Consider the following 56,893-nt stretch of genomic DNA (forward strand, 5'->3'; position numbering starts at 1 on the left):
AGGCCCTGGACGGACTGGTCGACTACTTCCGGTGCATCTCCGGCGAACACCCGGACTGGGCCGAATACCGGGAGGCCATGGTCCGGCAGAACAAATCGCTCATCCGCGTGCACATCGAACGCTGGGGTCCGATCGCCACCGGCGGTTTCCCGCCCGAGCGGTAGGCGGACGGGCCTCGACCACCGCGAAACGCGCGCGCCGCGACGGGGTTCGGCCGGAGCGGCGTCGGCCGGGGGTACGACTTCCTCGCGCCGGGGGAGCGCGAAAAACATTCCGCCCAGCCCGTTTTCGCGGGTCCGCCCGTTACCTCACCGTGTCGTACCATCTACCGGGGTCCTGCGTAGACCCGGCAACGCGCTCTGTCGCGGCGTCAACGCGCGCGGAGTGTCGGCGATTCACCAAACCTGTAGTGCACACGAACACATTGGGGAGGTTTCTCACTTGAGTACGCAGCAGTCCCGGGAGATGTCGTGCCCGGTCGTCCACCACTCGCCGATTCCGGCCGACCAACACCGGATCCCGCTGCACACACCGGAATTCGCCGCCGATCCGCACCGATACTATCGCCAGATGCGCGGTCGCTACGGCAGTTTGGCCCCGGTGGAACTCGCGCCCGGCGTACCGGCCACCCTGGTGATCGCCTACCGGACCGCGGTGCGGATCCTCAACGACCCGGAACGTTTTCCCGCGGACCCCAGAACCTGGCAGCAGAGCGTGCCGTCGGATTGCCCCGTCCTCCCGCTGCTCGAATGGCGGCCGATGGCCAGCAGATGCTCGGGTGCGGAATTCACCCGCTATCGGCAGGCGATCACGGCCGGTATCGACTCCGTCGACCTGTTCTCGTTGCGCGGCGTCGTGGAGAAACTCGCCGTCGAGCTGATCAATTCCTTCTGCGCGGACGGGCGTGCCGATCTGATCCGGCAGTACGCGTTCCCCCTGGTGTTCGATGTCATCGGTCATATGCTCGGATGCCCGCCCGAAATCCGCGACCAGGTCGCGGCGGGGACGAGCGCGCTCATCGACGGTGGGGACGCCGAGACGGGAAACCGGTTGCTCGGCGAGGCGCTGATGAATCTGGTGACGCTCAAACGGGCCGAACCCGGTCGCGACATCCCGTCGACGTTGCTGCGACATCCCTCCGGTCTCGACGACATCGAGGCGTCGCACCACGTGTCGCAGATCTACGGGGGCGGCATCGAATTCCAACTCAATCTGATCGTCAACACCCTGTTGTTGATCGTCTCCGACGTCCGCTTCGGCGACAACGTCCTCGGCGGGAATCTGTCCTCGCGCGACGCGCTCGACGAGGTGCTGTTCAACGATCCGCCGGTGGCGAATCTGATGGTGACCTACCCGCGCCAGCCGATCGTCATCGACGACGTCTGGCTGCCCGCCCACCAGCCGGTGGTGATCAGCATGGCCGCGTGCAACAACGATCCCGAAGTCCGCAGCACCGAACTCACCGGCAATCGCGCCCATCTCGCGTGGGGTGTCGGCCCGCACGCCTGCCCGGCGCAGTCGCTGGCGTATCTGATCGCCGAATGCGCGATCGATCAACTGCTCGACGTCCTGCCCGAGATCAGGATCGACCTGACCGACGGGGTTCCCGCGTGGCGGCCCGGCCCGTTCCATCGTGCTCTGACCGAGTTGCCCGTCACCTTCCCACCCGCCCCGCCGCTCGCCGTGTGATCGTTCGGGTCCCTCATCGATGTGATTCGGCCGACGAAACGGACCGAGAGTCGCTTCGCCGCGCGGAATGTCGCGAGGATGGACGCGTGCACAGTAGTCAGATCGTGACGGTATTCCTGGATCTCGTCGTCATCATGGCGGTGGCGCGGGTTCTGGGGTGGCTCGCGGAGAAGGTAGGCCAGCCCGCCGTCATCGGGGAGATCACGGCGGGAATCCTGGTCGGCCCCACCGTACTCGGCGCCGATCTCTCCTCCGCGTTGTTCCCGGGCGAGAGCCGTCCGTATCTGAGCCTGCTCGCCAATGTCGGTGTCGCCGTGTTCATGTTCGTGGCCGGCCTCGAGCTCGATCGCGGCATGTTCGCGGGCGCGCGGCGCTCGATCTCGGTGGTGTCGGCTGCCGCCTATCTGTTCCCCTTCGTTCTCGGCTGCGGTGTCGCCGCGATCGCGCTGTCACGTCACGCCACGGGCGACCGGCTGAATTTCGCTCTCTTCGTCGGCTGCGCCCTCGCGGTCACCGCCTTCCCCGTACTCGTGCGAATCCTGCACGATCGTGGGCTGATTCGCACGCGGCTCGGCCAGCTCAGCCTGGCGTGCGCCGCCCTGGTCGACATCCTGGCCTGGTCCGCGCTCGCCGTGGTGCTCGCCCTCGCGCACCCGGAGGCGGGGACACAGTGGCGCCTGTTCCTGTTGATACCCCTGGTCGCCGTGACGTGGTGGGTGGTGCGACCGGCCCTCGCGCGACTGGCCGCGGTGGGGACCGAACAGACGATGATCGTGGTCGGTGTCGGCGGGGCGCTGCTCCTCGGCGCGGTCACCGAATGGATCGGGCTGCATCTGATATTCGGAGCCTTCGCCTTCGGTGTCGTGTTCCCTCGCGCGCGCAGGACGACCGTGGAATCCGGCGCGCGGGTCCTGAGTTCGGTGCTGCTGCCGGGCTTCTTCGTGGTGTCGGGTCTCGCCGTCGATCTCGGATCGCTGGATCGGACCGCGGTCGGCGAACTCGCCGTCATCGTGGTGGTGGCTATCGCCGGGAAACTGCTCGGCGTCTACGCGGCGGGCCGGGCGACCGGGCTGCGTCCGCGCCCGGCCGCCGCGCTCGCCGCGCTGTTGAACACCCGGGGACTGACCGAACTGGTGATCCTGAATGTCGGCCTCGGAATCGGCATCATCGGGCCGCAACTGTATTCGCTGCTGGTGGTGATGGCGCTGGTGACGACGGCGATGACCGCGCCCGCCTTGCGCGTGATCGGTGTGCCCGAGCGGCTCGTCGACGACTTCGGGGACACCGAATACGGCGGCGAGGAATCTCCCGCGGAGCAGGGTTCCGCTGCCGGGGAAAAGGAAACCGCCGTACGCGACGAATCGCGTGCGGCGGAGTCCGGCGGCAGGCATTAGACCCGGACGGCCACCTTCGGCTGCGGCGCCACGCCGGGCAGCACCCGCTTGACCGGGATGGTCGTCGCGAGCACGGCGCCCAGGATCGCCACGCCGCCGCCGATCAGCAGACCGACACGGAAACCGTTCTCCGTCGGGAGCATATGTCCGCCGACCGAGAAGGTCATCTGCGCCAGGATCGCGCCGACGACGGCGGCCGAGATCGAGGTGCCGATGGCGCGCATCAGGGTGTTGAAGCTGTTGGCCGCGGCGGTCTCGGACACCGGCACCGCGCCCATGATCAGCGCGGGCATCGCGCCGTAGGCGAAGCCGACCCCGGTGTTGATGATGACGGTCGCCGCGAGGATGCCCCAGGTGGAACCCATCAGGATCAGCGAGGCGGCATAGCCCGCGGCGATGACGGCGCATCCGGCGGCGAGGGTGAACTTGGGGCCGCGCAGGGCCGAGAGCCGCGCGCCGACCGGGGAGATCACCATCATCGTCAGACCGGCGGGCGCCATCCACAGGCCCATCGCGAACATGGACTGCCCGAGACCGAATCCGGTGGACTTCGGCAGTTGCAGCAGCTGCGGGATCAGCAGCGCCTGGGCGTACATCGCCATCGAGACGACCACCGAGGTCGCGTTGGTGAGCAGGACCTGGGGGCGGGCGGTGACGCGCAGGTCGACCAGCGGCTGGCTGGTGCGCAGTTCGTAGCGGCCCCAGATCAGGATCGCGACGATCGCGGCGGCGAATAGGCCGAGGATGGTGGCGCTGGTCCAGCCCCAGGTCGCGCCCTTGGAGACCGCGAGCAGCAGGCAGACGAGTCCGATTCCGAGCCCGATCGCGCCCAGGTAGTCGAAACGTCCGGCGGGGCCTTCGGTGGGGATTTCGGGGATGACGAGGTAGATCAGGACACCGACGATCGCGGCGAGTACGGCGCAGCCCCAGAACAGCATCCGCCAGTCGCTGTTCTCGACGACGGCGGCGGCGATGGGAAGTCCGAGCGCGCCGCCGATTCCGAGGCTGGCGCTGATCAGGGCGATGGCCGAACCGAGGCGTTCCGGCGGCAGCAGGTCGCGCATCGCGCTGATGCCGATCGGGATGATGCCGACGCCCATGCCCTGAAGACCGCGGCCGATGATCATCGGCAGCACCGAGGTGGCGGTGGCGCACACGATCGATCCGACGATGAGCGGGACGATGGAGGCCAGCAGCACCGGACGTTTGCCGTACATGTCGCCGAGTCGTCCGGCGACCGGCGTGACGACGGCGCCGACGAGCAGCGTCGCGGTGACCACCCAGGTGGTGTTTGACGCGGTGCTGTGCAGGATCTGTGGAAGTTGACCGAGTAGCGGGACGACGAGGGTCTGCATCAGCGCGGCGACGATGCCCGCGGACGCCACGACGGCCAGGACGGCATTGGGCCGAACGGTGGAGCTGGGTGTGCTCACGGACATCTCCCTTTGCTGACGTTAACTAACGATATGCATCGTACATCCAATATGCATTATGCATATCCTATGTGTGATGCATAAGTCATGCATGACGCACGACCTATGTGTCCTGCATAACGCGTGGTATACCTGGTGTCGGGGAGTTGTCCGCGGCGTCTCGCGGAGCTGTCGAAAGGACCGCAATGGACAAGGCCATCGACTCGATCGAGTTCGAGACCATGTTGTTCGGCCGATACAGCCTGGCCTCCCGCAAAGGTAACGAGCGCAATCTCGACCGCAGCGTCTACACGCTGCTCGCCCGACTCCACATGGAAGGGCCGATGACCATCGGCCAACTCGGCGAGGCGCTCGGTCTGGACGATTCGACCGTGAACCGGCAGACCGCCGCCATGATGAAGGCCGGTCTGTTGGAGCGGATCGCCGATCCCGACGGCGGGTTGGCGCGCAAGTTCCGCGCCACCGCCGACGGTGAACGCCGGTTGGAAGCGCAACGTGCCGAGAGCATTCGGCACCTGGACACCATCCTGAGCGATTGGGCTCCCGAGGATGTCGCGATCTTCGGCGCCTACCTGGAGCGGTTCAACACCGATATCGAGCGGTATCACGGGCGGCCGTGGCCGCGCCCGGCCGGCTCGCTGTCGGCCACCCGTTTCGGCCGGGGCGCGACGGGCTGAACGGCTACGCGATCCGAACATGTGATCGCACGGAGACGCTCACGCCACTTCTCTCACACGGGTAATGGCGTACCTGCCAACGCATCTCGCAGCAGCGCGAGGTGCGGGACCGGTACCTCCAGCAGTGGAAGACGTACCGTCGCATGGGCGATGATGCCGCGCTCGGCCAGGGCCGCCTTCGCCGTCACCGCCCCGGGGGACACGCGCACGAGGGCATCGGCCAGTGGGATCAGCCCGGCCTGGATGGCCCGCGCCGCGTCGAGATCGCCGTCGCGGACCGCGCGGATGAGCGCCCCGTTGCGGTCGGCGACGATATTGCCCGCGACGCTGACCAGGCCCGCCGCGCCGCACGCGAGGTAGGGCAGCGCGAGTTCGTCGATACCGCAGTAGTAGGCCAGCGGAGTCGACGCCATGACCGACATCGCCTCGAACAGGTCGCCCTTGGCGTCCTTGACCGCCAGGATCCGGGGGTGGGCGGACAGTTCGATCAGTGTGCTCGCGTCCATGGCCAGACCGGTACGTGCCGGGACGTCGTAGAGCATCACCGGCAGATCGGTGGCATCGGCGACGGCCACGCAGTGCGCGATCACCCCCGCCTGGGTCGGCCTCGAGTAGTAGGGGCAGACCAGTAGCAGCGCGTCCGCGCCCGCGGCCTGCGCGTCCCGTGCGCGGCGCACGCTCGCGACGGTGTCGTAGGTGCCGATTCCGGCGATCACCCGCGCTCGATTCTTCGATCGCGCGACCACCGCGCGGACGAGACCGGCGGATTCGGCGTCGGTGAGTGTCGGTGCCTCCCCGGTGGTTCCGGCGACGACGATGCCGTCGCATCCGGTGGCGAGCAGGTGGTCGACGAGTCCGGTGACGCCGGATCGGTCGAGTCCGCCGTCGGGACGCATCGGGGTCACCATGGCGACGAGGTTGGTGCCGAAGAGTCGGGCGGCGGTGGTGTTCGGATCGGTCATGTCTCGATCCTGCGCCCCTCGATAGATACGGTCCAGCGATGCTTTCTTGCCGATATTACGTAGCCTTGCTTCATGATCGATGTCGGTGCGCTGCGAGCGTTGCGGGCCGTGGCCGCGTCGGGGACGCTGGCGCGTGCGGCCGAGGAACTCGGGTTCACGGCCTCGGCGGTCTCGCAGCAGATCAAGCGGCTGGAACGGCAGATCGGTGTGCCCGTGCTGGCACAGGCCGGGCGCGGGGTCGTGCTCACCCCGGCCGGGCAGGCCGTGGTCGACTCCGCGCCCGAGGTGTTCCAGGCTCTGGAACGCTGCGCCGAAGCGGCCCAATCGGTTTCGGAAGGCGCGCCGCGCGGGACACTGCGCGTCACCGCGTTCTCGACCGCGATCAGGGGGCTGCTCGCGCCCGCCGTGGCGGGCCTGTCGACGCGGTGCCCGGATCTGCGTGTGCTCATCACCGAACAGGATCCGGACCGGGCCGTGCACAGCGTCGACACGGGTACCGCGGACCTGGCGCTCGTCCACGACGCCGATGGACTGCCCGCGCCGTTGCCGCCGTCATTGACCCAGCGTCACATGCACACCGATATCGGCGACGTCGTCATGGAACGCGCGCATCCGCTGGCCGCGATCGACCGGCCACTGACCGCGGACGACCTCGCGGGCCACGCCTGGGTGACGAGTCCGCCGGGCACGGTGTGCCACCAGTGGTTCCGCCGATTGTTCGCCGATGCCCGCGCCGAACCCGATGTGCGCCACCTGGTCGACGATTTCGCCACCCAACTCGCGCTGGTCGCCTCCGGCGCGGTCATCGCCCTGATCCCGCGCCTGGCACGCCCGCCCCTCGGGGACGAACTCGTCGCCCGCCCGCTGCGACGGCAACCGACCCGCGAGGTGCACGCGGCGTGGCGGCGCAGTGCCGATGCCAGTCCGGCGATCCGGGCGGTGCTCGCGGAACTGGCGCTCGAGCAGGTGCGAAGGGCCGATCAGCCCTACACCCGGTGAAGGCTTCGGCGTGCCGGTAACCGTCGGGTTGCTCGCGTCGCGACGGCGAACGTCGGATCGAAGTTCGCCGCAACGACGGCGCGGGGGATCCGGGCCGGTATCAGGGAGCGGCCGCGGTCCGCTGTTCGAGTAGCAGTCCGAGCAGCCCGCTCTCGCGGCTCTGGGCGTCGAGCATATCCCTGGCCGCCTGTTTGACGATTCCGCTCGACAGTTGTCGCTCGGCGGCCTTCGCCATCTGGATGCCGCCGTAGTGGTGGCGTTGCATCAGGCGTAGGAACAGGATCTCGGCGTCGGTGCCGCGCGCGGCGGACAGGGCGTCGAGTTCCTCCTGTGTCGCCATTCCCGGCATGGTCGTCGGCGCCGGGGTCTCGGCCGCCGTGCTCGTGGCCGCGCCGCCGTGCTCGTGTCCCGGGTGTGCGGACCGGTCGGGCCCGGTGTCGTCGTGCATCCACGCCATCGGGTGTGGGTTGGTGGTGACGACACGGGCCATGCGCAGCCAGCCGAGCATCATGCCCAGTTCGAGGCGCTGGGTGTCGGCCAATTGCTGGGCCAGCGCCCTGACCGTCGGGTCCGCCGCGCGGTCCAGGCGCTGGGTCATCGACAGCGCCTGATTGTGGTGGGCCACCATGTCCTGGGTGAAGCCGATCTCGGTATCGCTCATCACCGGTGGTGCGGTGATGTCGTCGGACAGCACGAGCGGTCCCAGTGCCGCGCCCACGACCAGCAGCAACACCGCGAAACCGGTGAGCGCGGCGCCTTTGACCCAGTCGGCTCGGGTCATGAGCCGACGGTGGATTTCTGGTCGGCGGGCGGTGTGTAGACCGAGGGCGACAGTTGCAGGGTGAGGAATCCGTTGTCGGCGCACGTCGTCCACAACTGGTTGCCACGCCATTCGGGGGGCGAGAAGCACCAGTCGGTGGACAGATCCCCGAACGCGACCATGCCGGACCGGCTGCCGATCGCCTGCGACAGGTCGAACTGCCCTTGCAGGATCGTCTGGATCACCGTCGGCGCGGCCAGGACCGGCGGTCCGATGATCGAGGCGAGCGCATGCGGCGAATTGGTGAGTTCGGTGTTGTCGCCGGTGCGTGCGGGCGGGTTGTAGTAGGCGATCTCGCGCACCGAGCGCGGATCGCGGACGTCGAACACGCGAATTCCGGACGACAGCCATCCGCAGGCGAGCGCGGTGGGATTCGCGGGCCGGTCGGCGGCGCAGTAGTGCGCGTCGTAGGCGAACAGCGAACCGCCCGCCGCCGAGGCCATGGCCACGTCCTGGTTGTCCGGCAGATCGATTTCCAGTTTGATGGAATTCACCAGCCGCGGACGGCTGCCGTCGCGCACGTCGAAGATCTTCACGCCGCCGGATCCGGCTTCCTGGACGGAGAACACGTAGGGCGTGCCGTCGTAGGTGACGGGAACATGGTGCTGGGTCGCCCAGCCGTCGGTCCACGTGGTGTGCGAGAGTTCGCGCACCACGGGGTCGCGGTCGCGTCGCTGCACGGCCGAGACATCGAGGACCATCATGCCGCCGAAGTTGTTGGCCAGGTACAGGGTGTTGCCGTCGGCGCTGAATCCGAGCCCGTGCATCGACAGTCCGGGCAGGCTCTGCCAGATGACCCGGGGCGCGGCGGGATCGCTGAGATCGACGGCGCTGACGAGTCCGGGGGCGACGCCCGAGGCCCAATAGGTCTTGCCGTCGGGGGAGAAGCCGCCTTCGTGCGCCGTAATGGGCAGTGGCATACCGAGATCGGTGCCCGGTCCGGGATTGAGCAGACGCGGGTGCGCGCAGTCGGAGATGTCGTAGACCGAGAGCAGCCCCGCTCCGGTGAGCACGGGAGCCCCGGTGCCGACCAGAAGTTCGCGTTCCTGGTTGACCTTCAGACTTTCCCAGGTGCCCGCGAGCATGGCGGGTTCGGTCAACACGGCGGTGAGGACGGGCGCGGACGGATTCGAGACGTCGAGTACCTGCACTCCCTGCTCGCGGCCGAGCAGGTTGCCGGGGAAGAAGGTGCCGACATAGGCGCAATGGTCGAAGGTGGTCGAGGTGATACCGCCGCCGACGCCCGGGTAGCCGCCGAGTCTGGTGATATTGCAGCTGTAGCCCTGGGTGCTGCGCTTGCTGTCCCGGTCGGCGGCGGGAACATCGCCCTGCAGGCCGGTCTCGGGACCGGAGGCGGGGTCCGAACCCGCCCCGCACGCGGCGCGGCCGACGGCGACGGTGCTGAGACCGCCGATCTCGGTGACTCGCCCCGGTGAACCGGATTCCGGTTGCGCGGAGAGGATTCCGGTCGGAAGCAGCAATGCGGCGGCGGCCGCGATCACCGAAATCCGTCGAGCACGGAGCCAATGCTGTGATCTCATAGTGTCCCTCGGCGGTGAGGGCGCCTTTCGTCCGGATGGCACGCGGTGCGGCCGCGATGTCCCCGGTTCCCTGATATGGGCCGGAGATGCCGCGGTGCGGAGTCTGTCGAGGGTGCGACAGCGATCCACTAACCGGACTTAAGTATCCGGTAGGAGTGTCGGTAAGTGTGCTACCGGTTACGTTCGGAGTCAATGATGTTACGGATCACATCACGAATCCCGACCTCGGCGCGGCCGGCACCGTGGTTCGAGCGAATCGATCCGGTGCGGTAGGTTGGCGCGATGACATCGGCAGGCCGTGCCAACAGGGGGCCGAAGGCCGCGGCGAGCAATCGCGCGGCACTCATTCGGGCGGCACGAGAGATATTCGCGGAGAACGGCTTCGAGGCCGCGCTCAGCTCGATCGCGCGGGCGGCGGGCGTCGGCCAGGGCGTGCTGTATCGGCACTTTCCGACGCGGGAGAGTCTGGCGCTCGCGGTTTTCGAGGAGAACATCCTCGAAGTGGAGGAACTCGCCGGCGATCCCGGCAGCACCGTCGACGACGTGCTGGCGGTCATCGTCGATCAGCTCACCCTGTCGGCCGCGTTCATCTCGATGTTCGATCCGACGGGAACCGACGATCCGCGACTGCTCGAAGTCTCGGGCAGGCTGATCGAACTGGTCGCGCACAAATTGGCCGATCCGGCGCAGCGGGGAACGATCCGCGCGGACGTCACCGCCTCGGAGGTACTTCTCGCGGTGGCGATGCTGGCGGGGATACTGACGAAGGCCGACGTGCAGGCCAAACGGGAAGTGGCCCGGCAGGCGTGGGGTCTGCTGGAACGCGGACTGACCAGATGAGTCGAATGTCCGGTCCGGCCTACCCCGCCCACGAATTCAGGAAATAGCGGGGAGCGGTCGCGTCGCGGCGAGTCCGGGGCGACGCAGCGGGTGGCGGCGGATACCCGGTTCGGATTTGCCCGGACGAGCCGGTGCCTGGCGCTTGGCAGCCGGATCGGTCGCCGCGGCGGCGGGCCTGATCTCGGCACGGACGCCGGATCGGGATGTCACCTGGACGGTGCCGTGCCATCCGCAGGGCAGACCGCAGGTGGGGTGAACCGTGGTCTCGAGGCGACCGTTGTCGAAACGACGGGTGGTCGCCGTCGCCTGCGCGTGGTATCCGCAACTCGGGCATTTCTCGAAGTAGTCGAGCACATCGCTGACGCTGATGATGACCGAATCGGCCTCGGTTTCGGGTTTCTGTGGCGCGGCGGCCTGCTGCCACGGGTTGCGCTGGGTCTGCGAGGTCCGCTCCGGCGCCTCCGATCGCGCCGGGAGTGCGGGGAATCTGCTGGTATCTGCTTGGTCGGGCACGATTGCTCGCCTCGTTAGGTGGATGTCGACTGTGAGAGTCCTTACCCCGTTGATGGTAATCAGCTTCTCGAGTGACGTAAACAACATTCTCAAAATTGAATACCCTGCTAGCGGGAACTAGACACGAAAATCCGGCCGAGGGGGCGTCGAATGGACACGAACGCGATCCGGATATCGGTTTCCGGTTAGCTGCCCGTTCACGGTCGGGTCACCGACGAGATGCCGGGCCGCGACCGTGCGGCGCTGCCCGACCCGGTCTCGGCGGACCGGGTCAGTTGAGTATCGGGGTGAACTGCGGCAGATCGACGCTGGTCCGAATTCCGGGCGGCGCCGCGCACAGGTACGGCACCGCGTTCACCGCGCGGTTGGCGGTGTAGCCGGGGGACACGGCGCTGATCATGTCCAGGGAAACCGGAAAACGCAGGTCGACGTCGAGCGGCGCGTCACCGTCGACGTCGATGTGCCAGCCGGTGGGTCGCACGGACCATTCGGGGTCGAGATCGGTGGTGCAGTACCACATGGCGCAGAACTCGATCAGCGGTGTGCCGTCCCGGTGGCCGGTGATCGTGACGCGTTGGGCCGCAACACTTCCCGGCGCCAGGGTGCCCGCCGCGATTCGTGTGCGATGCCTGGCGGTCGCCACCTCGCCCGCTACCTCGACGGTGTCGAGCGGCAGATGCAACGCGTCGGCGAGCAGTCGCAGCGACGGCTCGAAATTCGCCCGCAGATGGTCGAGTCGATGCTGGTCGAACGCCGTGGGCGGTGCGCCGAAACCCATGACGTCGAACAGGATTCCCGGTGAATCGCGACGGGACAGATCGGCGAATTCCCGAATGGTCAGGCGTTCGAGGCGGCGCTGGATCGAGGTGAGCGCGATCGGGACGGCCTCGGTGATGAATCCGGGACTGCTTCCGGTGCTGTGGATCGACGAGTTGCCGAGCCAGCACGCGGATTCGACCTGTGCGCACAACTCCCGGTCCATGCTGGGCGGATGATGGAACTCGCCCCGGGTGGTGACGACGTTGAAGCCGGAGGTGAGCAATCTGCACACCTGCTCGGCGTCGAACGCGCGGGGCATGTACAGCACGCAATCGGCTTCCAGGGCGAGGATCTCGTCGATGTCGCCGGTCGCGAGGACGCCGGTCTCACGTTCCAGGCCGCACAGGGTACCCGCGTCGACGCCGACCTTCTTCGCGCCGTGCACGTAGACGCCGACCAGGTCCAGGTGCGGATGCTCGAGCACCGCGCGTAGCGAGCGCGCGCCGATATTGCCGGTGGCCCACTGGATTACGCGGTACGGAGCGGCCGTCGTTCGGGTCATGCCCCGAGTGTAGGTCCATTCTCACGGTGTGAGAATTAAATTCTCCTCAGAGCTTGCCCGCGAAGCCGAGCGCGCAGAAGTTCCACACCTCGTCCGCGGTGATCGGGTTGAGCGTTTCCTCGTCCTCCGCGCCGGTGGACTGGGCGGTGAACATGACGGTTTGCATCACCATCGCGGCCATCCGGCGGGCGTTGACGTTCGAACGCAGTTTGCCGTCGGAATCCGCTTCGGAGAGCAGTTCTGCCAGCAGTGCGAGCAACGGCGCGTGCGCGATCTTGACCTGCGCGGGATGGGTGACCAGCAGCTGCGGCGCGAAATCGGTGAACAGCGGGCGCTGCGCGGTGGGATCGGGGCGGCACAGCTCGAACAGCAGACGGACGGCGATCTCGAGCCGGTCGTAGGGGTCGTTCTGGCCCGAGGCGGCGGCGCGGATCTGCTCGGCGGCGCGGCTCAGCGCGTCTTCGAACAGCGCGAGCAGAAGTTCGTGTTTACCGTCGAATTGCAGGTAGAAGCTGCGCAGCGACTGCTTGGAGCGGTCGACGACCTCTTGAACGGTGAAATCCGTCGTGCCCTTCTCGGTGATGATCGCCTGCGCCGCGTCGAGGAAGCGCTGGACGCGCTGTTCGGCACGGAGTTTCGCGGTCCGGATGGACCGCTCGACGGCGCGCTGCTTCCAGGCCGGCTCTTCACTGGCGCTGGTCACCGGGCTACCGACCCGCTGTCATGCTGAGAGAACATGATTGCACTGTACCGGAGAACGTGCCAAGATTGTTGCGCACATTGCAGGCGTTTCGAGGTTTTTGAGATTTAGCCTTACAAAATCGAGAATTATGTTCTCTTCTTGTTCGTCACGAGGGTCGGAAACGTAGCAAGCCCTCTTGCGCGAACGACGCTACCAAGGTGCCGTCCTCGGTCAGGATATCGCCCCGCCCGAAGCAGCGACCGTGCGCGACCAGCGGGCTGTGGTGCCGCAGGAGCAGCCAGTCGTCGACGCGCACCTCGCGGTGGAACCAGACCGAATGCGTGATGGTCGCCGAGGTGAAGTCGGTGCCGTTACCCGCCTGACCGATTCCGTCGAGCGGGCGCAGTGCCGTGCCGATCGGGCTGAGGTCGGTCGCGTAGGCCAGGATCGCCGGATTCAGATCGTCCTCGACGCCCGGTGTGCGCATCCAGAGTTCGTAGTCGGGCGGGCCGACCTCGGGGGAATCGAGGTCGCTCGTCGCCCGTGTCTCCCACGGCATCAGCGGGATGTCGCGGCGGTGTTCGGGGCCGGGCAGGGCGGGGATACCGTCGACGGTCTGGTGTTCCCGGCCCTCCTCGCCGACATGCATCGACACCATGGCGGTGGCGATGACGTCGCGTTTCTGTCGTGCGGTGATCGTCAGCGAGGCGTATGTCCGGCCCTCCTGCTGGCGCTGCACGATGTAGTACACGGGGGAGTCGCTCTTGCCCTCGTTGGCGAACAGCACGTGCAGGGATTTCACGACCTTCGACGGACACGCGCGGGTCGCGGCCCGGACGAACTGTCCGAGCAGCTGCCCGCCGAACAGCCGGTGATGCTCGATCTGCTGACAGGGCGCCTCGAAGACGGTCAGCGTGCTGCGCCGGGCCGGGGGCGGTTCCGGCCGACCGCCGTCCTGCGCCGACGGGGTCGTCGGTCGGAGACGGAGGTCGAAGCAGGTCAGCAGGTCGCTCCACATATCGGGCATAACTCAGTGTAGGACAGCCTTGCCTATCCGAGAACTGAGTTCTTTCGGTGCGCAGGGTCGCCTACCGCGCGTGTCCGGGGAGAACACGTGGTCCAGGAGCGAGAACGCGGTTGCCGCTACACCGGATCGAAGGACGAGATGCGCCAGTCGTCGTCGACCTTGGTCAGCGAAACCCGCACACTGCTCGCGGCCATGGCCGGATCGGGTTTGTCCGCACTCGTGGTCGTCTGATTGATGAAGACCAGCACCACCGCCGAATCCGGCTTCAGGTCCGAGACCGCGGCGCGGACCACGGCGGCGGTGGTCTCGACCGATTTCTGTTTCGCCGCGGGCGCGACGATCTGCTGGGTGAACTGCGAATAGTAGGTCAGGAAGTCGCCGGTGAGATGGCCCTTCGCCGACGCGAAATCGCGGTCGAGGGTGTTCGGCCCGTACGACAGCAGGGCGACGGTGCCTTCGGAGGCGGCGGCGACGGCCGCTCGCGCGGCGTCCTCGCCGGTCTCGCGGTCCGGCTGGTACTGCCGAATCGCCAGGGTGGTCGCGGTGGCCACCGAAACGAGGACCGCGAGCGTGAGCAGAACCATCCAGGGCTCGGCGCGGAGCCGGCCGACTATACGTGCGATCACGGTACGAACTCGACTTTCGACATCTTGATCTGACCGTCCACTCGCGTCACTGTGACGCTGAGTCGCCATGCGCGGGGTTCCTGCTCGGCGCCGGCGGAATTGGTCACCCGCGAGGTCGCCGCGACCAGTACCACCGCGGTGTCGTCGGTCATGGACTCGACCGCGACACCGTTGACCGTCCCCTCGGTCGCCACCTGTGACTGCCGGATGACATTGGTGAAATCGTCTGCGCGGCTGCTGAAGTCCTCACGGAAGGAACCGGTGGAATTGTCGAGCACGCGCTGCACGTCCTCGGCCGCGCGATTGAAATCCAGGGTGGTCAGTGCGACGACACCCTGCCGTGCCGCCGCGCTGAATTCCGCGGTCCGGCGATGTTCCTCGGACGCGGTGTGGTGATTCCACACGAAGAATCCGCTGGCGGCGAGGGCGACGACGACCACTGCCACGGCCGCCGTCACGACGGCGACGCGTCGACGGCGCGGGCGGGTCGCCACGTCCGGGCTCTCGGTCGGCGATGGTGCCGCGGCCGCGGTCTCCGGGTCGACGAGCGCGATGTCGTCGGACGGGGCGGCGGCCTTCTCGATCGTGATGTCGACCGGATCCGCCCCGGTGGTCGCGGCGGGGTTCGTCGTGTCCGCGATATCGGACCGTGCGGTGGTGTCGGCGGTTTCCGTGCCGCTCTCGGACGCGGAGACCGCGTCGCCGGGAGGCGTGTCCGACGAGAGTTCGCTCGCCACTTGGGATTCGGTGTCGGCGCTGTCGGCTCGATCCGTCGGCGCCGGTACGACGACGTGGTCTGGCGCGTCGGCCTCGGTTCGACCGTTCCCGGTATCCGCTTCGCGTCGGCCCTTCGGCGCGGAGGTCACACCCGCGTGTCGCCGCAATCGCGCGGCGTGGGCGCGAGCGCGGGCCGCCTCGGCGGCGGCTTCGGCCGCCTCGGCTTCTGCCTCGGCCTCTTCCAGTGCCAGAAGCAGTGTGCGCGAATCGGATTCCGTGGGCGCCGCGGTCTCGTCCGATTCGGCGCCACGCGTGCCGGGTGGGTCGAGAGCATGGTCGGTGAGTGGTTGCATCGTCGGTCCCTCGACATCGTGACGGATCGCGAATTCCCGGGCTGCGGGCGTGCGCCCGTGCGGGCTACGGATCGGTCCGTCGTGTCAACTTTGACGAGAATGACGTTACCACTTCGTGGTGATTCCGGTCATAAATTTCCATACGGAATGCTCTAGATTTGCATTCTGACATGCGGAAATGGCATTTCTCATTTTCGCGAATATCATTCCGATCTAAACGTCTGACGGTGGTTTCGGTCGCCCGAGCCGTCACCGTGCGTCGGTGCTCGTCGCATCGAAGCGGTAGGTCGCGTGCCCGCCGACGACGGTCAGCGCGACCATGTCCGACGCGAGTTCGGCCAGCGCCTGCGCGGGCGCCGCCGTGAGCACGCACAGATCACCCGGCTGGCCCACTTCGACGCGCCGCGCCAGGTCGGGGCGCTGCGCGGACCCGCAGAAGAGTGCCAGCGCCCGCTCGGCCGAAATCCGTTCGGCGGGTCCGAGAATCTCGCCCCCGACGGTCCGGCGGTGCACGGCGGCGCGCATGGCGGCCCACGGATCGCCGTCCCCGAACGGCATATCGGTGGACAGCGCGAGCCGGACGCCCCGGTCGAGCAGTGAGGCGACCCGCCACAGCATCGGATGGTCCCGCACGGGAATGTCGCGCAGATAGGCGTCGCCGCGCTCGGCCACGAAATTCGGCTGGGTCACCACCGTCACGCCCAGTTCGGCCAGCACGTCGAGGTAGTCGTCGTGGATCAGCGCGCCGTGTTCGATGCGGTCGCGCGGGTCGTGGCCCGCCGCCTCCAACGCCGCGACGGTCACCGCCAGTTGGCTTTCGGTCACGCAGTGCACGGCGATACCGCGATCGGCGCGATGACAGCGCGCGGCCCGGTCGGTGAGATCGTCGAGATCGAGGGTCTCGTCGTCGAGGATGATCTTGACCGGACCGATCGTCACCCCGGGCACCGCGATGACGCCCAGCGCCGCCAGGCTGTGCGGTCGTTGCGGCAGTTCGCCGCTGTGATGCGCGGCGGCGAGCGCGTCGATATCGGCCTGGCTCTGGCCGGGAGTCGCGTCGGTGACACCGGTGACGCCCCATCCCGACAGTGTCGCGCCGAGTCGGGACAGACGATGCTCGACCGGGGGCAGGGTGTGCCCGGGGTCGGTGTCGACGCGGAACAGCCTGCCGTCCGGATGGTCCGGCATCCCGAGCGCGCCCAGACCGGGGGAGTTCACGATCCACAACGCGCCGCTGCGGTGCTGGACCCGCATCGGCCTGCGGGATTCGATCGCGTCCAGCGCTCGACGGTCGATATCGCCCGCGACGGATTCGTGATAGCCCACGGCCCGGATCCAGCCGTCGACATCGGGGGTGGCGGTGCGCAGCGCGACGGCGAAACTCTCGGGATCGTTCGTCCACGGCGGACCGACCCGCGCCGAGGTCTGCGCCGCCGCGGTCGAGCGGAGATGGACGTGGTGGTCGTGCAGACCGGGCACGACCGCGCCGCCCGCCGCGTCGAAGACCTCTTCGCCGCGCTCCGGTGACAACCGTTCGTCCATGGCGACGATCCTCGCGCCGACCCGCAGATCGACGCGCCTGCCGTCGAGAAGGGTGGCGCGCTGGATCAGCACGCCGCGAGCCTGTCGGCGACCAGTCGTCGCACGATGTCGGTATCCGCGCCGACGGCGCCCGCGCGCGGTCCGATATCGGTCGGTCGGGCCGGTGCGAGCACGGGGAACGTCGAATCACGCGGTGCGCGCGGCAGTGCCGCGTAGGTCGCGGCGACGGCGGCCATGGACAGTTCGACGAGTTCGCCGCCGCCGCGTCCGAGCGAATCGAGCACCGCCGCGGCGGCCTCGAGTCCGGTGAGCGGATCGGCGATCGCGTCGCCGCAGAAAACGGGCCGACGCGGCGCGCCGCCGACCAACCCACCCGACACCGCGGCGTCGTCCCCGAAAGCCACGTGATCGGCCGCGGGGCCTTCCGTCCCGTGGCCGGTGATCCGGAGCCAGACCCGGCCGGGACGCGCGGGGATATCGTGCGGTCCGAGACCGCGCCGTTCGAGCGCGGCGGGCCGTGAACCCTCCAGCACGATGTCGGCGACCGTGAGCAGAGCGCGCAGCGAATCGGCGTCGGTGTCCAGATCGGCTGCCCAGCAGAGCTTTTCGCCGTTCATCCAGTCGAAGAAGGCCGGGGCACCGCCACGGGTGCCGTCGGGGCGGCGCGGACTCTCGACTTTGACCACCGTCGCGCCCGCCTCGGCGAGCAGTCGGCCGCACAGCGGTCCGGCCCACATCGACGTCAGATCGACCACGAGGCATCCGGCGACCTCGCGCGCGGGTCCGCGCTGTCCCGCGCGGCGGATACGCGGTGCGGCCGGGGCGGTTTCACCGAGTGTCGCGGCGGGCAGGCCGAGGAGTCGGGCGCGTTCGGTGATCTCCTCGGCCGGACGTCGCGCCGCCCACTCCCGAATCGCGGGCCACGGATCGGATTCGACCGCGTCGGATTCCAGCAGCGCGGGCACGGTCTCCACATCGACCGCCCGCGAGAGCGTCAGCGCGCACCACCCCTCGCGCGCGGCCGACAGCGCGGTCGCCCCGCCCGCGGACATATCGCCCCGGCGTCGCAGTCCGAGCAGGGCGGCGCGGCCCGCCAGGAGATTCGGCACATCGATCGTGACAGCGGTCGTCGTGGTGATCCGCCGCCCGACCTCCAGCGCTCGTGTCAGGACCGGGGCGCGCGAGAACTCGGGTGTCCCGTCGGGTGTCCCCGTCAGCCACGCGAGCCCGCTACTCGCCCACAGCGCGGCGGCCTCGACCGGGTCGACGGTGTCGTTGCCCGGCGGGCAGGCCGCGGCGTCGCGCTCGGCGTTCGGATCGGAGTCGCCGGAGCGGACCTTCGGCTGCGCGTCGCCGGGGGCGCGCCCCCGGGGCGGTCCGCCGGTACCGCCCGTCATCGGATCAGTCGCCGATCTCATCGATCAGACCCCACTCGAGTGCCGTCGTCGCCGTGATCGTGCGGCCGGTCAGCACCAGGTACGCCGTGCGCCAGCGCCCGATTCTACGGGTGACGCTCACCGTGCCGCCCGCGCCGGGGATCAGGCCGAGCTCGAGTTCGGGGAGGCCGAATACCGTGTCGGGGTGGGCGCGCACGGTGCCGAAGAACGAGGCCATCTCCAGTCCGCTGCCCAGGACGCGGCCGTGCACGAAGGCCCGGCACTCGGGCCCGAGCCTGCGGGTCAATTCGTCGATCGCCTGCGCCGGGCTGTGCCTGGTCCGCGCCACGTGCGAAGCCGCCGGGTCGACGAAGGTGCCGAATTCCGCGAGATCGCCGCCGCTACAGAACGACGGTCCCGCGCCGCGCAGGTGGACCGCGCGCACGGAGGGGTCCAGCCTGGCCACCGTCAGCGCGTCGAGCAGTCCGGCCCTGGTGCGATTGTCGAAGGCGTTGTGCCGACGCGGACGGTTGAACGAGATCTCGAGGGTGTCGCCGCTGCGTGAGCACAGCACCGCCTCGGTGGTTTCCTCCGGTACGCGTTTCGGGCCGCGTTCGTCGAGCCAGCGTCGGAATTCGGGTCCGGCCTGCAATGTCGAGTAGGCCAGCGATTCCAGGGCGAGCCCCGGCCACAGTTCGGCGCAGGCCGCGGTGGCGCGCAGGACGTCGTCACAGATCGTCGCGGCCAGCGGCGACCGCGCGCAGCGGGTCTCGATCTCCTCGAGCGTCTTGTCGACGGAGTCGACGGTGACCAGGCGCGGATCGCTCGATTCGTTCTCGGTCAGGGTGAACGTGGCGCGCTCCAACCATGATTCCGGGTCGTCGGGATCGACGCCGACGGCGATCACCGGGCCGGACGGCACCGCTGCGGTGATGTCGGCCTCGGTGCTCGGTGCTATCACCCGGATCACGGTATTTTCGGGCCTTTCCTGGTGCGGTCGTGGTGCTGATCATGATGCCACCTCCGCCCTTTGCGCTGGTCCGATGCCGGGCTCCCGCACTTTTCGGCCTACGGGTTACGCTCGTTTGCATATGTTATTCTCCGAACAGGAGAATGCCACTATCACGCGGATCGACCGGCGGTCCGCGCCGAATGCCGACAGCGGTATGCCGAGGCGATGTCGATCGGTGGCGCACTGAGAGGCGACTGCATGAGCATTTCGTTGTTGCTGGACATGGCGGCGTCGAGCGCCCCGGACCGCGTCGCGGTCGTCTCCGACGAATTGCGGTGGACCGCGGGGCATTTGAACACGCTGACCGAAGGCGGCGCCGGGGTCATCCAGGGATCGGGCGCGCGCACCGTCGCCTACGTCGGCACGGGCGGTGCGCTGCTGCCGCTGCTGATCTTCTCGTCGGCGCGCGCCGGTGTGTCGTTCGCGCCGCTGAACTACCGCCTCAGCGGGGTGAAACTGCGCGAGCTGATCGATCGGCTCGAGGATCCGCTGCTGATCTGCGACAGCGACTACGTCGACAGCGTCGGCGGCTACGAGGGCCGCCTGCTGCGTTCGGAGGATTTCCTCGACGCCGCGGCCTCGGCCGATCCGGTATCGGAGATGCCCGAGCCCGACGACGTCGCCGTGGTGCTGTTCACCTCGGGCACGACCTCCGCGCCCAAGGCCGTGGAACTGTCGCACAACAACCTGGTCAGCTACATCACCGGCACGGTCGATTTCGCCTCGGCGGACCCCGACGACGTGGCGCTGATCTGTGTGCCGCCGTATCACGTCGCCGGTGTGGGCGCGGCGCTGTCGAATCTGTACGCGGGCCGCAAGATGGTCTACCTGCGCAGTTTCGATCCGGCCGAGTGGGTGCGGTTGATCAACAGCGAACGCGTCACCACCGCGACGGTCGTGCCGACCATGCTCGATCGCGTCATCACCGAGATCAAGCGCGCGGGCACCACCCTGCCGACGCTGCGCAACCTGGCCTACGGCGGATCCAAGGTGCCGCTGCCGCTGGTGCGCACGGCGTTGGAACTGCTGCCCGAGGTCGGTTTCGTCAACGCCTACGGCCTGACCGAGACCAGTTCCACCATCGCGGTATTGGGCCCGGAGGACCATCGCGCGGCGCGCGCGTCCGACGATCCGGCCGTGGTGCGCAGGCTCGGTTCGGTCGGACGCCCGGTCCCGGGCATCGAGGTCGAGATCCGCGACGAACTCGGCGCGGTGCTCGGCCCGGACGAACCCGGTGAACTGTTCGTACGTGGTGAGCAGGTGTCGGGCAAGTACACCGGCATCGGTTCGGTGCTCGACGAGAACGGGTGGTTCCCGACCAAGGATGTCGCGGTGCTCGACGCCGAGGGCTACCTGTTCATCGGCGGCCGTTCCGACGACACGATCATTCGCGGTGGCGAGAACATCGCGCCCGCCGAGATCGAGGACGTGCTCGTGGAGCATCCCGGTGTGCGCGAGGTGGCGGTCGTCGGCGTCGAGGACGCCGAATGGGGCCAGATCATCGTCGCCGTCGTGGTGCCGGAGGAGGGCGCGGATCCGGATCCGGAGGAACTGCGCACCTACGTTCGTGGCACACTGCGTGGTTCACGCACCCCGGATCGGGTGGTGTTCAGGGACGGCCTGCCCGCGACGCCGACCGGCAAGGTGCTGCGGCGTGAACTCATCGATGAACTCACCCTCGACGCCGCTGTCGGCGGCGCGGGTCAGTAGTACCGGTCAGGAAGGATGATCATGATCAAGAACGGTTCTCGGCTACGCAGCCAGGTCTGCGATACCGAGGTCATCGTCGTGAAGTCGTCGGACAGCCTCGACGATCTGCGCGCCGGCGGCGTCGCCATGGTGGCGATCGACGGCGAGAAGGCCGCGGACGCGGCGCTCGACGCCGAATTCGCCGACGGCACGGTGATGGGCAAGCGCTACGTCGACGAGAGCGGTGCGGAGGTGCTGGTCACCAAGGCCGGTGCGGGCAGCCTGAGCGTGGGCTCGACCAAGCTGGCGCTCAAAGAGGCCAAGCCGCTGCCCGCCAGCGACTGATTCCCGGAGACGACGATGGCACCGCCCCGGTGACGGGTGCGGTGCCATCGTCGTTTCGGCTACCCCCGCGCGGTGGTCACCATCTCCTCGATATCGATGAACTTCACGCGCGGCCGGGTCACCTCGGCGCCACGCTTGCGTTCGGCGGCGTCGATGGCCCGCCAGCCCTTCCAGTCGACCGCGTCGACACCGCGTCGGGCCAGCAGTCCGCGCAGTGCCGCGCGATCGCCGACCTCACGGTGCAGAGCGCCCCGGTCGAAATCGGCGATGAGCTGGGCGACGGTTTCCTCCGCACAGCCGCGATTGGTCCCGATGACGCCGCGCGGACCCCGTTTGATCCAGCCGGTGACGTACACGCCGGGGACCGCGGCGCCGTCCGCGCCGATCACCTTGCCGTTCTCGTGCGGCACCGTCCCGGTCGCCTCGTCGTAGGGCAGACCCGCCACCGCCGAGCCGCGGTAGCCGATCGACCGCAACACCAGCGAGGTCTCGATGACGGTCGATTCGTCGGTTCCGGTGCGCGCGACGCGCAACCCCGTCACCCCGTCCTCGCCGACGAATTCGGTCGGCGAGCTGTCGAACCGGAAGACGATGCGCTTGTTACCCGGCGTCGGGGTCCGCTCGGCGAACTCGCGCGCGATATCGAGTTTGAGCCTGGTCTCCACGTCGTCGTCGGGCCTGCTCTCGGTGTCGCCGCCGTCGATGACGACGTCGATGCCCGGCAGATGTCCGAGCGCGTGAAACTCACCGAGGGAGAACGCGCCGTCACGCGGTCCGCGACGGCCCAGGATGACCACCTCCTCGATCTCGCTGCCCGCGAGGGCCGCGAGGGCGTGCTCGGCGATATCGGTGCCGGTGAGCGCGTCGGTGTCGAGCAGCAGCATCCTGGCGACGTCGAGGGCGACATTGCCGTTGCCGATGATGACCGCGCGCCGCCCGGACAGATCGAATTCCCGTGCCGCGTGGTCGGGATGCCCGTTGTACCAGCCGACGAAATCCGCGGCGGCGTGGTGGCCCGGGAGTCGGTCCCCCGGGATGCCCAGGTCACGGCTGGAGGACGCGCCGACCGCGTAGATCACCGCGTGGTGGTTGGCGAGCAGATCCGCGTGGGTGATCGCCTGCCCGATCTCGACGTTGAGGTAGCAGCCGAACCGGGCGTTGCCGAAGGCGCCCTCGAAGATCTTGACCACCGATTTGGTGCGCTGGTGATCGGGGGCGACGCCTGCCCGGATCAGCCCGAACGGTGTCGGAAGCCGTTCGAACAGTTCGACTTCCACGCCGTCGACGCCGAGCAGTTCGGCGGCCGCGTAGCAGGCGGCCGGGCCCGCGCCGACGATCGCGACGCGCAGCGCGCCCCGGTCGACGGCGGGCGGGCGGGTCATCGGCATGATCATCGCCGGTTCGAGCGGGTTGTGCCGGAAGTATTCCGCGTTGATGTCGAGGAACCGCTCCATGCCCTCGGGGAGGTCGAATTCGGAATAGACCGCGTCGACCGGGCACTCGTCGGCGCACGCGCCGCAGTCGATGCAGGTCTCCGGGTCGATGAACAGCATCTGGGTGCCCGGCGACCCGTCGGTGGCGCTCGGCCGGATGCAGTCGACCGGGCACGCCGACACGCAACTGGCGTCCTTGCAGCAGTTCTGTGTGATGACGTAGGTCATCGGTCGGCCTCCTTCGAAGGTGACGGATCGGGGCCCGCGTGGCGGGCGCTGGTGCGCCGAAGGCTCACGAACGGAACCGCACGAGTGCTTCCTGGGCGAAGGAGGCCACGAGGGTGCCGTCCTCGGTGAGCGCGTCACCGCGTCCGAATGCCCTGCCGTTGGCCAGGATCGGGCTGTGCTGGCGCACGAGCAGCCAGTCGTCGGTGCGCAGCGGGCGGTGGAACCACAGCGTGTGCGAGGTGACCGCGGACAGGAACTGGGTGCCGTTGCCGACGTGGCTGATGCCCTCGACGGGGCGCAGCGCGGTGCCGATCAGGGTGAGGTCGGTGGCGTAGGCGGCCAGGGCGGGGGCCAGGGTGGGCTCGACCTCCGGTGTGCGCATCCAGAATTGGAATTCGGCGGGGCCGGTGGCGGTGCTGTCGAGATCGTCGTCGGCGCGGACCTCCCACGGGATGAGGCCGAATTCGCGAGGCGTGCTCTGTTCGGCCGTACCGCCGACCGCGTCGACGGTCTGACGGTCCAGCCCTTCCTCCGGGGCGTGGATCGAGGCGACGGCCGAGGCGACGACCTCGGCGCCCTGGGTGGCGTTGATGGCGAGGGTGCCGAAGGAACGGCCCTCGTGCCTGCGGATCACCTCGTAGCGCACCGGCTGATCGGCGCGGCCCTCACGCGGGAACACGGTGTGCAGCGATTTGACCGTCTTGTCGGGGCTGGCCAGACGCGCGGCGCTCAGCAGCTGCGCCAGGATCTGACCGCCGAAAATACGGTGGTACTCGAGTTGCTGGTTGGGGCCCTCGTAGTACAGGGCACCGGTGGCTCCGGCCGAGGTCGCGTCGTCGTCGACGGCGATTTCCTTCAGATCCAGGCACGCGAGAAGGTCGCTCCACATATCGGACATGCGAATAGTGTAAGTGATACTCTCTCTGACTGAGAGGGGCATTCTCCGTGACGGTAGCGGACTGGCGACAGCGCACCCGGGCTACGGTCCGCGGAGCCTCACGCGCCGAGAGCGAGGCTTGATCGTGCAACTGACTTTCGACGAGACCGTGGAGGCGTTCCGCGCGGAATTCGTCGCCTTCCTCGACGAGCATCTGCCCGACGAATCGGAGGCGACCGAACGGGCCCGCTCGACCTCCCACCTCCCCGAATGGGCGCGGCGCTGGCAGCGCCTGCAATTCGACAACGGCTGGCTGGCGCCGGGCTACCCGCCGGAATTCGGCGGCCGCGACGCCGGGGTCATCGAGCAGTACGTGCACCGCGAGGAATTGGCGCGCCGTGGCATCTACGAGAATTTCAACCCGCAGGGACTCGGCATCATCGCCGCTTCGCTGATCACCTTCGGTTCCGCCGAACAGCAACGGCGCTGGGCGATTCCGATCCTGCGCGGCGATATGACGGCCTCGCTCGGCATGAGCGAGCCCGGCGCGGGTTCGGACCTGGCCGGTCTGCGCACCCGCGCCGTACTCGACGGCGACCGGTTCGTCGTCAACGGTCAGAAGGTGTGGACCTCGGGAGCCCACGACGCCGAGGTCCTGCTGACCTTCGTGCGCACCGACCCCGACGCCGTCAAACACCGTGGCATCTCGGCCCTGCTCATCCCCACCGATTCGCCCGGGGTGCAACGGCGACCCTTCGCCTCGGTCTGCGACCGCGACGACCTCGACTTCAACGAGGTCTTCTTCGTCGATGTCGAGGTGCCCGCCGAGAACCTGGTCGGCGAGTTGCACAAGGGGTGGGCGGTCGCGACCGGATCGCTCGGACACGAACGCACGCTGCTGTGGCTGGCCTTCGCCGACCGGCTCGGCAATCTGGTGGACGAATTCGAGCCAGACGGCCCGGTGCAGGCCGATCAATACGCGACGCTGATCATGGACAACTACGCGCTGCGCCTGCTCGGCTCCGGCGCGCTGGCCGCGGCCGCGCGCGGCGTGGACGACGTGGCGGGAATGTCGGTGCTGAAACTGCTCGGCTCCGAAGCCGCCCAGCGGGCCACCGAAGCCGCGCTCGACGCCTCGGGGCCGGACGGGCTGGCCCATCCCGGTGTCACCGGCAGGCGCAGCGCCCTGAATCTCGAGGACGTGGCCGCCGGTTGGTTCGACCGCTACGTGCGGACCTTCGCCGGAACCATCGCGGGCGGTACCTCGGAGATCCAGCGCAACATCATCGCCGAGCGGGTGCTCGGACTGCCCCGGTAGTGGTGGCGCGCGCCGGAGCGGCGGTATGGTCCCGGTGCGCGCCGGGACCGCTATTCCACGAGGGAAATGGCGTGACGCGGACACTGCACCACCGCGTCGCGCACCCGCGGTTCGATATCCGCGGTGAGTTCCTCGCGCAGCAGCTCGAGCCGATCGTCGTCATCGAGCTCGAACACCTCGGGGATGATTCCCGCGCAGATGCCGTTGCTCTCGCACAGCACGGTGTCGACGTGGATCCTCATCGTGATACCTCCGTGGTCTGTGCGACGGTCGCGGGTTCGTCGGCGCGCGTGGCGGCGTCGGGGGTTTCGATAATGGCGTGCACCGGGCAGTCCAGCAGCGCGCGCATGACCGCGTCGCGGTCCGACGGCGGGATGACGCCGTCGCCGACCAGGACGGCGTAGCCCCAGTCATCGAGCGAGAAGTACTCCGGCGCGTGTTTGGCGCAGATGCCGAAGCCGTCGCACATGGTGCGGTCGAGTCGGATCCTCATGCGTGGGCCACCGCTTCCACTGCGAAGGGGCGATCGGCGGTGTAGGCGCCGGATCGGCAGGTCGGACAACGATTGTCGAGGTGCTCGGTGACCTCGGCGGGGAAACGGGCGAGCAGGGTCGCCGCGGTGTTGGTCGCGCCGTCGAGGGTGCCGCACGCGCCACGCCCGCGCAGCACCACCGACCAGCGCTCGAGCCGGGCCAGATCCTCGGTGCCCGCGACGCCGTCGCGCAACGCGTTCAGGGCGGCGGCCATGGCGGCGGTGCCGTTGAAGCAGGAACCGCACTGTCCGGCGTTCTCGCGGTCGAAGTAGCTCATCACGGCCGCGGCGACCGCGACGGGGCATTCGGAGGTGATCAGCGAGATCGCCCCGCATCCGAGTCCGCTGCCGAGCGCGCGCAGCGCGGCGTGGTCCAGCGTCGCGCCGAGTACGTCGCGGTCGAGCATGCCCGCGAAGTAGCCGCCCATGAGCGCGCCGCGCACGTCATCGGGCGAAATACCTTCCCAGGACAGCAGATCGGTGAGCGCGACACCGTGGGGGAGCTCGTAGAGCGCGGGCGCGCGTCCGGCGACGGTGAGCGTCGCCAGGAAGGTTCCCGGCGAGGTGGCCGTGCCCTCGGACCGGAACGCCTGCCCGCCGTAGCGCTGGACGAACGGCAGGTTCGACAGCGTCTCGACATTGCTCACCACGGTGGGGACACCGGCGACGCCCTGCTCGAAGGGGCGCGGCGGCTTGTCCTTGGGCAGCGCGGGCCCGCCGTTGATGGCCTGGACGGCCGCGGTCTCCTCACCGGCCACATAGGCGGGCTCGACCGTCACCACACGTACGACCAGATCGTCGAGCGCGCCCGCGCCGCGCCCGCCGACCGCCTCGGGCGCCTGCCCGGGGCTCGGGCCGCTGAATCCGGCGGCATCACCGAGGCCGGGTTCGCCGAATCCGGCGGCTTCCGGCTCGCGGGCGTCGAACTCTCGAGCGCCGACCTCGGCGATGGCGGCCTCGATCCGCTCGGCCGCTTCGGGGTCGGAGACGTAGACGAAAGCCCGTCGCGCTCCCACGACCGCCGCGGCCAGGCGCAGTCCGTCCAGGATCAGGTGCGGGCGGTGGCGCAGCAGCCATTTGTCCTTGATCGAGGACGGTTCGCCCTCTTCGCCGTTGGCGACCACGACGGTGTCACCGCCGCGCAGATGGGCTTCGCGCACCGTGCGCAATTTGATCGCGAGCGGGAACCCCGCCCCGCCCCGGCCGAGTAATCCGCTGCGTTCGACCTCGGCGAGCAGATCCGTGGTCGAGGCCAGGGCGCGGTAGCCGCCCTGTTCGCGGTATTCGGCCGCGCTCTCGATGCCCGGCGCGGCCCGCAACAGACGCGGGCGGCAGCCGGGGGCCGTGGCAACGGTGAGTGAACCGGACGGTTCGAACGCATCGCGCATGGTCACCTCCTCTGGCTGATTTCCTGGTTAAGCTGGCCGACATGAGGACGGCGGTGCTGCGTATCAATATCGACCCGGCCGGTGAGCTCGCCGATGAGCAACTGGCGCAAGGGGTCTCGGCGTTGCGTGCCGGGGTCGCGGCATGGGAGGGCGAGGTGCTCGGCGGCGGCGACCTGCCCGCCGCGCCGCCGAATCGGCGCGAAGTGCAGTTGCTCGTCGCCACCGACGACGCCGACGGCGCACACCGGGCCGCGCTCGAACTCTGCGCGCGGGCCTTCGGCACCGAACCCGCCGCCGGTGTGGTGACCTTCATCAGCCGCGGCACCGACGACGACGCCCACGGCGTCCTCGCCGGATTCGGGCTGACCGCCGAGGTCGTGCGGACCCAGGACGCCGACGGGTTCGACGTCGTCTCGGTGATCGTGGCGAAGGAAGATCTCGAGCGGGTGCCGGAGAGCCGCCTGCACACCGCGCTCGAGGCCTCGCTCAACTGCGAGGTCACCGTTCTCGCGAAGTGAATCGCGCGCGGCCATCAGCTGCTCAGGAATCGCAGGATGGCGGGCGCGGCGAGTACCCAGGTGTCGAACAGGTTGTAGCGGTTCACCTTTCCGGACGCGCGATCTTCCATCGCGCGTTCCCACGCGTCCTCGGGCCACGGCGGGTCGATCAGGACCGAACCGCGGATCAGGCAACTCACCTCCAGCGAGGTGCGTTTGGGGTGGTCCAGATCGTTCTCCCCGCCCCGGATGATCAGGGTCGGCACGGTGATGCCGTCGAACAGCTCGTCCTCGACGCCGGGGATGGTCTGACCGGGTTTGGGGACGTAGGCGTTGAGCCAGCGCAGTTGCAGTCTCACGAACTCGTCCCGATCCAGCGCGAGCAATCGCTCCTTGTTGGCCGGATTCCGTTCGATCAGCTCACGCCATTCGCGCAGCCGCACCAGACTCTCCACACCACCGGCGCGCGCGGCCTGCAAACTCGGCATGATGTAGTACGAGCCGAGATTGAACGACCCGTACACACCGCCGACGATATTCCAGAGCACCAGCCGTTCGACCAATTCCGGATACAGGATCGCGGTGATCATCGAATCCCGCGCACCACCCGATCCGCCCGCGAGCACGCACGGCCCGGTATCGAGCGCGGTCAGCAATCCGCGCAGGGTGTGCGCGCGCATGTGCGATTCGCTCTGCCCGTAGAACTGCACATCGGAATCACCGCAGTTCGGGCGGTCCCACAACAGCACGCGATAGCCGCCGTCGACCAACGCCCGCGCGAGTGGCCGCACACCGGGGATATCCATACCGAACCGCCCACCGGGGGTCAGCACGATCAGTTCGCCGGTCTCGCCCAGTATCTCGTAGGCGACGCGGCCACCGTTGATCTCCACCGAGCCCATCACGGTCTCCTTCGACTGTTGCTCATGCCGTCACGACGACGTCGTCACCGACGATTCGCACCGGATAGGTGCGGATACTCCACTCCGGCTTCACCGCCGTCGTTCCGGTAGCGAGTTCGAAACCCCACTGGTGCCACGGACAGAAGATGAATTCCTTGTCCCGCACCATGACCGCGTCACCCGGCACGCTCTCGTCGACGACCGTGCGTCCGCGGGTGCGGCCCGAACACAGTGGACCGCCTTCGTGCGGACAGTAATTCGCGATCGCGTAGTAGGTGCCGCCGACGTTGTAGACGCCGACACCGTGCCGCCCGATCGGCACCACCTTCGACTTCCCGGGCGGGATCTCGTCGACGGTGGCGACGACATGCTCACGCCCCTGCGCCAACCTGCGCTCACCGGCGGGTCCCGAGGTGTCCGACACTCAGAACACCCGCCTCTGCCCCTGGAGCACGGGCACCGTCTCCGGGAGGTGGTAGGTCTCGATGCCGTTGCGGAACATCACCCGCTCACGCGCGTAAGTAGGTAAATGTTTCGCGAGCCAACTGGGATCGTCGAAGGTCCAGTGCGGGTAATCGGAGGAGAACAGCAGGATCTTCTCGCATTCCATCCACTCGAACGCCCGGGTCAACTCCGTCTTGTCCTCGGGGTAGTCCAACGGCTGGGTGGTGAACTTGATGTGCTCCTTCACGTATTCCGAAGGCTTGCGCCGGATTCCGGTGAAGGATTTGCGCGCCTCGTAGATGGCGTCCATCCGCCACATCAACGGCAGGATCCAGGTGAAGGCGTGTTCGACGAACACGATCCGCAGGGTCGGGAACCGGTCGAAGACACCGTCGAAGATCAGGCTCATGATCTGATTCGCGGCGAGCAGCGAATAGGTGACCATGAAATCGTGGTTGTAGCTGGGGAATCCGACCGGCGTCATCGGCATGGTCTCGAACGCGCCCCGCGCCAGATGGCAGCTGACCACCAGGTCGTGTTTGGTCGCCGCGGCCCAGATCGGGTCGTACTTCGGATCACCCCACGCCGGACGGGGTTCGGCCTTGATGAGGATCTGGGACATGTACTCGTGACCCGCCCAGTGCTCGATCTCGCGGACCGCGCCGACCGGATCGTCGATCGCCGCGCAGATCGAACCACGCCACCGGGTGTGCCAATTGTTGTGCGAGTCCAGCCAGTGGTTGGCCAGCCAGTGATTGACCCCGGTGGCCAACGCCTGGGTCGCCTCGGGCAACCGCGCGGCCTTGACGGTCGGCTCCAGGATCGCGATATCCGAACCCGCGTCCAGGATCAACTGACGAAACGCCAGATCCGGGTCACTGCCGGGGAATTCACCGTTCTCCGGGAACGAGTCCACCCGCATCGCGTACGCGTGCGCGTAGTCGGGCGCGTCGTAGAGGATGGTGTCCCCGACGCGATGACTACGAAAGTACGACGTGCGATACGGCTCGGGAATGTACTCGAGAAGTTCCCCGCGCCGCGGCACGGGGTGGACGTCCGAGTCGACGACCCGGACGGCGACCTGCTCGGCGGCCGGTACGCGTGCTTGCTGATGGGCCAAGGTCATGGTCGTCTCCTTGCAAGGGACCGAAAGCGACTACCGGGTGCCCGACGGAACCGGGATGTCGATTCCGTAGAGTCCGGCCGCGTTGCGCCAACAGAGCTTCTCGCGCTGTTCGGCGGTGAGTGCGGAGGGCAGCGTGTCGATATCGCCGCTGTGCCAGTGTGGATAACTGGACCCGAACATCACCATATCTTCTTTGCCCGTGAATCCGAGCCATTCACCGGCGAATTCGGTATCGCCGGGACCGTCCAGGCTGCCCTGGACGAAGTACACGTGGCCGGGCAGATAATCGCTCGGCATGCGAGGCGCCCACGGTGTCTGCTCGAGATGCGGACGACCGAAGGTGTCCATACGCCAGGTGAACGGGGTCAGCATATCCGCGGCGCCGTCCGCCCACACGAATTTCAACGCCGGGAACCGTTCGAAAACGCCCTCGGCGATCATGTTCATCAGGTGATAGACGTAGTTGAGCGACTGGAAGCCCAGGTACTGCTCGTAGGTACGCGGATGTCCCGAGGGCGTCGGCGCGAACCCGATGCTCTCACCGGTCTCCACGTGCGCCGCCACCGGAAGTCCCGCCTGCGCCGCGGCTTCCCACAGCGGCCAGAACTGCGGTTTGCCGTAGAGTTCGCGCGATTGCAACGGGATGCCGATCTGGACCACGCCCGGATGGTCGCCCCATTTGTGGATTTCGCGCAGCGCGCCCGGAATGTCCTCCGGATTCACGCGGATGGTGCCGCGGAACCGGGAGGAGTATTCGCCGGTGTCGAGCCAGCGGGTCACCAGCATCTCGTTGTGCGCGGCCAGGACCGCGGTGGTCAGATGCCGGTCGGGCAGAATCCCGCGCGTCATGGGATGCAGGATCGCGATATCGACGCCGCGTTCGTCGAACAGTTGCCGTCCGACGAACTCCGGATCCGAGCCGGGGTATCTGCCCCGGCCCTCGGGCTTGGTCCCGGCGGCGTATTCGCCGCCGGGAGCGCCGTACCAGTCCATCTCGGCATCGGGGATGCCACGGCTCCTGTAGGGCTCACGCAGGAAACCGCGCATATCCCGGTTGGAGCCGAAGAAGATGTGCACGCTGGCATCGATGACGGGGATGCTCGAACCGTCCGCGGTGAACCTCATCGAATCTGCGCGACTTCCGGACGTTCGGTGACCGGCGCGGCCAGACCGTATTTCTCGCAGGCCTGTTGCAGGGTCTCGAGTGTCTCGTCGAGGCCGGGGCCCAGACGTTTGCCCGGGGTGAAGGTGGCGGGGAGTTTACGCATGCCCTGGATGACACCGATGGTGTCGTAGTGCACCGCGCCGTCGGGGTCGCAGCGGAAATCGGGCATGCGGTCCAGTACGGCGGTGAGCATGGATTTGAAGACGGTGCGCGCCACGTTCGAGCCGATGCAGCGGTGGATGCCGAGTCCGAAACTGAAGTGCCGGTTGCCTTTGCGATCGAGGACGATCTCGTTCGGATCCTCGAAGATCGAGGGATCGCGGTTGGCCATCGCCCAGGACAGCCACAGTCGTTCACCCTCTTTGAACCGGGTGTTGTCGATCGTCACGTCTTCGGAGATCGTGCGTCCGTCGCCGGGCGCGGGGGTGTAGAAGCGCAGGAATTCCTCGGTGGCGGGGTCGAGCAGGTGGTCGCGCTCCGCGCTGAGGGTGGTGCGCTGTTCCGGGTTCTCCGAAAGCCATTCCAGGGCGTGGGCGGTGAGTGCGGTGGTGGTGTCGAAGCCGCCGCCGATGATCAGGCCGAGCATGCCGAGCAGTTCGAGGTCGGGGGCGGGCTCGCCGTCGATGCGGAGCTGGGCGAGGCCGTTGACCAGGCCCGGGCGCGGGTTCTGTTTGATCTCGTGCATGTTGGTGAGCAGATCCAGACCCATCGCGCGGTGCATCTCCGCGACGCGGGTGACATCGGGTGAGTCCTCGGGGGTGTAGACCGCCGCGTGCACGGGCTCGCTGTAGATCGACCACTGCTTCAGGGGGATGCCGAGCATGGCCAGCGTCAGTACGGCCGGGACGATATTGGCCAGGTCGTCGACGAAATCGATACTGCCGGACTCGATCTTCTCGTCCAGGGCCGCGCGCGTGATCTCATCGATGAACGGTTCCCAACGCTTGACCGCGGCGGGCGACAGGTAGGGGTTGAGGACCGACCGGTAGATGCGGTGTTCGGGATCGTCCATCTCGAGGATGCCGCCGCGAACGACCGAGACGCGCTTGGCGTAGGGGATGGAGATGCCCTTGTAGCCGCGACGTTCGTTGTTCAGGTCGTGGTCGTTGGAAACCGCTGGGCAGCGGGCGAGTTCGAAGACCGCGTTGCCGCTGGCGGCGACCCAGTGCCCGCCGTGGGTTTCGGTCCAGGCCACGGGACACTTGGCCTGCATCTCTTCGGTGATCTCTTGGAATTTGTGCCGGTATTCGGGGGTGTGCCGGTCGAAGTGGTACTGGGGGCCCTTACGGCCTTCGTCAGTGGCGACGTCGTCAGTGCTCACGGTGTTGTCTCTCTTTGATCACGGTGTCGGCCGCCCCGCGAATGACAGGTGCTCGCCGCTCGAATCCGGTTGTCCACCTAAAGATATGCGCCGCACCGTCAGACGGTGCGGCGCAATCAGGTCGTTCAGATCTTGAAGTCGTACCACTTCAGGTAGCCGCCGCCGTCGACGCGCAACTGCACGCCGGTGACGTAACGGCCTTCGTCGGAGACCAGGAACAGGATGGCGTTGCTGATGTCCTCGGGCTCGATGTACGGAATCGGCATCGCCTGCTGCACACCGAAGACCGGCTCGGCGTCCGCGCGGGTCGGGTGCTCCAGATCCGGGCGGAACGAGCGGTACATCGGCTCGCTCTGCAGCATCGGGGTGTTGCAGTTGGTCGGATGCACGGTGTTGACGCGGATTCCGCGCGGTGCGATGTGGGTGGCGAGGTCGTGGACATACGACGCCAGCGCACGCTTGGAGTGCACGTAGGCCGCACCGCCGAGATCCTTGCCGGGCACGTCCACCTTGGAGGTGTCCATCAGCGCGGCGGTCGAACCGGTCGCGACGATGGCGGCGCCTTCGCTCAGGTGGGGGAGCGCGACCTGGATGGCGTTGATGGTGCCGACCAGGTTGGTGTTGATGACGTCGGTCCACGCGTCGATCTGCGGCTCGCCCTTCATACCGGCGATGCCCGCCTGGGCGATGACGATGTCGAGCCTGCCCAGTTCCGCGATACCGGCCTCGAGCGCGGCCTTGAGCTGCGCGGCGTCACGCACGTCGGCCTTGGCGGTGAAGCAGCGCTGCCCGGTCTTGGTCACCAGGGCCGCGGTCTCCTCCAGATCCTCGGGCGTCGCCAACGCGTATCCGACGGTGGTCAGGCTCTCGCACAAGTCGATCGCGATGATGTCAGCGCCTTCTTCGGCCAGTCGCACAGCGTGGCTGCGACCCTGGCCACGCGCGGCGCCCGTGATGAATGCGACTTTGCCCGCAACACGTCCCACAGTGATCCCTTTCTATCCCCCAACCGGTGCGCAAGAATTTTACTTCCGCTATATGAGAACGGTACTCTACCCATAGATTGCCTGCAAGACTCCGGCATCTACCTGGCGAATTGATGCCATTCTCGCTACGGATACGCGCGCTCCCGTTCACACTCGTTCGAGGCGGTGTCGGTGCATCGCATATTAGTTCCTCTCGCGTACTGAGAATGGTGTTTTCACATGCGAACGATTCCCTCTGAACTGCGGACTCGATACGAGCAGGAGGGTTGGTGGACCTCCGATACGCTCGGTGACCTGCTGAGTCGCAGCCTCGCGCCGGCTCGGGACAGGGATTTCCGCGTGCACTCCGATGTCAGGCCGTGGTCGGGCACGGTCGGCGAGGTCGAACTGGTCGCGCGCAGGCTGGCCGCGGGCCTGCGCGCGCGGGGCGTCGGGCCGGGCGATGTCATCGCCTTCCAGCTACCCAACTGGATGGAAGCGGCGGCCACCTTCTGGGCGTCGGCCTTCCTCGGCGCCGCGATCGTGCCGATCGTGCACTTCTACGGGCGCAAGGAACTCGCGCATATCTTCGAGACCGCCCGGCCGAGCGTCTTCATCACCGCCGAGCGGTTCGGCCGGATGACCTACGAACCCGATGTCTGCGCCGACATTCCCGTGGTGGGGGTGGTCGGGCGCGACTTCGAACAGCTGCTCGCCGACGAGCCGATGACCGGCACGCTGAGCATCGATCCGGCCGCGCCCGCGCTGATCGCCTTCACCTCGGGCACCACGAGCGCGCCCAAGGCCGTCGTGCACAGTCATCAGACGCTCGGGTGCGAGGCCAGGCAGCTGTCCGAGCGCAATGTCCGTGACCGCAGCATCCAGCTGACCGCCGCGCCGGTCGGTCATTTCATCGGAATGGTCGGCGCCTTCCTCATTCCGGTGTTGCACGGCAAGCCGATCCACCTCGCCGACGCCTGGGATCCGAAGCGGGCACTGGCGTTGATGAAGAACGACGGCCTCGCGATCGGCGGCGGTCCACCGTATTTCGTGACGAGTCTGCTCGAGCATCCCGATTTCACCCCGGAACATCTGCGCGGGGTGCAGTACTTCGGGCTGGGCGGGTCGGCGGTGCCGCTCGCGGTCACCCGCAGGCTGGCCGATCTCGGCATCACCGCTTTCCGTGCCTACGGCAGCACCGAACATCCTTCGATCTCCGGGTCGCTGTTCGACGCGCCGGAATTCGAACGGCTGGCGACCGACGGCAGACCGATGCCCGGTGTCGAGATCAGGTTGGCCGAAGATGGCGAAATCCTGAGCCGGGGGCCGGACCTGTGCGTAGGGTATCTCGATGAATCGTTGACGGCGAAGGTGTTCGACGCCGAGGGCTGGTACCACACCGGCGATATCGGCGTCCTGCACCCGGACGGTCACCTCACGATCACCGATCGCAAATCCGACATCATCATTCGCGGTGGCGAGAACATCAGCGCGCTCGAGGTGGAGGAGTTGCTCCTCGGCATGCCCGAGGTCGCCGAGGCGGTGGTGGTCGCCGTGCCGGACAACCGATTCGGTGAACAGGTCGGCGCCGTGCTGCGGCTGCGGTCCGGGCATCCCATGCCGTCGATGGCCGGGGTGCGGCAACATTTCGAGGCGGCGGGTATCGCGCGCCAGAAGTGGCCGGAGCGGCTTTTCGAGGTCGCGGAGTATCCCCGCACCGCCAGCGGGAAGGTCCAGAAACATCTGCTTCGGGCAGCTATTGCGGACGCGTCGCTGTGAGAATACGATTCTCTTATTAGAAGATGGAGGTTTTCATGAGAAACCCACCCTCTACCTGGGACGATACTGTCGATGTTGTCGTACTCGGCAGTGGAGCCGCTGGTCTGACAGCCGCTCTCAGCGCCGCCGTGAACGGCGCGGAGGTGGCCCTGTTCGAGAAGTCCGCCACCGTCGGGGGCACCAGCGCCGTCTCCGGTGGAATCGCCTGGATTCCCGCGCATCGCCGGTCTCCGGACGGAGAGCTGACCGCCGAGGCCGCTTTGAGCTACTTACGCGCGCAAGCGTTCGGCTCGATGGACGACGAACTGGTCGACACCTTCGTGCGCACCGGCGCGGCGATGGTCGACTTCGTGGAGGAGCACAGCGGCGTCCGCTTCGAAATCGCCGATGGCTTCCCGGATTACAAACCCGAACTGCCCGGTGGCAGGCCGACAGGCGGACGTTCGCTGAGCCCGGTGGCCTTCGATCTGACCAGGCTCGGCGAGTGGAGCGACCGCATCACCGCGTTCCCCGCCGACTGGAGCAATGTCGGTTTCGACGCGGAGACCAGGGCCAGACTGCACGTCACCGTCGACAACGAAGCCGGTGATCCGTGCGTGGCGGGTACCGCCCTGGTCGCCGGACTGCTCGCGGGCGTGCTCGCGGCGGGCGTGCGACCGCGCACCGACGCGCGCGCGGTCGAGCTGATCGCCGAGGACGGCGCCATCGTCGGCGTCCGGATCGCCACGGCGACAGGCGAACTCGCCGTCCGGGCCCGCGGCGGTGTCATCCTGGCCACCGGCGGATTCGAATGGGATCGGAATCTGGTCAAGGCCTATCTGCGCGGGCCGATGCACGGCGCGGTGTCACCACCGAACAACACCGGCGACGGATTGCGCATGGCCATGGCGCACGGCGCCGACCTGGGCACCATGAGCGAAGCCTGGTGGGTCCCCATCGTGCGGATCCCCGGCGACACCATCGACGGACAGCCGCGCAGTCGCAGCGTTCGCCTCGAACGCACCCGACCCCGCAGCATCATGGTCAATCGCGCGGGTAAACGGTTCGTCAACGAGGCGTCGGAATACAACTCGATGGCGGGCGCATTCCACTACCTCGACCCGCGCGGCGGGTACGTCAACGATCCGGCCTGGATCGTCTTCGACGCGATTCACCTGCGCCGCTACGGATTTCTCGGCATCGCGCCGGGTGATCCGGTGCCGGACTGGTTCTGCGAATCGGCAGATCTCGCCGAGCTGGCCGCGAAGACCGGTATCGACCCGGACGGCCTCGCCTCGACCGTCGCGCGCTGGAACAGCGCCGTCGCCGACGAGGTGGACCCGGACTGGGGCCGCGGATCGAGCGCCTACGACGGGTGGTGGGGCGACGACTCGGCCGCCACCGTCGCGGGGCGCACCCTCGGGCCGCTGGACTCCGGGCCGTACTACGCGGTGCCGGTGACCGTCGGCGCGATGGGCACCAAGGGCGGACCGCGTACCGATCGCGACGGCCGGGTGCTGCACGTCGACGGGCACGTCCTGCCCGGTCTGTTCGCGGCGGGCAACGCGATGGCAGGTGTCACCGGCCGCGCCTACGGCGGCGCGGGCGGCACCATCGGCCCCGGGATGACGTGGGGTTTTCGCGCCGGACATACGGCGGCGACCGGTAAGTCGGTCGAGTGCTGACACACAGACGGGCGACTGCGCCGGGGAGATGGAGGTAGCGAGTGGCCGAGTACGAAAGCATCTGGAGCGACCTGCAGGGTGTGTCCTTCACCCAGGGATACCTCGACGTGGGCGGAGTGCGCACGCGCTACCTGCACGCCGGTGACCGGTCCCTGCCGACCTTGGTGTTGCTGCACGGGTCCGGCGGTCACGCCGAGGCCTACATCCGCAATCTGGAGGCGCACGCCGAGCATTTCTCGACGTGGTCCATCGACATGCTGGGGCACGGGTACACCGACAAACCCGGTCATCCGCTCGAAATCGCCCACTACGTCGACCATCTCATCGCGTTCTTCGACGCGATCGGGGTCGAGAAGGTGAGCCTGAGCGGTGAGTCGCTGGGCGGCTGGGTCGCGGCGCGGGCGGCGTTCGACCACCCGGACCGCATCGACCGCCTGGTGCTCAACACCGCGGGCGGTTCCCAGGCCGATCCGGTCGTCATGGCGCGCATCGTGACGCTGTCGATGGCGGCGGTGAGCGATCCGACCTGGGAGACGGTGCAGGCCAGGATCAAATGGCTGATGGCCGACAAGACCAAGGATTACGACGATATCGTCGCCAGCAGGCAGCGGATCTATCGTCAGCCCGGATTCGTCGCCGCCATGCGCGACATCATGGCGTTGCAGGACCCCGAGATCCGTCAGCGAAATCTGCTGGGGGAGAAGGAGTACGGCGGCATCAAGGCACCAACCCTGGTGCTGTGGACCAGTGACGACCCGACCGCGGACGTCAGCGAGGGACGGCGCATCGCGTCGATGATTCCCGGCGCGCGTTTCGAGGTCATGCCCGACTGCGGGCACTGGCCCCAGTACGAGGACGCGAAAACCTTCGACGCCATCCACCTCGACCATCTGCTCGGCGGTCGGCCGTGACCGGGGAACGCACAGCGGATGTGGTCCTGGTCGGCGCGGGACCGGTGGGACTGACCCTGGCCAATATCCTGGGCCACCACGGTGTTCGCGTCCTGATCGTCGAGGAACGGGCCACCCTGATCGACTATCCGCGCGGCGTCGGGCTCGACGACGAATCGCTGCGCACCTTCCAGTCGATCGGGCTCACCGATCGAATCCTCCCGCACACCACGCCGAATCAGATCCTGCGATTCGTCGACGCCCGACGCGCACTGCTCGCCGAGATCGCGCCCACCGACACCTCGTTCGGATGGCCGAAACGCAACGGTTTCGTCCAGTCGCTCGTCGACGCCGAACTGCTCGCCGGTCTGGACCGCTATCCGAGTGTCGAGATCCTGTGGCACCACGCGATGCGGTCGTGTACGGATGCGGGCGAGACGGTGCGCGTGCAGGTCGACGGCCCGCAGGGGTCCTCGACGATCGCCGCGCGCTACGTGGTCGGCTGCGACGGCGGCCGGAGCGCGACCAGACACCAGATGGACGTCAGCTTCGAGGGGACGACGTCCTCGACCCGCTGGCTCGTCGTCGATATCGCCTCGGATCCGTTGGGACATCCCAATATCGAGGTCGGCGCCGATCCGGCGCGGCCGAATGTCTCGGTCTCGATCGCGCACGGCATCCGGCGTTTCGAATTCATGATCCACGACGACGAATCCGACGAACTGGCCGAGGATCCCGCCTTCGTCGCGAAGATGATCGCGCCGTTCGTGCCGTACCCGGAGCGGGTCGATGTCATCAGGCGACGGGTGTACACCCATCATTCGCGGATCGCGAGCGCGTTCCGCCGCGGCAGGCTGCTGCTCGCGGGCGACGCGGCGCACCTGATGCCGGTCTGGCAGGGCCAGGGATACAACAGCGGGATCAGGGACGCGGCGAATCTGGGCTGGAAGCTCGCCGCCGTGATCAACGGCCACGCGGGCGACGCCCTGCTGGACAGCTACGACCAGGAGCGGCGCAAACACGCCCGCGCGATGATCGACCTGTCCACGATGGTGGGCAAGGTCATCTCGCCGACCAATCCCAGGGTGACGGCTTTCCGTGATGTCGCGGTGCGGATCGCGGCGGCCATACCGCCGGTGAAGCGCTATGTGCTCGGCATGCGGTTCAAGCCGATGCCGCGCTACGACCAGGGCGCGGTGGTGCACAAGCACACTCGTTCGCCGCGGTCGGCGGTCGGCACGCTGTTCATCCAGCCGCGCGTGGACACCAGGGATCGGTCCGATGTCCCGCTCGACGAGGTGCTCGGCCCGTGGTTCGCGGTGCTGTGCTGGAACAACCGGCCCCGCGAGGTACTCGGCGAGGCGGCCTTCGCGCGCTGGAAATCGCTCGGCGCGGTCTTCGTCGCCGCCAGGCCCGCGACGCAGCTGCACTGGACCGGACACGACGATCCCGATGTGGTCGTCGTCGGCGACCGGACCGGTGCGCTGAAGAGTTGGTTCGACGGGCAGTTGGATTCGGTGCTGTTCCTGCGGCCCGATCGCTGCGTGGCCGGTGCGTGCATCGCCCAACTCGCCCCCGAATTGAGCGCGGAGTTGTTCGCCGCGCTCGGTCTGACCGACGGAGGTGAACATGGCGCTGGCTCTGTGCTGCGTCTCGCACAGCCCTCTGCTTGATCTGCCGGGGCCCGAAGCCGAACTCGTCGACGAGGTCGGCGGCGCGCTGGCGCAGGCGCGCGAATTCGTGCGGGCCTGGGACCCGGAACTGGTGGTGACGTTCTCGCCCGATCACTACAACGGCTTCTTCTACCGCCTGATGCCGCCGTTCTGCCTCGGTACCTCGGCGCAGGGCATCGGTGACTACGGCACTTATGCGGGTACGCTCGACGTGCCCGAACAACTGGCGGGCGACTGCGCGCAGGCGATACTCGACGCGGGCGTGGACATCTCGGTCTCGGCGACGATGGATGTCGACCACGCGACCACCCAGCCGTTGCAGCGACTGCTCGGCGACGCTCGCGCGCTTCCGGTGATCCCGATCTTCGTCAACGCGGTGGCGACACCGCTGGGACCGCTGCGTCGCGCCGCGGCTCTGGGCAGGGCGGTCGGCGAATACCTGGCGTCGCTGGACAAGCGGGTATTGCTCATCGGCTCGGGTGGACTGTCGCACGATCCGCCCGTTCCCGCGCGAGCCACGGCCACCGGCCCGGTGCTCGACCGCATCGTGCACGGGACCCCGCAGACACCGGAGCAGCGCGCGGCCAGGCAGACGGCGGTGATCGCGGCGGCTCGTGACTTCGCGGTGGGTGAAAGCCCTCTCAAACCCCTCAACCCGGACTGGGACGGCTTGTTCCTCGATCTCCTCGACGAGGGCAGGCTCGACGCGTTCGACGACTGGGACAACGCCACGATCACCCGCGAGGGCGGCAATTCCGCCCACGAGATCCGCACCTGGGTGGCCGCCTACGCCGCCCTGGCGACCCAGGGCAAATACCGAACGGGTGTGCGCTACTACCGCGCGGCCCCGGCGCTGATCGCCGGATTCGCCGTGCGCACCGCGATTCCGGACACGGACCGGACCGCGTGGGCGAACGACAGGAGACGACAGTGACATCCGAGACGTCGGAAACCTTCGACGAATCCGTCGACGTCCTGGTGATCGGCTCGGGCGGCGGCGGCATGGCCGCGGCGCTGACGGCCGCCGACGCCGGACTCGAGGTGCTGGTGGTCGAGAAGGCCGATCGCTACGGCGGTTCCACCGCGCTGTCCGGCGGCGGCATCTGGGTGCCCAACGCCCCCGCACAGCGCCGCGACGGATACTCGCCCGATCCCGAAGAGGTCGTCGCCTACCTGCGGACCATCACCGAAGGGCTGGTCACCGACGCGAGATTACGCGCGTATGTGGAGCAGGCGCCCGCGATGATGGAATTCCTGGAGAAGTGCGGTCCGTGGCTGGAATTCGTGTGGAAACCCGGCTACGCCGACTACTACCCGGAATTGCCGGGCGGCTCCGAACAGGGCAGCACGATCAACGTTCCGCCGATCGATCTGCGGGTGCTCGGCGACGAGGAGCAGAACCTGCTGGCGCCACTGGCGTTGGCGCCCAAGGGTATCTGGCTCGGGCCCAAGGATCTGCGGCTGTTCTATCAGGTGCGCCAGAACTGGCGCGGCAAGGCCGTCCTGCTCAAACTGCTGTGGCGGATGTTCCGGGCGCGGGTCTTCGGCGACCGGATCGCCGCCATCGGGCAGTCGCTGGTGGCCCGGCTGCGACTCGCGATGCGGGACAGGAATATTGCGCTCTGGCTCAGTTCTCCGATGACCTCGCTCATCGCCGCGGCCGACGGTTCGGTGATCGGCGCGGTGATCGAACGCGGCGGTCGGCGGTTGCGCGTCGAGGCCAGGGGCGGGGTGATCATCGCGGCGGGCGGATTCGACCACGACATGGCCTGGCGCAAGGAACACCTGCCCGAGATCGAGGACGACTGGAGCTTCGGCAATCCGCTCGCGGTCGGCGACGGCATCCGCGCGGGACAACAGGTCGGCGCCGCCACCGAACTCATGGACGAGTCCTGGTGGTTCCCGGCGATCCAATGGCCCGACGGCCGTATGCAATTCATGCTCAACGAACGCATGATGCCCTCGCAGTTCATCGTCAACGGCGCGGGCGAGCGGTTCATCAACGAGGCCGCGCCGTACATGGACTTCGGTCACGCGATGATCGAGGGCCAGCGCACCGGCGTTCCGCATATTCCGTGCTGGCTGATCACCGACGCGCGCTCGTTCCACCGCTACGTGGTCGCGGGACATCTTCCGCTGCCCAAGATTCCGTTCGCGCCGGTACCGACGGGGCGCAAGATCCCTCAGGCCTGGCTCGACTCCGGGGTGGTGCGCGCGGCGAACTCGTGGGCCGAACTCGCCGCGCAGATCGATGTGCCCGCGGACGCGCTGCGCGCCACGGCGGAGCGGTTCAACGTGTTGGCGCGAAGTGGCGACGACGAGGATTTCCACCGCGGTGTGAGTGTCTACGACAACTACTACGGCGATCCGACGCTGGACAATCCGAATCTGGCGCCGCTGGGCAAGCCGCCGTACTACGCGTTCCGAATGGTGCTGGGCGATCTCGGTACCTCGGGCGGACTCAGTACCGACGAGCACGCGAGGGTGTTGCGTGCGGACGGCGGCGTCATCGCCGGGCTCTACGCGGTCGGCAACGCTTCGGCTCCGGTGATGGGACGCAGCTACGCCGGCGCGGGCGCGACCATCGGCCCGGCGATGACCTTCGGGTACATCGCGGTGAAGCATATCGCCGCGCGGACAGGTGCCACGTCCGGCGAGGACGACAGCTCCCGACCCGAGCACGCCGCCGCCGACGACTCCTCGCTCACCTCGAGCAGCGGTACCTGACCATGACATCCATCGACGAATTGTGGCGTTACGACGGCAAACGAGTCGTCGTGACCGGGTGTGCCTCGGGAATCGGGGCATCCCTGGCTCGCCAACTGCGTGAACTGGGCGCCGAGGTGGTCGGGCTCGACCTGGTGCCGCCCTCGGTGGAAATCGAGGAGTTCCACCACGTGGACATGGCCGATTCCGCCGCGATCGAGCGTGCCGCGGCCGCGGTCGGTCCCCGGGTCGACTCGCTGTTCAATGTCGCGGGCGTGTCGTCCGGAATCGGGAATCCACTGCGCGTGGTGACCATCAACTTCCTCGGTCTGCGGCAGTTCACCGAGGCGCTGGCGCCGCGGATGCAAGCCGGGGCGACGATCGCGAGCGTGTCCTCGCTGGCGGCGGCGTCCTACCGCGAGAACCAGGACAGCGTGCGCGGACTGCTCGAAACCACCGACATGGCCGAAGGCGTCCTGTGGTGTGAGCGGAACCCGGATGCCCTGGCGGACGGCGGATATCGCCTCTCGAAGGAAGCGATCATCCTGTACACCATGGCGAATGCCGCGAAGCTCGGTGCTCGCGGCGTCAGAATCAATTGCACCGGACCGGGAGTGACGGAAACGCCGATCCTGGATCAATTGCGAACGGCCTACGGCTCGGAATATCTCGACGATATCCCGAAACCGTTGGGCCGGGTCTCCGATCCTTCCGAGCAGGCGGCTGTGCTCGTCTTTCTGAACAGTGCCGTGGCCAGTTATGTGACCGGGCAGGTGCTGTGGGTCGACGGCGGCAATGTGGCCGGACGAATCACCGCGGGGACGACCTCGCCGTGACCTACCGAACGACTCGAGCGATTCGAGCGATGAATCTAGAAGGAGCAGCATCGTGGCCAGTTTGACCGATTTCCGGCGGGTCGCCGATGGTGTGCGGAATTGGGGCCGTTGGGGCGCCGCCGACGAACTCGGAACTCTCAATTTCATCACCCCCGCCAAGGTCAGTGCGGCGGCCGGTCTGGTCAGGCACGGGAAAGTCTTCCCGCTCGGCATCGATTTCGGCTCCAACGGACCGCAGGGCGCGTTCCAGTTCCGCCAGAATCCGGTGCACGTGATGACCGTGGACGGCGGCGACGCGCGGACCCTGGTCGAATACGGGCCGAAATGGCTGTCCAATACCGTGGGACAGGAGCTGAGCAGCTTCTTCGACGGCGCGCAGAATCCGTTCCGCTTCAACGACGACATGATCATCATGCCGTTGCAGGCCGCCACCCAGTGGGACGCGCTGTCGCACGTCTACTACGAGGACAAGCTCTACAACGGGTTCCCGGCGGATTCGGTCACCAGTCTCGGCGCTTTCCACTGCGGCATCGACAAAGTGGACAGTAAGGGCATCACGTCGCGGGGTGTGCTGCTCGACCTGGTTCGTCACCGCAAGGCCGACACCTATCTCGCGCCGGGCGCGCCCATCACGCCCGAGGAATTGGACGAGGTGGTGGCGGCCCAGGGCGTCACCGTCGGCAGCGGCGACATCGTGCTGATCCACACCGGATGGCAGGCGCGATACCTGGAGACGGGTGACCGGGGCGAATCCTATTCGGGCCTGGATTGGCTGTGCGCGCCCTGGCTGCACGAACGTGAGGTGGCCGCGGTCGCGGCGGACAACCTCATGGTCGAGGACCCCACCTCCGGCGTCGACGGCACCTTCCTGCCCATGCACATGCTCTGCCTGCGGGACATGGGTCTGATGCTGGGCGAGTACTGGGATCTCACCGCCCTCGCCGCGGACTGCGCCGCCGACGGCGTGTACGAATTCCAGCTCGTCGCGCCACCTTTGCGAGTCATCGGCGCGGTCGGCTCGCCGATCAACCCGATCGCCATCAAGTAGTGAGAGCACGAGGTAACGGTCATGACCGCAAGTACAGCCAGCGCCGTGGATGTCACCGTGACAGGTGACGGACGCCCGTTCGTCGTCGGAATCGGCGGCACCCTCCGTGCGAACTCGTCCACCGAGCGGGCGCTGCGGCGCTGCTTGGCGGCGGTCGAGCAGCAGGGCGGGCGTACCGCGCTGTTCAGCGGCGAGGACATCAACCTGCCGATGTACAGCCCGCACGACGAGAGTCGGACACCGCGGGCCACCGCCCTGGTCGAGGCGTTGCGCGCGGCCGACGCCGTGATCGTCGGATCGCCCGGCTACCACGGCGGCATTTCCGGTCTGGTGAAGAACGCGCTCGACTATGTCGAGGACATGCGCGCCGACCCGACCGTCTACCTCGACAACAAGCCGTGGGGCTGCATCACCTGTGCGTACGGGTGGCAGGCGGCGGTGGGCACCCTCGGCCAGCTCCGGGTGATCGGCCACGCGCTGCGGGCGTGGCCGACACCGCTCGGCGTGGCGATCAACTCCGCCGAGCAGATCTGGGACAACGCGGGCGAATTGACCGATGCCACGGTCGAGAGCCAACTCGAGATGCTGGCCACCCAGGTGCTGACCTTCGCCCGCAGTTCGGGGGCGAAGCCGTGAGCGGCCCGGCCGCGGTGGAGTTCGCGGTCGAGGCGGTGCGATCCGGACGGATGGTCATCGTCGTCGACGGCGAGGACGATTCGGCGACAGGCAATCTCGTGCTCGGCGCGGGACACGTCTCGGCCGAAGCCGTCAATTTCATGGCGACCCGGGGCCGCGGCCTGATCCGGGTCGCGATGAGCGCGGCGCGGCTCGATGCGCTCGGCATCCCGCCCGCCGACACCACCGCGACCGGGCCCGCGCGTGACACATTCCGCGTGTCGGTGGACGTGGCGGCCGCGACCACGCGCGGTATCAGCGCGCGCGGTCGCGCCGAAACCATTCGCGCGCTGGTCGACCCCGCCGCCACCGAACGGGATTTCACCCGCCCCGGGTACGTCTTCCCGGTCGGGTGCCGCGAAGGTGGGCTACTCGCCGCGGTGGGAGAGTCGGCGGTGCGGTCGCGGGTGGCGACGCCGGCACCGCCGGTGGCAGTGACCGCGCAGCCGGAGGGGGTGGCCTCGTGGGTAGGGGCGGCGGCTGTACCGCCGCCCGCGGTCGGCTTGCACGCGGACGCCGCGGTCGAACTCCTGGTGGCGGCGGGTATGGAACCTGCGGCGGTCCTGTGCGAGATATGCGGTGTCGACGGCGAATTGGCCGAACTGCCGGAACTGCTCGAACTCGGCGCGGCGCACGACATCCCGGTGATCGGCATCGCCGAACTGATCGAGTACCGCCGTCGCGAACTGTGCCGGGTGCGGCGGGCGGGGGAGGCGCGGATTCCACTGGAAGCCGGGCAGTTCCGCGCGATCGGCTACGTCGACGGGACGGGGCGCGAACATATCGCGCTCGTCCACGGCGATCTCGCCCGCGCCGAGGCTCCGCTGGCGCGGGTACAGAGCGAATGCCTGCTCGGGGACGTGTTCGGCTCGCGTCGCTGCGAGTGCCGCGACAGTCTGCGCCGGTCGCTGGCGCTCATCGCCGAGACGGGTGACGGCGTGCTGGTCTACCTGCGCGGTCCCGACGACGTGGTGTCCCGCACGCCCGCGACCTGCCCGCGCGCGTCACCGGCTGCTGCCGCACGAAACACACTGGTGCACAGCGATATCCGGTCCGCCGGTGATATTCTGACGGATCTCGGCGTGCACGCTGTCCGTTTGCTCGTCGACAGCGCCGACACCGTCGACCTGCCCGCGGATATCGCGGTGGTCGAACGTGTCGACATCGTCACAGACGCGCCGTCGGACGCCGACGGGGCCGGACGGCTATCGGAGGCGCGCGCCGTCCGTCACACCGGATTCGGCGGGGCGGCCGCGAGTCGGACGGCGGTGAACGGGACCGGGATCGACACGGTCGCCCGGACGACGGTGGGTGCGGTGAACAGAGTGGGGAGTGCGACATGACGGTCGAACGGAGAACCGTTGTCGTGGACGGGTTGTCCACGAGTTATCTCGAAGCGGGCGCGGGCGATTGTGTCGTCCTGCTGCACGGCGGCGAATTCGGGGCGAGCGCCGAAATCGGCTGGGAACACACCATCGAGGCGCTCGCCGAACGCTACCGAGTGCTCGCGCCCGATATGCTCGGGTTCGGCCATTCGGCCAAGGTCATCGATTTCACCGACGGCCGCGGAATGCGCATCAGACATATCGCGCGATTCTGCGCGGCACTCGGCGTGAATTCGGCGCATTTCGTCGGCAATTCGATGGGCGCGATCATGTTGCTCGTCGACGCCACCTCGGAATTCCCGCGACTGCCGGTGCGCAGCCTCGTCGCGATCTGCGGCGGCGGCGAGATCCAGCGCAACGAGCACATGCAGGCGCTCTACGACTACGACGCGTCCTCGGAGGCGATGCGCCGCATCGTGACCGCGCTGTTCCACGGGCCCGAGTATCCGGCGGACGAGGGTTATGTCGGCAGGCGTTTCCTGTCCAGCACCCTGCCCGGCGCCTGGGAAGCGGTGGCGGCGGCGCGGTTTCGCAGGCCGGGCCTCGACGCGCCGTCGGCCCCGTCGAGCGAGCGTGCCTACGAGCGCATCTCGGTGCCGACCCTGATCGTGGAGGGCGGCGGCGACAAACTGCTGCCCGCCGGGTGGGCGGCGCAGATCGCGGGGCGGATCGCCGGGGCGCGGTCGGTCGTCATCGATGGGGCGGGACATTGCCCGCAGATCGAACAGCCCGACGCGGTGAACGCGGTGCTGCACAAATTCCTCGACGCCACGGCGACCGCCGTGTCGCCGACGAAACGAAAGGAATGATGGCCATGGCCGACGAACTGTCGGGAAAGGTCGCGATCGTCACCGGCGGCAGCGTCGGTATCGGTCGCGCGATCGTCGAGCGTTTCCACGCCGAGGGCGCGCGCGTCGTCATCGCGGACACCAATCGTGAACGCGGTGCGGAAGTGGCCGAAGCGTGCGGGACCGGCGCGATCTTCCGGTGCGTGGACGTGGCCGATCTCGAACAGATGGCCGGCCTGATCACGTTCGCGCTCGACGCGTTCGGCGCCCTGGACGTCATGGTCAACAATGCCGGGATCTCCGGCACCCTGCACCGGAGCATCCTGCACGACGATCTGGCCGACTTCACGCGGGTGATGTCGGTCAACGTGCTCGGGGTGATGGCGGGCACCCAGTTCGCCGCGCGGCACATGGCCGAGAACGGCGGCGGCTCGATCGTGAACATGTCCTCGATCGGCGGCATCCAGGCCGGTGGCGGTGTCATGACCTATCGCGCGTCCAAGGCCGCGGTCATCCAGTACACCAAGTCCGCGGCGATCGAGTTGGCCCAGCACGAGATCCGGGTCAACTGCATCGCACCGGGCAATATCCCGACCACGCTGCTCGCGTCGTCGGCGGCGGGAATGTCGCCGGAGAAGGCCGAGCGTTTCGCGGCCGTGGTGCGCGAGACGATGCGCGCGGACCGGCCGTTGGACCGGGAGGGGACACCGGAGGACGTCGCGGAGGCCGCCCTGTATCTGGGCAGTGAACGCTCCCGCTACATCACCGGCACGATTCTGCCGATCGACGGCGGCACGGTCGCGGGCAAACCGGTGCGGCGTCGGGCGGATTCGAACGGGAAGGCGGTATCGGGCCGTGCGTGAGCGACACGACATACCGACAGCGCGGCCCAGGTCACGCGGCCTCTCCGCCGCCTTCCCGCTACGCAAGGCGCCACGATGATCCGATCCGGGACGACCCCAGCGCGCGTGTCCGGTGACCGCGCGTTCACGCACACCGACACGGGCGGCCCCGACGACACCGCGCCGTCGGCGATCACCACTCGCGAGGCCATACTCGCTGCGGCCGAACGACTCTACGCCGAACGCGGAATATTCGGCGTCACCCACCGCCAGGTCGGGATCGCCGCGCGGGTGGGCGATATGTCCGCGGTCACCTACCATTTCGGCGGGAAATCGGGGCTGGTGCGCGCGGTGGTGCGACCGCATCTGGAGCGGATCGACCTGAGGTGCAGGCCGTTGGTCGACCGGGCCGTCGAATCCGGCGATGTCGGGCAATGGGTCACCTGCCTGGTGCGTCCCATCAGCGAGCACCTGGCCGAATCGGGCGGTCCGACCTGGTTCGCCCGGTTCATCGCGCAATTGGCGGTCACCCCGGGATTCCGGGACGTGCTCAACGAGGAACGTCTGGCGTCCTCGGTCGCGGTCGCGAAAGGTCTGCGCGGCTGCCTGCCCCAGTTGGCGCCGGACCTGCGCGACCGGCGCAACGCCATGGCGCGTCAGCTGATCGTCGGCAACTGCGCCGAGCACGAGCGACGAATCGCCGCCGATCCCGATCACGCGGCCTCGTGGCACACCAACGCGGAGGAACTCGTCGACGCGGTCACCGCGATCTACCTCGCGCCGGTGGGGGCGCGATCGCGACCGGACGTGGACACGGCCGGTGCGAACAGGGAAGTCGCGCCATGACCGATGTACTCGTCGTCGGCGCGTCGGCCGCGGGGCTGACGACCGTGGAAGCGCTGCGGCGCAACGGATTCAGCGGGCGGATCACGCTGCTCGGCGCGGAATCGCATCCGCCCTACGATCGTCCGCCGCTGTCCAAACAGATCCTGTCCGGCGCGTGGACACCGGAGCGGACGACGCTGCGCGCCCCCGAGATCCTGTCGGCGCTCGATGTCGAGCTGATCCTCGGCGATCCCGCGCGCGAACTCGACGCCGCGAACCGGACGGTGCGCACCGCGACCAGGACGATCACCGCGGACCATATCGTCGTCGCCACCGGCGCGCGCCCGCGCACCATGCCCGTCACGGCGGGCACCCGCGGTCCGCACGTGCTGCGCACCCTGGACGACGCGCTCGCGCTGCGCGCAGGACTGCTCGCCGGTTCGCGGCTGATCGTGGTCGGCGAGGGTGTCCTCGGCGCCGAGATCGCCGCGACCGCAAGGGAAATGGGTCTGGACGTCACGGTGACCGGCCCGCAGCCCGCCCCGATGGCCGCGCAGCTGGGCGAACTCGCCTCCGGACTGCTCGCGGAATTGCACACCGAACGCGGGGTGCGGCTGCGCTTGGGCCTCGGCGTCACCCGGCTCGTCGAAGACGACGGCGCGGTCACCGGCGTCGAACTCGCCTCCGGGCAGACGCTGTCCGCCGATCTGGTCGTCGTCGCCATCGGCGCGGTGCCCGCCACCGAGTGGCTGGAGGGCAGCGGACTGCGGCTCGACAACGGCGTCGTCTGCGACGCCGAGTGCCGTGCCGCCGAAAACATCTACGCCGTCGGGGATGTCGCCCGCTGGCAGCACGCGGGCTACGGCGGACCGATACGCCTGGAGAACCGCACCAACGCGACCGAACAGGCGATGGTGGTGGCCGCGAATATCGTCGGCACGCCCCGGGAGTATCGGCCCGTCCCGTATTTCTGGACCGACCAGTTCCAGACCAAGATCCAGGTCCACGGTGTCATCGCCGCGGACGCGCACGCCACGGTGGTCGAGGGCGACCCGGCCGACGGACGTTTCGTCGCGCGATACGAGCGCGACGGCGTGGTCACCGGGGTGCTCGGCTGGAATATGCCCAAGCAGTGCCGTGCACACCGGCAACACGTGGTCGACGCGCTCGCCGTCGACGCGCTCGAGGCTCCCGTCACGGCCCAGCGGACCGCCTCGTGATCGAACAGAAAGGAAGTTCCCGATGAAAGTGACTGTCGAACAAGACAAATGCGTCGCGGCCGGGCATTGCGTCATGCACGCGATCGATGTGTTCGATCAGCGCGACGACGACGGCATCGTCGTCCTGCTGGACGAGAACCCGCCCGAGGAACTCGCCGAGGACGTGCGGCAGGCGGCGGCGGTCTGTCCCGCCATGGCCATCCACATCCAGGAATGACAGACAGCTCCAGGATCTCCAGCCGCCGCCATCGCGGCCCTACCCCACAGGAGTGACCGTGTCCGACACGACCACCACATCAGCCACCACCGCCACCGAGATTCCCGACTATCCGATCGAGAAGTCGTCCGCGTGCCCGTTCGCGCCCGCACCGCGGATCAGCGAGATGGCGGCGGTCAAACCACTGCACCGGGTGCGGATCTGGAACGGGAGCACACCGTGGCTCGTCACCGGCTACACCGAATTCAAGGCGCTCATGGCGGACCCGAGGGTCAGCGTGGACGACCGCAGACCGGGGTTCCCGCACTGGAACGAGGGCATGCTGTCCACCGTGAACACCCGGCCCAGGTCGGTGTTCACCAGCGATGGTGAGGAGCACACCCGCTTCCGGCGGATGATGACCAAGCCGTTCACGTTCAAGCGGGTCGACGCGCTGCGGCCCTCGATCCAGCAGATGACCGAGGAGCACATCGACCGGATGCTGGCCGGGCCCAAGCCCGCCGACCTGGTCGAGGCGATCGCCCTGCCGATTCCCACGCTGATGATCAGTGAGATGCTCGGCGTGCCCTACGAGGATCACGAATTCTTCCAGCAGCACGCCACCGTCGGCGTGGACAGGTACGCGACCAAGGAGCAGGCCGCCGCGGGCCGGGCCGGGCTCGCGCGCTACCTGATCGACCTGATCAAGGTGAAGCTGGAGAATCCCGCCGAGGACGTCGTCTCCGATCTCGCCGAGCGGGTGCGGGCCGAGGAGATCAGCATGAAGGAGGCCGCCCAGCTCGGCACCGGCCTGCTGATCGCCGGGCACGAGACCAGCGCGAACATGATCTCGCTCGGCGTGCTCGCGCTGTTGCGGAATCCGGAACAGTTCGCGCTGCTGCGCGACACCGACGACCCGAAACTGGTGGCCAACGCGGTCGAGGAACTGCTGCGGTATCTGAGCATCATCCAGAACGGACAGCGTCGCGTCGCGATCGAGGATATCGAGATCGCGGGGGAGACCATCCGGGCGGGCGAGGGCATCATCGTGGACCTCGCGCCCGCGAACTGGGATCCGGCCGCGTTCCCCGATCCCGAGAAACTCGATATCGCCCGGCCCGCGCGTCATCACGTCGGATTCGGATTCGGTGTCCACCAGTGCGTCGGCCAGCAGTTGGCCCGCGTCGAATTGCAGATCGTCTTCGAGACCCTGGTGAAACGGGTGCCGACCCTGGAGTTGGCGATTCCGTTCGATCAGGTCGAGTTCAAACACGATCGGCTCGCTTTCGGCGTGTACACGCTTCCCGTCAGTTGGTAGAAGTTTTCAGAAAGGCGAGATCCGTGACCACCACAGCGGCCAGCGACGTCCATTACGACCCGTACGACGTCGAGCTCAACAATGATCCGTACCCGATGTTCAAACGTCTCCGTGACGAGATGCCCCTGTACTACAACGAGGCGCACGATTTCTACGCGGTGAGCCGTTTCGACGACGTCAACGCGGGCCTGATCGACAAGGACACCTTCATCTCCGGTCGGGGCGCGATCCTCGAACTGATCAAGGCGAATATCGAGATTCCCTCGGGCGCGCTGATCTTCGAGGATCCGCCGGTCCACGACATCCATCGCGGCCTGCTCTCGCGCATGTTCACCCCGCGCAAGATCATCGGACTCGAGGCGAAGATCCGGGAGTTCTGCGCGCAGAGCCTGGACCCGGTCGTCGGCACGGGCCGCTTCGATTTCATCGCCGACCTCGGCGCGCAGATGCCGATGCGCACCATCGGCCTGCTGCTCGGAATTCCGGAGGAGGATCAGGAAGCGATCCGGGATTTCGCCAACGAGCAGATGCGCACCGAAGAGGGGCAGCCGATGAAGGCGGCCTCCGACGGCATGGTCAGCGGCGATATCTTCGCCGCCTACATCGAATGGCGCAGAGAACACCCGTCCGACGACATCATGACCGAACTGTTGAATGTCGAATTCGAGGACGAGCACGGGAACTACCGGCATCTGACCCGGGAAGAACTGCTCATCTACGTGAACGTGGTGGCGGGTGCGGGGAACGAGACGACGACCAGGCTGATCGGCTGGGCGGGCAAGGTGCTGGCCGAACATCCCGACCAGCGCAAGCAGTTGGTGGAGAACCCGAAACTCATTCCGCAGGCGATCGAGGAACTGCTTCGCTTCGAAGCGCCCGCGCCACATGTCTGCCGCTATGTGAACCGCGATGTGGAATTGCACGGGCAGACCGTGCCCGAGGGCAACGTCATGATGTTCCTCATCGGCGCGGCCAATCGCGATCATCGGATGTACGCGCCGGACGGCGATGTCTTCGACATCCACCGCAAGACCCGCCAGCACCTCTCGTTCAGCGTCGGCACCCATTTCTGCCTGGGTTCGGCACTGGCGCGACTGGAGGGCCGGGTCGCGCTCGAGGAGATCCTCAAGCGCTTCCCAGAATGGGAAGTCGACATGTCCGGCGCGAAACTGTCGCCCACCTCGACGGTTCGCGGCTGGGAATCCATGCCCGCGTTCACCGCGTGATCGACGGTTGAGGCGGGACGAATATGTTGAGTGGTGCGACGCGCGAGCGGCTCGCGGCCGACCTGGCGCGAGCCGAACACAGCGCGATCGCGATAACGCCGCTGACATCCGGACATCCCGAGATGGATGTCGTCGACGCCTACGAGATCCAGCTGATCAACATCCGGCAGCGGCTGGCCGCGGGCGCGCGGGTGGTCGGGCACAAGGTCGGTCTGTCGTCGAAGGCCATGCAGGCCATGATGGGCGTCGACGAACCCGACTACGGGCACCTGCTGGCGGACATGCTCGTCCGCGAGGACGAGCCGGTGCCCGCGGGGCGCTACCTCTACCCTCGGGTGGAGGTGGAGGTGGCGTTCATCCTCGCCGAGGATCTGCCCGGCGCGGAATGCACCGTCGAGGACGTACTCGCGGCCACCGCCGCGGTGGCGCCCGCGATCGAGTTGATCGATTCCCGGATCGTCGACTGGTCGATCGGGCTGTGCGACACGATCGCCGACAACGCCTCCTCCGCGGGCTATGTACTCGGCGAACAGCGCGTCGCACCCGCCGATATCGACATCGCCGGGGTGGACGCGGTGCTCACCCGCAACGGCGAGACCGTCGCGCAGGGCCGCTCGGACGCGGTGCTCGGCGATCCGGCGATCGCGGTCGCCTGGCTCGCGCGCAAGGTCGCCGATTTCGGCGTGCGGCTGCGCGCGGGCGACATCGTATTGCCCGGCTCGTGCACGCGGGCGATCGACGCACGTCCCGGCGACGAATTCGTCGCCCACTTCGGTGGTCTCGGCACCGTCGGTCTGACATTCGAATAGAACACAGGGAGCACGATGACGGCCAAAGCGTCGGTTGCCATAGTCGGGTCCGGAAATATCGGCACCGACCTGTTGTACAAACTCTTGCGGTCGCAGCGGCTGGAACCGCGCTGGATGGTCGGCATCGATCCGGACAGCGAGGGCCTGGCCCGCGCCCGTGACCTGGGTCTGGAGACCAGCGACAAGGGCGTCGACTGGCTGCTCGCGCAGCCGGAGAAGCCCGATCTGGTCTTCGAGGCCACCTCGGCCTACGTGCACCGCGCCGCCGCGCCCCGCTACGCCGAGGCCGGGATCCGGGTGATCGATCTGACCCCGGCCGCGGTGGGGCCCGCCGTCATCCCGCCCGCCAATCTGCGCGCGCACCTGGACGCGCCGAACGTCAACATGATCACCTGCGGCGGACAGGCGACCATTCCGATCGTGCACGCGGTCTCGCGCGTGGTCGATGTCCCCGTCGCCGAGATCGTGGCGTCGGTGTCCTCGGCCTCGGCGGGTCCGGGTACCAGGGCCAATATCGACGAATTCACCAAGACGACCAGCCGCGGCGTCGAGACGATCGGCGGCGCCGCGCGCGGCAAGGCCATCATCGTGCTCAACCCGGCCGAGCCACCGATGATCATGCGCGACACCATCTTCTGCGCCATCCCCGAGGACGCCGACCGCGACGCGATCGCGGCCTCGATCCACCGGATCGTCGCCGACGTGCAGACCTACGTGCCCGGCTATCGGCTGCTCAACGAACCGCAGTTCGACGACCCCTCGGTCAACTCCGGTGGCTACGCGCTGGTCACGACCTTCGTCGAAGTCGAGGGCGCGGGCGACTACCTGCCGCCCTACGCGGGCAACCTCGACATCATGACGGCCGCGGCGACCAAGGTCGGCGAGGAGATCGCCGCACAACTGTTCGCGACGGACGAAGGAGTACGGGGATGAGCGATATCTGGGACATCCGGATCACCGACACCTCCCTGCGGGACGGTTCGCACCACAAGCGTCACCAATTCACCAGGGACGAGGTGTATTCCATCGTCCGCGCGCTCGACGACGCGGGCGTGCCGGTGATCGAGGTGACGCACGGCGACGGACTCGGCGGGTCGTCGTTCAACTACGGATTCTCCAAGACGCCCGATCAGGAATTGATCAAACTGGCGGCCGAGACGGTGACCGACGCGCAGATCGCCTTCCTCATGCTGCCCGGCGTCGGCACCAAGGAGGATATCGAGCAGGCGCGCGACAACGGCGGCACCATCTGCCGCATCGCCACCCACTGCACCGAGGCCGACGTCTCCATCCAGCATTTCGGCCTCGCCAGGGATCTGGGTCTCGAGACCGTCGGTTTCCTCATGATGTCGCATACGGTGACCCCCGAACGGCTCGCCGGTCAGGCGCGGATCATGGCCGACGCGGGCTGCCAGTGCGTCTACGTCGTCGATTCGGCGGGCGCGCTGGTCCTGGAGGGGGTCAGTGACCGGGTCGCCGCTCTGGTCGCCGAACTCGGCGACGACGCGCAGGTGGGTTTCCACGGCCACGAGAATCTCGGTCTGGGCGTGGCGAATTCGGTCGCGGCGGTCCGCGCGGGTGCGAAACAGATCGACGGCAGTACCCGCCGTTTCGGCGCGGGCGCGGGCAACGCCCCGGTGGAGGCGCTCATCGGCGTCTTCGACAAGATCGGCGTGAAAACCGGTATCGATTTCTTCGATATCGCCGACGCGGCCGAGGACGTGGTCCGTCCCGCGATGCCCGCCGAATGCCAACTCGACCGCAACGCCCTGATCATGGGCTACGCCGGGGTGTACTCCAGCTTCCTCAAACACGCCATCCGCCAGGCCGAACGCTACGACGTCCCCGCGGCCCTGCTGTTGCGCCGGGCCGGTGCGCGCAAACTCATCGGCGGTCAAGAGGACCAGTTGATCGACATCGCGCTGGAGATCGTGCGCGAACGCGCGGCGGCGGGCGATATCGCCGAGCGTTAGCGCGAAGGAGCGGAATTCGTTCGCGCGGCCTCGCGACGGGAGGGAGGCCGCCGAACGCCGAGCCGGGCGGCGCCGGACCGTGCGTCCGTCGCCGCGCCGTCCGGCACCGCTACGGCCGAACCCGCTCGGTGGTCGGCGACGGCGCGCGTCCGGGCACCGCGTCGTCGACCGTGCCCGCCGACGGCGAGATCGGTCCGTCGTGATCGGCCGCTCGAACACGCGTGACGCGCAGGTATCGGACCGCCTGGCAGGACGGACAGTGGAGTTCGTATTCGCCGAGGGCCGGAATCGGACCCGGCATCCAGGTCACCTGGAGGGCATCATCGCAATTCTCGGGACAGTCGATACCATCGGTGACTCCGGCAGACACCTTCTCGGCGGCGTCGATCCACGCTCGTTCTGTCCCGTCGGCCATCGTGCTCCCGTCGCAAACTCGCTGTCGCGGCCGATATCTCGGCAGCGGTACTCTGTCGATCGCGGTGGTGGGCCGGCGTGGCCGATGCCTCCGAGCGTGCGATCGGGGTGATGTTCACTTCGACGCGGCCGGTCTGTAGTGGCGGGCGGGGGCGTTGCCGATGACGCCCTGTGCCTCGAGCGCGGCGATCTCGTCCTCACCGACCCCGAGCCCAGCCAGCAGTTCCTGATTGTGCTCACCGAGCAGTGGCGCGGGTCGCGCGTGGAAACTATTCGGCCCCAGGGAGAATCGCACCGGAACCGTGCTGTGCCGAGCGGTCGGGTTGACCGGGTGTCCGACGGCTTCGAAGAATCCGCGTGATTCGAGCTGGGCCAATTCCACCTGCCGATGCGGCTGCATCACCTCGGCGACGGGAACGCCCGCGCCCCAGAGTATTTCGACGATCTCGGCGGCCGTGCGGGTCCCGCACCAGGCCGACAGGTGTTTGTCGATCAGATCGTGCTGTTCGCGCCGACCCGCCGCGACGGCCAGTTCCGCGTCCATCGCCCAGGCCGGGTCACCGAGCGCCGCGCACAGCGCCGACCACTGCGCGTCGGTTTCCACCGCCACCGCGACCCAGCTGTCGTTGCCGCCGAATTCATCGGGTTCGGCGGTGCGATACAGGTTCTGGGGCGCGGCGGTCGGTCCGCGATTGCCCGCGCGCTGGAGCAGCGCGCCGTAGGCGGAGTATTCGATGACCTGTTCGGCGGTCACATTGAGCGCCGCCTCGACCATCGCCGCCTCGACCAGGACGCCTTCGCCGGTGCGGCGGCGATGTTCCACCGCGAGCAGCAGCGCGTTGAGCGCGTGCACGCCCGCGTTCGGATCGCCG

At 68.0% G+C, this 56,893-nt stretch carries 56 protein-coding genes (2 of these 56 only partly in view); 30 read left to right on the plus strand and 26 right to left on the minus strand.

What is annotated here, in order from left to right; translation table 11 throughout:
- The 3 genes from DAT37_RS08135 to DAT37_RS08145 all read left to right on the plus strand — a co-directional run.
- Positions 1–164 carry the end of a PPOX class F420-dependent oxidoreductase gene (locus DAT37_RS08135; protein ID WP_109524101.1) on the plus strand. It extends 292 nt beyond the left edge of the window, so 164 of the gene's 456 nt are visible here — the last part of the coding sequence; the start codon falls outside the window, past its left edge; its stop codon occupies positions 162–164.
- Positions 165–441: 277 nt separating this feature from the next.
- A complete protein-coding gene (locus DAT37_RS08140; protein WP_408637378.1) occupies positions 442–1,689 on the plus strand; it encodes a cytochrome P450 family protein in 1,248 nt (415 codons plus the stop codon).
- Positions 1,690–1,775: 86 nt separating this feature from the next.
- A complete protein-coding gene (locus DAT37_RS08145; RefSeq protein ID WP_232839587.1) occupies positions 1,776–3,083 on the plus strand; it encodes a cation:proton antiporter in 1,308 nt (435 codons plus the stop codon).
- On the opposite strand, the gene DAT37_RS08150 is transcribed toward DAT37_RS08145, so the two are convergent.
- The gene (locus tag DAT37_RS08150) at positions 3,080–4,522 is read right to left on the minus strand and encodes an MFS transporter (protein ID WP_198654150.1); all 1,443 of its coding nucleotides are present in this window, start codon (positions 4,520–4,522) and stop codon (positions 3,080–3,082) included. The two genes, DAT37_RS08145 and DAT37_RS08150, sit on opposite strands and share 4 nt — an antisense overlap.
- Positions 4,523–4,701: 179 nt before the next feature.
- On the opposite strand from DAT37_RS08150, the gene DAT37_RS08155 reads away from it, so the two are divergent.
- Entirely contained in the window at positions 4,702–5,193 is a 492-nt protein-coding gene (locus tag DAT37_RS08155) for a MarR family winged helix-turn-helix transcriptional regulator (RefSeq protein ID WP_109524103.1), read from the plus strand.
- Positions 5,194–5,246: 53 nt separating this feature from the next.
- On the opposite strand, the gene dapA is transcribed toward DAT37_RS08155, so the two are convergent.
- Complete coding sequence (dapA, locus tag DAT37_RS08160; RefSeq protein ID WP_109524104.1) at positions 5,247–6,155, minus strand: 4-hydroxy-tetrahydrodipicolinate synthase; 909 nt, start codon at positions 6,153–6,155, stop codon at positions 5,247–5,249.
- A gap of 72 nt (positions 6,156–6,227) precedes the next feature.
- Between dapA and DAT37_RS08165 the strand changes: the two genes are divergently transcribed.
- Positions 6,228–7,154, plus strand: coding sequence for a LysR family transcriptional regulator (locus DAT37_RS08165; protein WP_109524105.1), 927 nt, complete (start codon positions 6,228–6,230; stop codon positions 7,152–7,154).
- Between the two features lie 100 nt (positions 7,155–7,254).
- Here the strand turns inward: DAT37_RS08165 and DAT37_RS08170 are convergent, their stop codons facing one another.
- Both DAT37_RS08170 and DAT37_RS08175 read right to left on the minus strand, forming a co-directional pair.
- Positions 7,255–7,935: a DUF305 domain-containing protein gene (locus DAT37_RS08170; protein WP_109524106.1), complete on the minus strand. Its 681-nt coding sequence runs from the start codon at positions 7,933–7,935 to the stop codon at positions 7,255–7,257.
- Positions 7,932–9,515, minus strand: a complete 1,584-nt coding sequence (locus DAT37_RS08175; protein WP_109524107.1) for an LVIVD repeat-containing protein — start codon at positions 9,513–9,515, stop codon at positions 7,932–7,934. Before DAT37_RS08175 ends, DAT37_RS08170 begins: the two co-directional genes overlap by 4 nt.
- A 282-nt stretch (positions 9,516–9,797) precedes the next feature.
- On the opposite strand from DAT37_RS08175, the gene DAT37_RS08180 reads away from it, so the two are divergent.
- Positions 9,798–10,355 (plus strand): TetR/AcrR family transcriptional regulator, encoded by a 558-nt coding sequence (locus DAT37_RS08180; RefSeq protein WP_109524108.1) that lies wholly within the window; start codon positions 9,798–9,800, stop codon positions 10,353–10,355.
- Positions 10,356–10,391: 36 nt separating this feature from the next.
- On the opposite strand, the gene DAT37_RS08185 is transcribed toward DAT37_RS08180, so the two are convergent.
- The 9 genes from DAT37_RS08185 to DAT37_RS08225 all read right to left on the minus strand — a co-directional run bounded on the left by DAT37_RS08185 (position 10,392) and on the right by DAT37_RS08225 (position 19,482).
- Positions 10,392–10,868, minus strand: a complete 477-nt coding sequence (locus DAT37_RS08185) for a hypothetical protein (protein WP_109524109.1) — start codon at positions 10,866–10,868, stop codon at positions 10,392–10,394.
- Positions 10,869–11,139: 271 nt separating this feature from the next.
- Positions 11,140–12,189 (minus strand): NAD(P)H-dependent amine dehydrogenase family protein, encoded by a 1,050-nt coding sequence (locus tag DAT37_RS08190; protein WP_109524110.1) that lies wholly within the window; start codon positions 12,187–12,189, stop codon positions 11,140–11,142.
- Between the two features lie 46 nt (positions 12,190–12,235).
- Positions 12,236–12,892 (minus strand): TetR/AcrR family transcriptional regulator, encoded by a 657-nt coding sequence (locus DAT37_RS08195; protein ID WP_109524111.1) that lies wholly within the window; start codon positions 12,890–12,892, stop codon positions 12,236–12,238.
- A gap of 145 nt (positions 12,893–13,037) precedes the next feature.
- Positions 13,038–13,898: an acyl-CoA thioesterase gene (locus DAT37_RS08200; RefSeq protein ID WP_109524112.1), complete on the minus strand. Its 861-nt coding sequence runs from the start codon at positions 13,896–13,898 to the stop codon at positions 13,038–13,040.
- A gap of 116 nt (positions 13,899–14,014) precedes the next feature.
- Positions 14,015–14,593 (minus strand): twin-arginine translocation pathway signal, encoded by a 579-nt coding sequence (locus DAT37_RS08205; RefSeq protein ID WP_408637379.1) that lies wholly within the window; start codon positions 14,591–14,593, stop codon positions 14,015–14,017.
- Positions 14,521–15,594, minus strand: a complete 1,074-nt coding sequence (locus DAT37_RS08210; RefSeq protein ID WP_232839588.1) for a hypothetical protein — start codon at positions 15,592–15,594, stop codon at positions 14,521–14,523. The genes DAT37_RS08205 and DAT37_RS08210 overlap by 73 nt, the downstream gene beginning before the upstream one ends.
- 249 nt (positions 15,595–15,843) lie before the next feature.
- Positions 15,844–17,208 (minus strand): amidohydrolase family protein, encoded by a 1,365-nt coding sequence (locus DAT37_RS08215; protein WP_109524114.1) that lies wholly within the window; start codon positions 17,206–17,208, stop codon positions 15,844–15,846.
- Positions 17,202–18,554, minus strand: a complete 1,353-nt coding sequence (locus DAT37_RS08220) for a CoA transferase (RefSeq protein WP_232839589.1) — start codon at positions 18,552–18,554, stop codon at positions 17,202–17,204. The genes DAT37_RS08215 and DAT37_RS08220 overlap by 7 nt, the downstream gene beginning before the upstream one ends.
- Positions 18,538–19,482 carry an enoyl-CoA hydratase/isomerase family protein gene (locus DAT37_RS08225; RefSeq protein ID WP_109524116.1) on the minus strand — a complete coding sequence of 315 codons (945 nt, stop codon included), beginning with the start codon at positions 19,480–19,482 and terminating at the stop codon, positions 18,538–18,540. The genes DAT37_RS08220 and DAT37_RS08225 overlap by 17 nt, the downstream gene beginning before the upstream one ends.
- Positions 19,483–19,722: 240 nt before the next feature.
- Between DAT37_RS08225 and DAT37_RS08230 the strand changes: the two genes are divergently transcribed.
- Entirely contained in the window at positions 19,723–21,234 is a 1,512-nt protein-coding gene (locus DAT37_RS08230; RefSeq protein ID WP_109524466.1) for a class I adenylate-forming enzyme family protein, read from the plus strand.
- 21 nt (positions 21,235–21,255) lie between these two features.
- Positions 21,256–21,558, plus strand: coding sequence for a hypothetical protein (locus DAT37_RS08235; RefSeq protein ID WP_109524467.1), 303 nt, complete (start codon positions 21,256–21,258; stop codon positions 21,556–21,558).
- A 59-nt stretch (positions 21,559–21,617) separates the two neighbouring features.
- Here the strand turns inward: DAT37_RS08235 and DAT37_RS08240 are convergent, their stop codons facing one another.
- Together DAT37_RS08240 and DAT37_RS08245 are read right to left on the minus strand one after the other, a co-directional pair.
- Entirely contained in the window at positions 21,618–23,219 is a 1,602-nt protein-coding gene (locus DAT37_RS08240) for an FAD-dependent oxidoreductase (protein ID WP_109524117.1), read from the minus strand.
- 64 nt (positions 23,220–23,283) lie between these two features.
- Positions 23,284–24,117, minus strand: a complete 834-nt coding sequence (locus DAT37_RS08245) for an acyl-CoA thioesterase (protein WP_109524118.1) — start codon at positions 24,115–24,117, stop codon at positions 23,284–23,286.
- 124 nt (positions 24,118–24,241) lie between these two features.
- Here DAT37_RS08245 and DAT37_RS08250 point away from each other — a divergent pair, with 124 nt between their 5' ends.
- The gene (locus DAT37_RS08250) at positions 24,242–25,414 is read left to right on the plus strand and encodes an acyl-CoA dehydrogenase family protein (protein ID WP_109524468.1); all 1,173 of its coding nucleotides are present in this window, start codon (positions 24,242–24,244) and stop codon (positions 25,412–25,414) included.
- 50 nt (positions 25,415–25,464) lie between these two features.
- On the opposite strand, the gene DAT37_RS08255 is transcribed toward DAT37_RS08250, so the two are convergent.
- From DAT37_RS08255 to DAT37_RS08265, 3 genes are read right to left on the minus strand one after another with little or no spacing between them, the layout of a single operon-like run.
- Positions 25,465–25,662 carry a ferredoxin gene (locus DAT37_RS08255; protein ID WP_109524119.1) on the minus strand — a complete coding sequence of 66 codons (198 nt, stop codon included), beginning with the start codon at positions 25,660–25,662 and terminating at the stop codon, positions 25,465–25,467.
- Positions 25,653–25,907 (minus strand): ferredoxin, encoded by a 255-nt coding sequence (locus tag DAT37_RS08260; protein ID WP_109524120.1) that lies wholly within the window; start codon positions 25,905–25,907, stop codon positions 25,653–25,655. The genes DAT37_RS08255 and DAT37_RS08260 overlap by 10 nt, the downstream gene beginning before the upstream one ends.
- Positions 25,904–27,334, minus strand: coding sequence for an NADH-ubiquinone oxidoreductase-F iron-sulfur binding region domain-containing protein (locus tag DAT37_RS08265; protein WP_157978358.1), 1,431 nt, complete (start codon positions 27,332–27,334; stop codon positions 25,904–25,906). Before DAT37_RS08265 ends, DAT37_RS08260 begins: the two co-directional genes overlap by 4 nt.
- A gap of 41 nt (positions 27,335–27,375) precedes the next feature.
- Here DAT37_RS08265 and DAT37_RS08270 point away from each other — a divergent pair, with 41 nt between their 5' ends.
- On the plus strand, positions 27,376–27,852 hold the full coding sequence (locus DAT37_RS08270) for a hypothetical protein (protein ID WP_109524122.1): 477 nt from the start codon (positions 27,376–27,378) through the stop codon (positions 27,850–27,852).
- Positions 27,853–27,866: 14 nt separating this feature from the next.
- On the opposite strand, the gene DAT37_RS08275 is transcribed toward DAT37_RS08270, so the two are convergent.
- The 6 genes from DAT37_RS08275 to DAT37_RS08300 all read right to left on the minus strand — a co-directional run bounded on the left by DAT37_RS08275 (position 27,867) and on the right by DAT37_RS08300 (position 33,775).
- The gene (locus DAT37_RS08275; RefSeq protein ID WP_109524123.1) at positions 27,867–28,733 is read right to left on the minus strand and encodes an alpha/beta fold hydrolase; all 867 of its coding nucleotides are present in this window, start codon (positions 28,731–28,733) and stop codon (positions 27,867–27,869) included.
- 22 nt (positions 28,734–28,755) lie between these two features.
- Positions 28,756–29,157 carry a Rieske (2Fe-2S) protein gene (locus tag DAT37_RS08280; RefSeq protein ID WP_109524124.1) on the minus strand — a complete coding sequence of 134 codons (402 nt, stop codon included), beginning with the start codon at positions 29,155–29,157 and terminating at the stop codon, positions 28,756–28,758.
- Positions 29,158–30,303: an amidohydrolase family protein gene (locus DAT37_RS08285; protein WP_109524125.1), complete on the minus strand. Its 1,146-nt coding sequence runs from the start codon at positions 30,301–30,303 to the stop codon at positions 29,158–29,160.
- Between the two features lie 30 nt (positions 30,304–30,333).
- Entirely contained in the window at positions 30,334–31,428 is a 1,095-nt protein-coding gene (locus DAT37_RS08290; protein ID WP_109524126.1) for an amidohydrolase family protein, read from the minus strand.
- Positions 31,425–32,789: a cytochrome P450 gene (locus tag DAT37_RS08295; protein WP_109524127.1), complete on the minus strand. Its 1,365-nt coding sequence runs from the start codon at positions 32,787–32,789 to the stop codon at positions 31,425–31,427. The genes DAT37_RS08290 and DAT37_RS08295 overlap by 4 nt, the downstream gene beginning before the upstream one ends.
- A 125-nt stretch (positions 32,790–32,914) precedes the next feature.
- A complete protein-coding gene (locus tag DAT37_RS08300) occupies positions 32,915–33,775 on the minus strand; it encodes a mycofactocin-coupled SDR family oxidoreductase (protein ID WP_109524128.1) in 861 nt (286 codons plus the stop codon).
- Between the two features lie 219 nt (positions 33,776–33,994).
- On the opposite strand from DAT37_RS08300, the gene DAT37_RS08305 reads away from it, so the two are divergent.
- From DAT37_RS08305 to dmpG, 20 genes are all read left to right on the plus strand, one after another.
- The gene (locus tag DAT37_RS08305; RefSeq protein WP_109524129.1) at positions 33,995–35,533 is read left to right on the plus strand and encodes an AMP-binding protein; all 1,539 of its coding nucleotides are present in this window, start codon (positions 33,995–33,997) and stop codon (positions 35,531–35,533) included.
- A 35-nt stretch (positions 35,534–35,568) separates the two neighbouring features.
- Entirely contained in the window at positions 35,569–37,197 is a 1,629-nt protein-coding gene (locus DAT37_RS08310) for an FAD-dependent oxidoreductase (protein WP_109524469.1), read from the plus strand.
- Between the two features lie 41 nt (positions 37,198–37,238).
- Positions 37,239–38,108 (plus strand): alpha/beta fold hydrolase, encoded by an 870-nt coding sequence (locus tag DAT37_RS08315; RefSeq protein ID WP_109524130.1) that lies wholly within the window; start codon positions 37,239–37,241, stop codon positions 38,106–38,108.
- Positions 38,105–39,760 carry a bifunctional 3-(3-hydroxy-phenyl)propionate/3-hydroxycinnamic acid hydroxylase gene (locus DAT37_RS08320; protein ID WP_109524131.1) on the plus strand — a complete coding sequence of 552 codons (1,656 nt, stop codon included), beginning with the start codon at positions 38,105–38,107 and terminating at the stop codon, positions 39,758–39,760. Before DAT37_RS08315 ends, DAT37_RS08320 begins: the two co-directional genes overlap by 4 nt.
- Positions 39,717–40,694, plus strand: a complete 978-nt coding sequence (locus tag DAT37_RS08325) for a 3-carboxyethylcatechol 2,3-dioxygenase (protein ID WP_109524132.1) — start codon at positions 39,717–39,719, stop codon at positions 40,692–40,694. Before DAT37_RS08320 ends, DAT37_RS08325 begins: the two co-directional genes overlap by 44 nt.
- Complete coding sequence (locus DAT37_RS08330; RefSeq protein WP_109524133.1) at positions 40,691–42,487, plus strand: FAD-binding protein; 1,797 nt, start codon at positions 40,691–40,693, stop codon at positions 42,485–42,487. The genes DAT37_RS08325 and DAT37_RS08330 overlap by 4 nt, the downstream gene beginning before the upstream one ends.
- A 2-nt stretch (positions 42,488–42,489) precedes the next feature.
- Positions 42,490–43,302, plus strand: coding sequence for a coniferyl-alcohol dehydrogenase (locus DAT37_RS08335; protein WP_109524134.1), 813 nt, complete (start codon positions 42,490–42,492; stop codon positions 43,300–43,302).
- 52 nt (positions 43,303–43,354) lie between these two features.
- Entirely contained in the window at positions 43,355–44,350 is a 996-nt protein-coding gene (locus DAT37_RS08340) for a cyclase family protein (protein WP_198654151.1), read from the plus strand.
- A 21-nt stretch (positions 44,351–44,371) separates the two neighbouring features.
- The gene (locus DAT37_RS08345; protein ID WP_109524135.1) at positions 44,372–44,986 is read left to right on the plus strand and encodes an NADPH-dependent FMN reductase; all 615 of its coding nucleotides are present in this window, start codon (positions 44,372–44,374) and stop codon (positions 44,984–44,986) included.
- Positions 44,983–46,368 (plus strand): 3,4-dihydroxy-2-butanone-4-phosphate synthase, encoded by a 1,386-nt coding sequence (locus DAT37_RS08350; protein ID WP_109524136.1) that lies wholly within the window; start codon positions 44,983–44,985, stop codon positions 46,366–46,368. The genes DAT37_RS08345 and DAT37_RS08350 overlap by 4 nt, the downstream gene beginning before the upstream one ends.
- The gene (locus tag DAT37_RS08355; protein WP_109524137.1) at positions 46,365–47,219 is read left to right on the plus strand and encodes an alpha/beta fold hydrolase; all 855 of its coding nucleotides are present in this window, start codon (positions 46,365–46,367) and stop codon (positions 47,217–47,219) included. The genes DAT37_RS08350 and DAT37_RS08355 overlap by 4 nt, the downstream gene beginning before the upstream one ends.
- 5 nt (positions 47,220–47,224) lie before the next feature.
- A complete protein-coding gene (locus DAT37_RS08360; protein ID WP_109524471.1) occupies positions 47,225–48,061 on the plus strand; it encodes an SDR family NAD(P)-dependent oxidoreductase in 837 nt (278 codons plus the stop codon).
- A gap of 75 nt (positions 48,062–48,136) precedes the next feature.
- Positions 48,137–48,886 (plus strand): TetR/AcrR family transcriptional regulator, encoded by a 750-nt coding sequence (locus tag DAT37_RS08365; RefSeq protein WP_109524138.1) that lies wholly within the window; start codon positions 48,137–48,139, stop codon positions 48,884–48,886.
- Entirely contained in the window at positions 48,883–50,085 is a 1,203-nt protein-coding gene (locus DAT37_RS08370; RefSeq protein WP_109524139.1) for an NAD(P)/FAD-dependent oxidoreductase, read from the plus strand. Before DAT37_RS08365 ends, DAT37_RS08370 begins: the two co-directional genes overlap by 4 nt.
- Positions 50,086–50,107: 22 nt before the next feature.
- Positions 50,108–50,302 (plus strand): ferredoxin, encoded by a 195-nt coding sequence (locus DAT37_RS08375; protein WP_109524140.1) that lies wholly within the window; start codon positions 50,108–50,110, stop codon positions 50,300–50,302.
- A gap of 58 nt (positions 50,303–50,360) precedes the next feature.
- Positions 50,361–51,599, plus strand: a complete 1,239-nt coding sequence (locus tag DAT37_RS08380; protein ID WP_109524472.1) for a cytochrome P450 — start codon at positions 50,361–50,363, stop codon at positions 51,597–51,599.
- A 23-nt stretch (positions 51,600–51,622) separates the two neighbouring features.
- The gene (locus DAT37_RS08385) at positions 51,623–52,825 is read left to right on the plus strand and encodes a cytochrome P450 (RefSeq protein WP_109524141.1); all 1,203 of its coding nucleotides are present in this window, start codon (positions 51,623–51,625) and stop codon (positions 52,823–52,825) included.
- 23 nt (positions 52,826–52,848) lie between these two features.
- Positions 52,849–53,634: a 2-keto-4-pentenoate hydratase gene (locus DAT37_RS08390; RefSeq protein WP_109524142.1), complete on the plus strand. Its 786-nt coding sequence runs from the start codon at positions 52,849–52,851 to the stop codon at positions 53,632–53,634.
- A gap of 15 nt (positions 53,635–53,649) precedes the next feature.
- On the plus strand, positions 53,650–54,567 hold the full coding sequence (locus tag DAT37_RS08395) for an acetaldehyde dehydrogenase (acetylating) (RefSeq protein ID WP_109524143.1): 918 nt from the start codon (positions 53,650–53,652) through the stop codon (positions 54,565–54,567).
- On the plus strand, positions 54,564–55,607 hold the full coding sequence (gene dmpG, locus DAT37_RS08400) for a 4-hydroxy-2-oxovalerate aldolase (protein WP_109524144.1): 1,044 nt from the start codon (positions 54,564–54,566) through the stop codon (positions 55,605–55,607). Before DAT37_RS08395 ends, dmpG begins: the two co-directional genes overlap by 4 nt.
- 109 nt (positions 55,608–55,716) lie before the next feature.
- Here dmpG and DAT37_RS08405 read toward each other — a convergent pair whose 3' ends face one another.
- Together DAT37_RS08405 and DAT37_RS08410 are read right to left on the minus strand one after the other, a co-directional pair.
- Positions 55,717–56,022, minus strand: a complete 306-nt coding sequence (locus DAT37_RS08405) for a hypothetical protein (RefSeq protein ID WP_109524145.1) — start codon at positions 56,020–56,022, stop codon at positions 55,717–55,719.
- Positions 56,023–56,136: 114 nt separating this feature from the next.
- On the minus strand, positions 56,137–56,893 hold the 3' portion of the coding sequence (locus tag DAT37_RS08410) for a CaiB/BaiF CoA transferase family protein (RefSeq protein WP_109524146.1). 1,712 nt of this gene lie beyond the right edge of the window; the window shows 757 of its 2,469 coding nt (coding positions 1,713–2,469); its start codon lies off the right edge, out of view; it ends in the stop codon at positions 56,137–56,139.

The organism is Nocardia aurea (assembly GCF_003123685.1).
Taxonomy (GTDB): Bacteria; Actinomycetota; Actinomycetes; order Mycobacteriales; family Mycobacteriaceae; genus Nocardia; species Nocardia aurea.

What these genes read in the sequence shown, in the direction of transcription:
- DAT37_RS08265 (WP_157978358.1), bottom strand. Translation starts at nt 27,334, where the DNA reads ATGCGCGATGCGTTCGAACCGTCCGGTTCACTCACCGTTGCCACGGCC.
- DAT37_RS08240 (WP_109524117.1), bottom strand. Translation starts at nt 23,219, where the DNA reads ATGACCTACGTCATCACACAGAACTGCTGCAAGGACGCCAGTTGCGTG.
- DAT37_RS08305 (WP_109524129.1), top strand. Translation starts at nt 33,995, where the DNA reads ATGCGAACGATTCCCTCTGAACTGCGGACTCGATACGAGCAGGAGGGT.
- DAT37_RS08165 (WP_109524105.1), top strand. Translation starts at nt 6,228, where the DNA reads ATGATCGATGTCGGTGCGCTGCGAGCGTTGCGGGCCGTGGCCGCGTCG.
- DAT37_RS08175 (WP_109524107.1), bottom strand. Translation starts at nt 9,515, where the DNA reads ATGAGATCACAGCATTGGCTCCGTGCTCGACGGATTTCGGTGATCGCG.
- DAT37_RS08365 (WP_109524138.1), top strand. Translation starts at nt 48,137, where the DNA reads ATGATCCGATCCGGGACGACCCCAGCGCGCGTGTCCGGTGACCGCGCG.
- DAT37_RS08270 (WP_109524122.1), top strand. Translation starts at nt 27,376, where the DNA reads ATGAGGACGGCGGTGCTGCGTATCAATATCGACCCGGCCGGTGAGCTC.
- DAT37_RS08235 (WP_109524467.1), top strand. Translation starts at nt 21,256, where the DNA reads ATGATCAAGAACGGTTCTCGGCTACGCAGCCAGGTCTGCGATACCGAG.
- dmpG (WP_109524144.1), top strand. Translation starts at nt 54,564, where the DNA reads ATGAGCGATATCTGGGACATCCGGATCACCGACACCTCCCTGCGGGAC.
- DAT37_RS08285 (WP_109524125.1), bottom strand. Translation starts at nt 30,303, where the DNA reads ATGACCTTGGCCCATCAGCAAGCACGCGTACCGGCCGCCGAGCAGGTC.
- DAT37_RS08155 (WP_109524103.1), top strand. Translation starts at nt 4,702, where the DNA reads ATGGACAAGGCCATCGACTCGATCGAGTTCGAGACCATGTTGTTCGGC.
- DAT37_RS08290 (WP_109524126.1), bottom strand. Translation starts at nt 31,428, where the DNA reads ATGAGGTTCACCGCGGACGGTTCGAGCATCCCCGTCATCGATGCCAGC.
- DAT37_RS08150 (WP_198654150.1), bottom strand. Translation starts at nt 4,522, where the DNA reads ATGTCCGTGAGCACACCCAGCTCCACCGTTCGGCCCAATGCCGTCCTG.
- DAT37_RS08395 (WP_109524143.1), top strand. Translation starts at nt 53,650, where the DNA reads ATGACGGCCAAAGCGTCGGTTGCCATAGTCGGGTCCGGAAATATCGGC.
- DAT37_RS08405 (WP_109524145.1), bottom strand. Translation starts at nt 56,022, where the DNA reads ATGGCCGACGGGACAGAACGAGCGTGGATCGACGCCGCCGAGAAGGTG.
- DAT37_RS08210 (WP_232839588.1), bottom strand. Translation starts at nt 15,594, where the DNA reads ATGCAACCACTCACCGACCATGCTCTCGACCCACCCGGCACGCGTGGC.
- DAT37_RS08360 (WP_109524471.1), top strand. Translation starts at nt 47,225, where the DNA reads ATGGCCGACGAACTGTCGGGAAAGGTCGCGATCGTCACCGGCGGCAGC.
- DAT37_RS08245 (WP_109524118.1), bottom strand. Translation starts at nt 24,117, where the DNA reads ATGTCCGATATGTGGAGCGACCTTCTCGCGTGCCTGGATCTGAAGGAA.
- DAT37_RS08355 (WP_109524137.1), top strand. Translation starts at nt 46,365, where the DNA reads ATGACGGTCGAACGGAGAACCGTTGTCGTGGACGGGTTGTCCACGAGT.
- DAT37_RS08375 (WP_109524140.1), top strand. Translation starts at nt 50,108, where the DNA reads ATGAAAGTGACTGTCGAACAAGACAAATGCGTCGCGGCCGGGCATTGC.
- DAT37_RS08345 (WP_109524135.1), top strand. Translation starts at nt 44,372, where the DNA reads ATGACCGCAAGTACAGCCAGCGCCGTGGATGTCACCGTGACAGGTGAC.
- DAT37_RS08190 (WP_109524110.1), bottom strand. Translation starts at nt 12,189, where the DNA reads ATGACCCGAACGACGGCCGCTCCGTACCGCGTAATCCAGTGGGCCACC.
- DAT37_RS08180 (WP_109524108.1), top strand. Translation starts at nt 9,798, where the DNA reads ATGACATCGGCAGGCCGTGCCAACAGGGGGCCGAAGGCCGCGGCGAGC.
- DAT37_RS08390 (WP_109524142.1), top strand. Translation starts at nt 52,849, where the DNA reads ATGTTGAGTGGTGCGACGCGCGAGCGGCTCGCGGCCGACCTGGCGCGA.
- DAT37_RS08310 (WP_109524469.1), top strand. Translation starts at nt 35,569, where the DNA reads ATGAGAAACCCACCCTCTACCTGGGACGATACTGTCGATGTTGTCGTA.
- dapA (WP_109524104.1), bottom strand. Translation starts at nt 6,155, where the DNA reads ATGACCGATCCGAACACCACCGCCGCCCGACTCTTCGGCACCAACCTC.
- DAT37_RS08205 (WP_408637379.1), bottom strand. Translation starts at nt 14,593, where the DNA reads ATGGCGACTCAGCGTCACAGTGACGCGAGTGGACGGTCAGATCAAGAT.
- DAT37_RS08260 (WP_109524120.1), bottom strand. Translation starts at nt 25,907, where the DNA reads ATGAGGATCCGACTCGACCGCACCATGTGCGACGGCTTCGGCATCTGC.
- DAT37_RS08170 (WP_109524106.1), bottom strand. Translation starts at nt 7,935, where the DNA reads ATGACCCGAGCCGACTGGGTCAAAGGCGCCGCGCTCACCGGTTTCGCG.
- DAT37_RS08200 (WP_109524112.1), bottom strand. Translation starts at nt 13,898, where the DNA reads ATGCCCGATATGTGGAGCGACCTGCTGACCTGCTTCGACCTCCGTCTC.
- DAT37_RS08325 (WP_109524132.1), top strand. Translation starts at nt 39,717, where the DNA reads ATGGCGCTGGCTCTGTGCTGCGTCTCGCACAGCCCTCTGCTTGATCTG.
- DAT37_RS08220 (WP_232839589.1), bottom strand. Translation starts at nt 18,554, where the DNA reads ATGAGATCGGCGACTGATCCGATGACGGGCGGTACCGGCGGACCGCCC.
- DAT37_RS08335 (WP_109524134.1), top strand. Translation starts at nt 42,490, where the DNA reads ATGACATCCATCGACGAATTGTGGCGTTACGACGGCAAACGAGTCGTC.
- DAT37_RS08230 (WP_109524466.1), top strand. Translation starts at nt 19,723, where the DNA reads ATGAGCATTTCGTTGTTGCTGGACATGGCGGCGTCGAGCGCCCCGGAC.
- DAT37_RS08275 (WP_109524123.1), bottom strand. Translation starts at nt 28,733, where the DNA reads ATGGGCTCGGTGGAGATCAACGGTGGCCGCGTCGCCTACGAGATACTG.
- DAT37_RS08370 (WP_109524139.1), top strand. Translation starts at nt 48,883, where the DNA reads ATGACCGATGTACTCGTCGTCGGCGCGTCGGCCGCGGGGCTGACGACC.